Below are 57671 nucleotides of genomic sequence, written 5' to 3'. Positions count from 1 at the left end.
TCGAACTCGTCGGAACCCTTCCACTTCGGCGCGTACACCGTCAGCGTGTGCCGCCCCTCGGCCTCGAGGTGGTCGACCAACTGCTGCAGATAGGACTGGATGCCGCCGCGCCGTGGCGGAAAGTCGTTGGTGACCAACAGAACCCGTGTCACGTCATCGACTCGCCCACCGCCGCCACTCGGCCAGCACCGCACCGAGGTCCGTTCCGAGGGTATCGCGCACCGCCGTCGTGACGTCGGAGTGGCCGGTATCGCACGCCCGGTGGTACAGCGCGAGCAGCGCGCCCACGCCGAATCGGTCGGCGACGAACCTGCTGAACCACCACGCCCGGTCGTAGGCCAGCGAACGGGCCGGTCCGGACAGTTCGGCGTCACCGGGCAGCGTGAGAAGCGACGGGTCCGGCACCGGTGCCGCGGGTCGGGCCACGAAGTCGGCCACCCCCTCGGTGAGCCAGCGCGGAGCGTCCGACGCGGTTCGGGAGCGGGCGGCGTAGTGAAACAGTTCGTGGCGCAACACGATTCGCAACGCTGCGTCGCTCAGCTCGGCGGCGCCGGGCGCGAACATGATCCGCTCCGGCGTGGTGGTGGCCGCGGTGTGGGCATCACCGCCGCCGATCGCCGCGAACTGCGCGTCGGTGCCTGCAGCGGCGACGACGATCTCGCGCGGCCACTCCGGTCCCCAGAACCCGGTGACCGCCGCGGCGGCCCCTTCGGTCTCGGCCTCGATCCGGGACAGCAACCGCTCGGTTCGCGGCCCGCCGAGATTCATCAACCGGACCGTTCGGCCGTCGGCGAGCGTGTGGACACGCGATGCCGCGGTCGGCGTGGTCAGCGACGCCGGAGCAGCGGGCGTGGCCACCACCGGCCCGGACGGGACCTCGGAGCGGCCGACGATCAACAGCGCGAAGATGAGTTCTGCGATGAGTAGCGCCGCGAGCCGAGATCTGCTCCTCGCGTGCGCGACACCCCGGCGATCAGTAACGGCGGACGTTGTAGATCGGCGCATTGTCCACCGGAGCGACTCGCACCGGCGTGCCGTAGGTCGAGGCGTGCACCATCATTCCGTCACCGATGTAGATCGCCGAGTGCGACGCGTCGGAGTAGTAGTTGACGACGTCACCCGGCTGCATCTGGTCCTGCGACACGGGCTGACCGCCGCGGGCCAGCGCCTGGCTGGAGTGTGGCAGCGAGACGCCGGCCTGTTGGAACGCCCACATCACCAGCCCCGAGCAGTCGAACGCGTTCGGTCCGGATCCGCCCCAGGAGTACGGCGAGCCGATACGGCTCAGCGCGGCCTGGATCACGGTCGCGGAGTGTCCGCTCCCCGGGGCCGCGACGTCTCCGGGCGGGATGGCGCCGGGCGCGGGTGGCGCGGCCAGGACCGCGGGATCACCGCCGGGCGGTACCGGTGCGGGCGCAGGCACCGGAGGCATGGGCGGCGTGGCGGCGAGTGCCTCGCGCTGGTTCGGTGTCAGCGCCTCGTACTGCGACTTCACGACCGCGATCTGCACCTGCAGCGTGCTCTGCTTGGACTGCAGATCGGCCCGTACGGCGGCGGCCTGTTCGGCGGCGGTCTTCGCCTCGGCGGCCGACTTCGCGGAGGCCTCTTCGGCCAGTGCAGCCTGCCTGCCCATTTCGCGGTAGCTCTTCATCTGCGCCGACATCTGGGCGGCCATCACGCGTTGTACGGACAACTGATCGATGAGGCCCTGCGGCGAACCGGCGGTCAGGATCGCGTCCAGGCCATCCGTTCTGCCTCCCATATATTGGGCTGCGGCAACCTTGTCGACAGCGGTCTGGAAGTTAGCCAGCTGTTCGCGGGCCGCGTTCGCCGCTGCCGCATCGGCGGCGTGCTTGGTCTCCGCGTCTCGCTGGATGGCCAGCTTGTTGTCGAGATCGAGCTGCGCCGAGTGCATCGCCTCGGTGGTCTGCTCGGCCTGCCGCGACAGTTCGTTGAGCTTCGCCAGCGCGTCGTCGGCCGGATCGGCCTGCACACTGACGGCGAAGAGACTTGCGAAAAAAGTGATACCGACTATCGCGCTGACGAAGGGGCGAAGAAACCCAGGTGTGGTCAAGCGCGTGCGGTCGAGCCTCAAGATTTGCGTCCTTCAACTTCCGGAACGAAGCCGTGTCGAATAGCCCTTAGGTCTCAGACAGGTTACGAAACGGCATCGGCGTTGTCCAACAGAAGACGCAAATTTAACAGGCAGCTCATATTTCGTTCCGTCGCCCGTCGCGCCGCGTGTCATCAGGCGACACCTGAACTGCCCTCCCGTCGGATGGGTACCAGGCGCAGCCGCGGTGCCAGGCCCACATCGGCGAGCACCTCCAACGCCCGACGCTCGTCGTCCAGCAAGGTGTCGGGTACGCCCAGCAGAACACTCACGACGCAGTCCTGACAGCCCGGTCCGCGGACCGCGCAGTCGTCGCAGTCGATCTTCACCGTGCCCACGAATGGCTCCTCTCGGTCGGTGCGGTCCGCACGCTATCGGGAGGTACCGACAAGTTCTGGCGGGCCCGCGTGGCAACCCGAAGCTGTCGGTGGGGTTTTCTACGGTTGACCCGTGAGCCAGCTCAGCTTCGCCGATGTCGATCGGCAGGCTGACGTCTCACTGCGCGACACCACGTTCGTCGTCGTCGACCTCGAGACCACCGGAGGCCGCGCCAGCGGCGACAACCACGATGAGATCACCGAGATCGGGGCGGTCAAGGTGCGCGGCGGCGTCGTGCTCGGCGAACTGGCGACGCTGGTGGACCCGGGCCGCAGCATCCCGCCGCAGATCGTGGCGCTCACCGGGATCACCACCGCGATGGTGTGCAACGCGCCGCGGATCGGGTCGGTGTTGCCGGCATTCCTGGAGTTCTCGCGCGGGGCCGTGCTGGTCGCCCACAACGCCGGATTCGACATCGGGTTCCTGCGGGCCGCCGCCGAACGCGCTCAGATCGCCTGGCCGCGACCGCCGGTGTTGTGCACGGTCAAACTGGCCCGCCGGGTCCTCACGCGCGACGAGGCGCCCAGCGTGCGCCTCTCCGCACTGGCCCGCTTGTTCGGCGCGAGCACCACCCCGACGCACCGCGCACTCGACGATGCGCGCGCCACGGTCGACGTCCTGCACGGGCTGATCGAGCGCGTGGGTAACCAGGGCGTGCACACGTACACGGAGCTGCGTTCGTACCTGCCCGACGTCACCCCGGCGCAGCGCCGCAACCGCCACCTCGCGGCCGCTCTGCCCCACCGGCCCGGCGTCTACCTCTTTCGTGGCCCCGGCGCCGAGGTGCTCTACGTCGGCACGGCCGTCAACCTGCGGCGACGCGTCGGGCAGTACTTCAACGGCTCCGACTCGCGCACCCGCATCAAGGAGATGGCGTCGCTGGCCACCGCGGTCGACCACGTCGAATGCGCGCACGATCTCGAGGCAGGCGTGCGCGAGCTGCGACTGCTGGCCGCCCACGCCCCGCCTTACAACCGCCGGTCGAAGTTCCCGCACCGATGGTGGTGGATCACGTTGACGGACGAGGCCTTTCCCCGCTTCTCAATCGTGCGCACCCCCAAGCACGATGCGGTGATCGGCCCGTTCCGTGCGCGCGCCGACGCCGTCGACACCGCGGCCCTGCTGGCTCGGTTCACCGGGGTGCGGACGTGCACCAAGAAGCTGGGGCGCGCCGCGGTGCACGGCCCCGCATGCACCGACCGGGAGTTGTCGCCGTGTCCGGCGCCTCGAGACGTGGGCGCCGCTGAGTACGCGGAGACGGTCGCACAGGCGGCCGACTTGATGGCCGGTCGCGAGGACCGGGCGCTGGCCGCAGTGCTGGCCCACGTCGCCGACCTGGCCAACCGCGGCCGCTACGAGACCGCGGCGCGCCTACGCGATCACGCCGCCGCCGCGATCGACGGATTGTGGCGAGGCCAGCGACTGCGGGCGCTGGTCGCCGTCCCCGAGTTGGTGGCGGCACGCCCCGACGGGCGCGGCGGATGGCACCTCGCGGTGGTCCGCAACGGCCAACTGGCCGCGGCGGGAGACGCGCCGCGCGGGGTCCCGCCGATGCCGGTTGTCGACGCGATCTGCGCTGGCGCACAAGCCGTTCTGCCGTCGACGGCGCCGTTGGGCGGCGCGCTGGTCGAGGAGACGGCACTGATCGCGCGGTGGCTGCACCAGCCGGGGGTGCGCATCGTGCGCGCCGACGACGGCTACTGCTCGCCGGCGCATGCGGCGGGCCGGTGGGCGGCATGGGCCGCGTCGGCGCGCTCGGCGCGACTCGCCGCCGAACAGGTCGAAAGGACCACGCGTTCAGGCTTTTTGAGTGAACCGCACCCAACGCGCGAGGAGCTGTTCGGCCGCTCCGGAGTCGATGGCCTCGGCCGCCTTGGCCAGCCCGCTCTCCCAGGCCGGCAACCATTTGGCGTCGCTGGCTAGGCCCGCATGCGCCACCAGTGCGCCCGCGGCGTTGAGGATCACGGCGTCGCGCACCGCCCCCGGCGCACCGCCGAGCACTGCGCGCACCGAGGCCGCGTTGGCCGCGGCGTCGCCGCCGACCAGTTCGGAGATCTCGGCGCGTTTGAAGCCGAACGCGGCGGGGTCGAACTTCAGCCGCTCGACAGTGCCCGCCTGTACGCGCCAGATCGTGCTTGTCGTGGTGGTGGTGAGCTCGTCGAGGCCGTCATCGCCGTGGACCACCAGCACGCTGGACCCGCGGGTCGCGAACACGCCGGCCATCACCTCGGCCAGATCCCCCCATGCGCAGCCCACCAGCCCGGCTCGTGGCGAGGCCGGATTGGTCAGCGGACCGAGCAGGTTGAACACCGTCGGGACCCCGATCTCGCGGCGCACCACACCGGCGTGCCGGTACGACGGGTGGAAGTGCGGAGCGAACGCGAACCCGATACCGATGTCGGTGACGCTGCGCGCGACTTCGTCGGGACCCAGGTCGATGCGCACCCCGAGCGCCTCGAGCGTGTCCGCGCCGCCGGATAGCGACGACGCGGCGCGGTTCCCGTGCTTGATCACCGGCACCCCGGCGGCCGCGACGACGATGGCCGCCATCGTGGAGAGGTTCTGGGTGTTGGCACCGTCCCCACCGGTACCCACGACGTCGACGGTCGCGGTGCCGATCACGTCGGTGGGGACGCGGCGCGCGTGTTTGAGCATGGTGTCGGCCAGCTCGGTGACCTCCGCCGATGTCGGTCGTTTCATCCGCATGGACACCCCGAAGCTCGCGATCTGGGCAGGTGTGGCCGCGCCGGTCATGATCTGGTCCATCGCCCACGCCGCCTGTCCGTTCTCCAGTGACTGAGCCGTGGTGAGGCGGCCCAGGATTCGGGGCCAGGTGAGGGAGTCGGGTATTTCCGCAGAAGCCACCCCGCGATTATGACGAAACGCCGACCCGGGTGGTGGTCGACAACTACAAAGCGTCATACTTGCTCCTGTGACGAGCGCTGTAGGGACCTCGGGAACCGCAATCACGTCGCGAGTACATTCGCTGAACCGGCCGAACATGGTCAGTGTCGGCACCATCGTCTGGCTGTCCAGCGAGCTGATGTTCTTTGCTGGCCTGTTCGCGATGTACTTCACCGCGCGTTCGCAAGCGGCGGGCGAGTGGCCGCCGCCGCCGACGGAGCTGAACCTCGTACAGGCCGTACCGGTCACGCTGGTGCTGATCGCCTCGTCGTTCACCTGCCAGATGGGCGTCTTCGCCGCCGAGCGCGGCGACGTGTTCGGGCTGCGCCGCTGGTACACCATCACCTTCGCAATGGGGTTGTTCTTCGTCCTCGGCCAGGGCTACGAGTACGTCCAGCTGGTCCACCACGGCACCACCATCTCCAGCAGCGCCTACGGCTCGGTGTTCTACCTGGCCACCGGTTTCCACGGCCTGCACGTGATCGGCGGCCTCGTCGCCTTCCTCATCCTGCTGGCCCGAACCCGGATGAGTAAGTTCACTCCGGCGCAGGCCACCGCCGCGATCGTGGTGTCGTACTACTGGCACTTCGTCGACATCGTCTGGATCGCATTGTTTGCCGTCATTTACTTCGTCCGATGAGAAGGAGTTCGATGACCGACAAGTCGCGCCGTCGGCTACGCCGGCGCCTGTCAGGTGCTGTGCTGCTGCTGCTCGGACTGGGCGTCGCCGGTGGTCTCGCCGCGACCCTGACGCCCGCGCCGCAGGTCGCGGTCGCCGACGAATCGCAGTCAGCGCTGTTGCGCACGGGTAAGCAGCTGTTCGACACCTCCTGCGTGACCTGCCACGGCGTCAACCTCCAAGGTGTGCCGGACCGCGGCCCCAGCCTCATCGGCGTCGGCGAGGCGGCGGTCTACTTCCAGGTCTCCACCGGCCGCATGCCCGCCATGCGTGGCGAGGCCCAGGCCCCGGATAAGCCCCCGCTGTTCGACGAGGCGCAGACCGACGCGCTCGGCGCCTACGTACAGGCCAACGGCGGCGGCCCGGTCGTCCCCCGCGACGACAACGGACGCGTCGCACAGGAGTCGCTGCTGGGCGACGACGTCGCCCGCGGCGGCGACCTGTTCCGGCTGAACTGCGCCTCGTGTCACAACTTCACCGGCAAGGGCGGCGCCCTGTCGTCGGGTAAGTACGCACCCGACCTCGGCGACGCCACGCCCGCGCAGATCTACACCGCGATGCTCACCGGCCCGCAGAATATGCCGAAGTTCTCGGACCGGCAGCTGTCGCCGGATGAGAAACGCGACATCGTCGCCTATGTCCGCGAGTCTGCCGAGTCACCGAGCTACGGCGGCTACGGCCTCGGCGGGTTCGGCCCGGCGCCAGAGGGCATGGCGGCCTGGATCATCGGCATGGTGGCCGTCATCGCCGCGGCCCTGTGGATCGGAGCGCGAGCATGAGCGAGCCGGGCAACGGCACAGACAACACCCCGAAGGGCACCGACGCACCCGGTCAGGCCGGTGTGCCGGGTCAGCCCACCGACGCCGAACTGGCGGCGATGTCACGCGAGGAGCTGGTCGAACTCGGCGGCAAACTCGACGGCGTCGAGATCGTCTACAAGGAGGACCGCTGGCCGGTCCCCGACACCAAGGCCGAGAAGCGCGCCAGCCGCGTGGTCTCGTACTGGCTTCTGCTCGGCGGTTTTTCGGGCCTGGCCCTGCTGCTGGTATTCCTGTTCTGGCCGTGGGAGTACGTCCCCTACGGCGGCGAGGGCGAGTTCCTGTTCAGCCTGACCACGCCGTTGTACGGGTTGACGTTCGGGCTGTCGATCCTGGCGATCGGCATCGGTGCGGTGCTGTACCAGAAAAAGTTCATCCCCGAGGAGATCTCGATCCAGGAACGCCATGACGGCGCCTCCCCCGAGATTCACCGCAAGACGGTCGTGGCGAACCTGACCGACGCCCTCGAAGGCTCGACGATCAAGCGGCGCAAGCTGGTTGGCCTGTCGCTGGGCATCGGCCTCGGCGCGTTCGGCCTCGGCACGCTGGTGGCGTTCGCGGGCGGTCTCATCAAGAACCCGTGGAAACCCGTCGTCCAGACCGCCGACGGCAAGAAGGCGGTGCTGTGGACGTCCGGGTGGACGCCGCGGTACGAGGGCGAGACCATCTTCCTGGCCCGCTCCACCGGCAGCGGCACCTTCGTCAAGATGCGACCCGAGGACATCGACGCCGGCGGTATGGAGACGGTGTTCCCGTGGCGCGAATCCGACGGCGACGGAACCACTGTCGAGTCGCATCACCACCTCGCCGAGATCGCGATGGGTGTGCGCAATCCCGTCATGTTGATCAGGATCAAGGCGCAGGACCTGCCCAGGGTGGTCAAGCGCAAGGGTCAGGAGAGCTTCAACTTCGGCGACCTGTTCGCCTACACGAAGGTCTGCTCGCACCTGGGCTGCCCCTCGTCGCTGTACGAGCAGCAGTCGTATCGCATCCTCTGCCCGTGCCACCAGTCGCAGTTCGACGCGTTGCACTTCGCTAAACCCATATTCGGCCCGGCTGCGCGCGCGCTGGCGCAGCTGCCCATCACCATCGACCAGGACGGGTACCTCGTCGCCAACGGCGACTTCATCGAACCCGTCGGGCCGGCCTTCTGGGAACGGAAAACAGCATGAGTCCGAAATTGCCGAAACCGCCGAACCTCGCCGAAGTCGCAGCGGGCCAAGGGAATGCGATCGATTCCCGCTACCACCCGTCCGCGGCCGTGCGACGCCAGCTGAACAAGGTGTTCCCCACCCACTGGTCCTTCCTGCTGGGCGAGATCGCGCTGTACAGCTTCATCGTGCTGCTGATCACCGGCGTATACCTGACGCTGTTCTTCGACCCGTCGATGGCCGAGGTCACCTACAACGGCGTGTATCAGCCGCTGCGCGGGGTGCAGATGTCGAAGGCCTACGCGTCGACGCTCGACATCAGCTTCGAGGTCCGCGGCGGCCTGTTCGTCCGCCAGATACACCACTGGGCCGCACTGCTGTTCGCCGCGGCGATCATGGTCCACCTGGCCCGCATCTTCTTCACCGGCGCCTTCCGGCGCCCGCGTGAGGCGAACTGGGTGATCGGAGCCCTGCTGCTGATCCTGGCGATGTTCGAGGGCTACTTCGGCTACTCGCTGCCCGACGACCTGCTCTCCGGCATCGGACTGCGGGCCGCCCTCTCGTCGATCTCACTCGGCATGCCGGTGATCGGCACCTGGTTGCACTGGGCCCTGTTCGGCGGCGACTTCCCCTGCGGCGGCGTCGGTTACATGTGCAACGAAGACGGATACTGGATCCCCAGGATGTACGCACTGCACATCCTGCTGCTCCCGGGAATCATGTTGGCGCTCATCGGGCTTCACCTCGCGCTGGTGTGGTTCCAGAAGCACACCCAGTTCCCCGGCCCCGGCCGCACCGAGACCAACGTCGTCGGCGTGCGCGTCATGCCGGTGTTCGCGGTGAAGTCCGGCGCCTTCTTCGCCATGACCGTCGGCATCCTCGGTCTGATGGGCGGTCTTCTGACCATCAACCCGGTCTGGAATCTCGGGCCGTACAAGCCATCTCAGGTGTCGGCGGGTAGCCAGCCGGACTTCTACATGATGTGGACCGAGGGTGTGGCGCGTATCTTCCCGCCGTGGGAGCTCTACTTCGGCAATTACACGGTCCCGGCGTCCACGTGGGTGGCCCTGTTCATGGGACTGGTGTTCACGCTGCTGATCGCCTACCCGTACATCGAGAAGAAGCTCACCGGCGACACCGCTCACCACAACCTGCTGCAGCGTCCGCGTGACGCCCCGGTGCGAACCGCGTTGGGGTCAGCGGCGATCGCGCTGTACATGCTTTTCACGCTGTGCGCGATGAACGACATCATCGCGCTGAAGTTCCACATCTCGCTGAACGCGACGACGTGGATCGGCCGCATCGGCATGGTGGTGCTGCCCGCGATCGTCTACTACATCGCCTACCGGTGGGCGGTCGGCCTCCAGCGCAGCGACCGCGAGGTGCTCGAGCACGGCATCGAGACCGGCATCATCAAACGGCTGCCGCACGGTGCCTACATCGAGCTGCACCAGCCGCTCGGTCCGGTGGACGAGCACGGTCATCCGATTCCGTTGGCGTACCAGGGCGCTGCCATCCCGAAGCGGATGAACAAGTTGGGCTCCGCGGGCGCGCCGGGTAGCGGCAGCTTCCTCACGGCAGATCCGATCGAAGAGCACGAGGCGCTGACCGCGGCTCTGCACGCCGGCGAGCGCAAGGCGCTCACCGCGCTGGCTGAGCACCAGGAGCGCAACGGCTCGTCGAACGGACATGGCTCGCGCGACGGAGACTCGCCCAACGGCCACCACTGAGGCAGCCGGCACGAGCGAGAAGCGCTCGCTGTGAAGGACTTACGCGCCCTGCTGATCGAGCAGGGCGCGTAGTTCTTTGAGGTAGTACCACGGCACGACGGGCATGGCGAGCGTTACCAGAGCGGTCAACCCATAGAAGACCCAGGCCGCGACATTGCTGTCGACCGCCATCAGATAGGTGGCCACACCGATCGCCACCATGGCGATGCCGATCACGCAGGCGATCGCCACGGCGCAACGCAGGCCCAGCAGGTCAACGGCCGTGGAAGCGGGCGATGAGGTCGGCGCAGGCGCCTCGAGGGTGCGCTCCTGCCGCGGCGCCGCGTACGGCAGCTTCTCGGTGGGCGATGTCGGGTCCATCGGCCTCCCCCCGCCGGGCGCCGCCGAGGCGGCGGGCGCGGGTCCGGTGGCCTGGGGCTGCGGCGATTCGGCCAGCGCGTCCCGGCGGGCGCGCAGCAGCAGCGGAACCGCTCCGATGATCACCACCGCGGAGATCCCGATGACGGTGTAGAGCAGCCACGGCGTGCCGGCCTCCCCGGACGACTCGGAAGGCCCTCGCCCGAGGTCGACCAGCGCCACCGTCGCGGCGACCCCGGTGCCGAGCGCCACCAGCCAGATCGCCGCGCACGAGCCGAGCAGGATGCGATCGGTGCGGTCGAGTTCGCGGGGATCCAGTGCCGGGGTCAACCGCGAGCGCCCCGACGCGGCCGTTTCGTACGTCATCAGCAGCTGGTCTGTGCGGCGTTGTTGGTGTTCGACGACAGCACTGTGCCGTCGCTCGTGGTGATCGAGCAGTTCAACCGGCTGACCAGGAACAGGCTCGACGCCTGCACTGAGCCGACCTCGGACTGCGAGATCGGCGTCACGGTCAACGACCACGGGATGTAGACGTTTCGCTGGGTCCGGCTTCGGCCCGACGCGTCGATGTAGGTCACGGTGATGATGTCTCCCGGTGCTTTGGTTCCCGTCACCGAATAGGTGACCTGTCGCGGGCCCGAACGGGTCGTCGTGGGTGGTGGCGGCGCCGGCGGCGACGTGGTCTCCGGCGGCGGTGGTGGCGGTGGCGGTGCAACGGGTGCGGGCGGCGGCTCCTGGGTCACCGTGACCGTCTCGGGCGGTGGCGGTGGCGGCTCTTCGCTCGGTGGAGGCGGCGGAGGCGGTGGCGGCGGCGTTGTGGTCGTGATCTCGTCCTGCACCGGGGGTGCCACGGTCGTGGTCGAGGTCTCGGGCGTTGCGAGGTTGTCGGTGTCGGTGCGGGTCACCAACACCGAAACGGAGACCACCAGCGCGACGGCCGCGATGATCGCCGCCACGCCGACGACCCACGGCCACCGTGGCGGCGCGGGTTGGTCGACCGGTTCGGGCGGCTCGTAGTTGTCGTAGTCGTACAGCGACGAGTCGGCCGGTACATAGGGGCCCGCCGTGAACTGCTCGGACTCTGGCGCCGAATACGCCCGCGAGTAGAAGTCGGTGTCGCTGCTATCGGGCGCAGGCTGGTCACCACCGGTCTGGTTCGGTTCTTGACTCGGCTCCCGACTCGGAAAATCCGACCCTTCGTCATCCGGGGGATTCGGCCCGCTCATTTACGCCTATCCTTCTCGACTACTCAACCGGCGCGGCACGCCACAGACTCCCGGCTCAGCGGCGGCGACTGACCGTGCCTCGGCAACATTACCCAACGCCGTAACCGGGCGTGATCACCCGCCACGGTTCCCGCCGTAAGTGTTGGCCCGATTGTGACCTTGGCTGCGACCCTGGCCGTCCACACCGAACGGCAGGGCGGCCGATTCGACGGTCAGTGCTTCTCGGGGCCGGTGTAGTACTCGAAGGTCAGGCCGGCGACCGTTGCGATCACGAAGCAGGCGCCGGCCACGATGAGCCACGGCAGCCATAGCGCCACACCGACCGCAGCGATCGAGGCCGACAGCGCGATCATCACCGGCCACCAGCTGTGCGGGCTGAAGAAACCAAGCTCACCGGCGCCGTCGCTGATCTCGGCATCCTCGTAGTCCTCGGGCCGGGTGTCCAGGCGCCGTGCCACGAACCGGAAGAACGTGCCGGTGATCAGGGTCAGTCCGGCGGTCAACACCAGCGCGGTGGTACCGGCCCACTCGATGCCGCCGTACTGGAACATCGCCGTCAGCACCGCGTAGACGACGGCGGCGAGAACGAAGAACGCGGTCAAGAACTCGAAAAGCCGGGCTTCGATATGCATGTGGTGTCCCTACTTGCTGGCCTGCGTTAGCTGGGGCGCCAGTTCGCCGCGACGGGTGTCGAACGGCTTCGTGGTGACGGCGGTCGGCGGCTGGTTGATCGCCTGCAGCGCCTGAGCGTTCGTCCTGCCGTCGATGCGCTGCTGCAGATAGGCCTTGAAGTCGTTGGGCTCCACCACGCGCAGTTCGAAGTTCATCATCGCGTGGTAGGTGCCGCACATCTCGGTGCACCGCCCGACGAACGCCCCGGTCTGGGTGATCTCACTGATCTGGAAGGTGTTGTCGGAGTTGTTGGCCCGCGGGTTCGGCATCACGTCGCGCTTGAACAAGAACTCCGGCACCCAGAATCCGTGGATGACGTCGGCAGAGGCGATCTGGAACTCGATGCGCTTACCCGACGGCACCACCAGCACCGGGATCTCCGAGGACGAGCCGAGCGTCTCGACCTTGTCGAACGCCAGGTACGAGCGGTCCTGCGGGTGCTTGCCCGCGATCACGCCGAATGCCGGGTCGTGTGAACCGAATTCGCCGCCATGCTCCCCCTCCAGGCCCTCGGGGCCGGACGCCACGGCGGCCGCGCGCTCGGGGTCTGCGCCGTCGTAGGTGAAGGTGCCGTCGGAGAAGTTCACCGACTTATAGCCGAACTTCCAGTTCCACTGGAAGGCGGTGACGTCGACGACGACTTCGGGGTTCGACTCCTCGTGCAGCATCCTCTCCTGCACCACCACGGTGAAGTAGAACAGCACCGAGATGATCAGGAACGGTATGACGGTCAGCACCAGTTCCAGCGGCATGTTGTAACCGAACTGGCGGGGCAGCTCGGTGTCGGTCTTCTTGGCCCGGTGGAACGCCGAGGACCAGAAGATGAGGCCCCACACGATCGCGCCGACGACCAGCGAGGCGATCACCGAACCGATCCACAGTTCGCGGTTGACGTGCGCTTCGGGCGTGATGCCCTTCGGCCATCCCAGGCCAAGCACCTCCGACCAGCTGCAACCGCTGAGCAGCAACGCCGTAGCACCCAGGACGATTGACAGCGACGCGGTTCGCGCCACCGCCTTCAGCCCGCGAGGTGTCACGTTGGAGCCTCCTAGAAGTCAGTGACGCGCGACCGCGGTGCGGTCAATTTCTGGAGCGAATACTACGCAGCGTAGACCACGCCCGGGTGCAGGTCTCAACACACCTCACGATTAGGCATACTGGCGCCGTGTGCGGACTGCTGGCCCTGGTACGTGACCCGTCCGCTGACGTCTCCCCCGCGCTGATCGACGCGGTGTCCGGTGCGTCCCACCTGATGCGTCATCGCGGCCCCGACGAGCCCGGAACCTGGTCCGACGACCGGGTCGTGCTCGGGTTCAACCGGTTGTCGATCATCGACATCGCCCACAGCCACCAACCCCTGCGGTGGGGACCGCCCGACACGCCGGACCGCTATGTGCTCGTGTTCAACGGCGAGATCTACAACTACCTCGAGCTACGCGAGGAGCTGTCGGCGCGGCACGGCGTGACGTTCAACACCGACGGTGACGGCGAGACGATCATCGCGGCCTACCACCACTGGGGCACCGACACGCTGACCCGGCTGCGCGGCATGTTCGCCTTCGCATTGTGGGACACCGTCGGCGGTGAGCTGTTCTGCGCCCGCGACCCGTTCGGCATCAAGCCGCTCTATCTGGCCACCGGCCCCGGCGGCACGGCGGTGGGCAGCGAGAAGAAGTGCCTGCTCGAACTCGCCGACGAGCTGGGCCTCGACCTCGGCATCGATCAACGCGCCGTTCAGCACTACACGGTGCTGCAGTACGTGCCCGAACCCGAAACACTGCACGTCGGGATCCGGCGGCTGGAGTCGGGTAGCTACGGGCGCGTTCGGCCGGGCGGCGAACTCGAGGTGACCCGTTACTTCCATCCGCGGTTCTCCCCTGTGCCGTTCATACAGGGCCGCGAACAGGAGCGCTACGACGAGATCACCGCGGTGCTCGAGGATTCGGTCGCCAAGCACATGCGTGCCGACGTGACCGTGGGCGCGTTCCTGTCCGGCGGCATCGACTCGACAGCGATCGCCGCGCTCGCCATGCGGCACAACCCGCGGTTGATCACATTCACCACCGGCTTCGAGCGGGAGGGCTTCTCCGAGGTCGACGTCGCGGTCGCCTCGGCAGAGGCGATCGGCGCCAGGCATGTGGCCAAGGTCGTCAGCCAGTCCGAGTTCGTCGCCGCGCTGCCCGAAATCGTCTGGTATCTCGACGAACCCGTCGCCGACCCGGCGCTGGTTCCGTTGTTCTTCATCGCCCGCGAAGCGCGCAAACACGTCAAGGTCGTGCTCTCCGGCGAGGGCGCCGACGAGCTGTTCGGCGGCTACACCATTTACCGGGAGCCGTTGTCGCTGAAGCCGTTCGAATACCTGCCGCGGCCGCTGCGACGATCGCTGGGGCGGGCGTCGCGACCGCTGCCCGAGGGGATGCGGGGCAAGAGCCTGCTGCACCGCGGTTCGCTCACGCTCGAGGAGCGCTACTACGGCAATGCGCGCAGCTTCTCCGACGAGCAACTGCGCGCGGTGCTTCCCGGCTTCCGCCGGGAGTGGACGCACACCGACGTGACCGCACCGGTGTACGCCGCGTCGCAGGGCTGGGACCCGGTCGCGCGCATGCAGCACATCGACCTGTTCACCTGGTTGCGCGGCGACATCCTGGTCAAGGCGGACAAGATGACCATGGCGAACTCGCTCGAACTGCGGGTGCCCTTCCTCGACCCCGAGGTTTTCGCCGTCGCTTCCCGTCTGCCGTACGACCAGAAGATCACCAGGGCCACAACGAAGTTCGCGTTACGGCGGGCGTTGGAGCCGATCGTTCCTGAGCACGTGCTCAACCGGCCCAAGCTGGGCTTCCCCGTCCCGATCCGGCACTGGCTGCGGGCCGGCGAGCTGCAGGACTGGGCGTACTCCATGGTCGGCTCGTCACAGGCGGGCGAACTCGTCGACCTCGCAACCGTCCGCACCATGCTCGACGAACACCGCGACGGCACAAGCGATCACAGCCGCCGGCTGTGGACCGTGCTGATCTTCATGCTGTGGCACGCGATCTTCGTCGAGCACAGCATCACCCCGCAGATCGGCGAGCCGACCTACCCGGTGCAGCTCTAGCTACTTGAGCGCCTGCGAGATCTCGGCGGCCGCTTCGTCGCCGTAGGCGTCGCCGAGCCGCTGAATCGCCTCGTCGCGGTTCCAGCTCCACTCCTGCGGGCCGGGCGCCTCGAACACGAGCACGGCCACCAGCGAGGCGAGCTGCGCAGAACGCTCCAGGTTCAGCCCGGCACTGCGACCGGTCAGGAAGCCGGCACGGAACGCATCTCCGATACCGGTCGGATCGGCCTGATGCTTCTCGGGCACGACCCCGACGTGAATGAAGGTGCCGTCCGAACTGACCAGGTCCACGCCCTTGGGGCCGAGGGTGGTGACACGAATCCCGATCTGACTCATCACCTGCGCCTCGCTCCAGCCTGACTTCTGCAGCAGCAGGTCCCACTCGTAGTCGTTGGTGAACAGGTACGTGGCGCCGTCGATCAGCCTGCGGATCTCCTCACCGGAGAGCCGCGCCAGCTGCTGGGAGGGGTCGGCGGCGAAAGGCAGGCCGAGCTTGCGGCACTCCTCGGTGTGCAGAAACATCGCCTCGGGGTCGTTGGCGCCGATGATCACCAGCTCGGGCTGCCCGATCCGCTTCGTCAGCTCGGCCAGCGAGATGTTGCGCGCCTCCGACATCGCGCCCGGATAGAACGACGCGATCTGCGCCATGGCATCGTCGGTGGTGCAGACGAACCGCGCGGTGTAGGCGGTCTCGGAGACCAGTACGCACTCGGTGTCGACGCCGACGGCCTCCAGCCAGCTGCGATAGTCGTCGAAGTCGCGTCCGACGGCGCCCACGAGTGCGACGTCACCGCCGAGCACACCGATCGCGAAGGCCATGTTGCCCGCGACGCCGCCGCGGTGCACGACGAGGTCGTCGACCAGGAAGCTGAGCGAGACTTTCTGCAGGTGTTCGGGAAGCAGCTGTTCGGAGAACTTTCCGGGGAACCGCATCAGATGGTCGGTCGCAATCGATCCGGTCACCGCAATTGTCACGAACTACACCCTTCATTTATTAAGTCGCCTAGGTATTCTAGTGCGCTAACCTGCGTACAAAAGCCCGCCAGCAACTGTAGACAGGCGCATTCCGACCCACATCTCGGGGGAGCAAATCTATGACCGGTCCGTACCCGCCCGAATACGGCGCTGGACCGACCGGCCCGCAAATGTATCCGCAATCACTTCCGTATCCGGAAAACGTGCCGTCAGCGTATCCGGGCATGCTGCCGCCGCCGGTGCCGTACCGGAAGAAGAAGCGGTGGCCGATCGTCCTGGCGGCGGTGGTGGCGGTCGCGTTGGTCGCGGCGGTCGTCGCGGTCATCGCCATGGCGGGCGCCGACGAGGAGCCGGCCAGTTCGAACGCGCTGAGCGAATCCTCGGCAACGGCGGCCATCCAGGACTACCTGGACGCGCTGACCAATGGCGACGACGAGACCGTCGCCCGCCACACCCTGTGCGGGCTGTTCGATGCGGTGAAGGAGAAGCGCTCGGATCTGGCGCTGGCGCGCCTGTCCGGTGACGCGTTCCGCAAGCAGTACAGGCAGGCCGAGGTGATATCGATCGACAAGATCGTCCAGCCCTCGCCCCATCAGGCGCAGGTGCTGTTCACTATGCGGGTGACGCCGGCAGGCGGATCGCGCCGACAACAGAACGACACCCGCGAACAGCAGGCCGTCGCTCAGCTCTTGGCGCAGGACAACGAAATCCTGGTGTGTTCCTACCTGCCGCGCACGTCAGGTCAGTACTGACCGACCGGGTTTCAAATCAGTTGAAGGAGTCGCCGCAGGCGCACGAGCCGGTGGCGTTGGGGTTGTCGATGGTGAAACCCTGCTTCTCGATCGTGTCGACGAAGTCGATAATCGCGCCCTGCACATACGGTGCGCTCATCCGGTCCACCGTCAGGTTCACGCCGCCGAACTCCACGGACAGGTCACCGTCGAGCGACCGGTCGTCGAAGAACAGGTTGTAGCGCAGTCCGGCACACCCACCCGGCTGCACGGCGATGCGCAGCGCGAGGTCGTCGCGGCCCTCCTGGTCCAGCAACGCCTTGGCCTTCGCGGCAGCGGCGTCGGTCAGGGTCACGCCGTGGGCGGCGGTCGCCGTCCCTGGGGTTCCTGCCGACTCTTCCTGAACTGTCATTACGTCTCCTGTAGGCCTCATAGTCGTGGCGCGTACAAATCAACGGTACCTCCTCTCGACGCTATTCCCGAGTTCTGTCCCCAGGCTCCTCCCCAGGCAGTGCCGCCCCTCGCGACGGAAGTAACCTGGCAGGCGTGAAACTGCTGGGCCGCAAGAAAGACGACAAGCCGACCGCCGACGCGTCGAGCGCCGATGTGTCGGAGAACACCGGCACAGAAGCGCAGGAAGCCGCCCGGCCTGCAGGCACCACCCCACCGAAGGGCAGGCCGACCCCCAAACGCGATCAGGCGGCCCGCAAGCGCGGTCCGGTGGCACCCGCCCCAATGACGGCCGCCGAAGCGCGTCGCCGCCGCAAAGAGATGCGCAACACGATGAGCCGTGAAGAGCGCCGCGAGGAGAAGGCGGCGCGCCGCGAGCAGATGAACGAGCGCCGCGAACGAATGATGGCCGGCGAAGAGGCCTACCTGCTCCCCAGGGACAAGGGACCGGTGCGCCGCTATGTTCGCGACGTGGTGGACGCCCGGCGCAACGTGCTCGGGCTGTTCATGCCGTCGGCCCTTGGCCTGATCTTCGTGATGCTCGCGGTGCCCTCGGTCGAGGTGCAGCGCCTGCTCTCCCCCGCGATGCTCGTGCTGGTGCTGATCATGGTGATCGACGGCTTCATCCTCGGCCGTCGGGCCAACCGGCTGGTAGACGAGAAGTTCCCGGACAACACCGAAGGCGGCTGGAAGCTCGGTTTCTATGCGGCCAGCCGCGCCTCGCAGTTGCGTCGCATGCGCGCACCGCGCCCGCAGGTGAACCGCGGCGACAAGGTCACCTGAGCCCGGTGCGCACCCTGGTGCTCGGCGGCATCCGATCGGGTAAGTCGCAGTGGGCCGAAGCCGCACTCGCAGATGAGGCGAGCGACGCGCAATTGGTGTGCTACCTGGCCACCGGACCCTCGCCCGCCGACGATCCCGAGTGGGCGGCCCGGGTGGCGTCGCACCGATCGCGCCGCCAGGACCGGTGGGTCACCGTCGAAACCACAGACGTCGCAACGCAATTGCGCGCGCACCCCGCCGCGACGTTGGTCGACGACGTCGGTTCATGGCTGACCTCGGCGATGGACCGCTCGGGCGCATGGACCGGCGGCTCGGTCGCCGCGGATGTCGACGACCTGCTCGACGCGGTGGGCGGCTTCCCCGCTCCGCTGGCGGTGGTCAGCCCCGAGGTGGGGCTGACCGTCGTGCCGGCGACGGCGGCCGGTCGCCGTTTCGCCGACGAGCTGGGATCGCTCAACCAGCGGCTCGCCGCGGTCTGCGATCGGGTCGTGCTCGTCATCGCCGGGCAGCCAGTGGCCGTGAAGGACCCGGTGTGACGGGCTTCCCGGCCGTCCAGCCACCCGACGCCGAGGTCGCTGCCGCCGCCCGTGCGCGTCAGGGCCAATTGGCCAAACCTCCGGGCTCCCTGGGCAGGCTCGAAGACCTCGCGGTCTGGATCGCGTCATGTCAGGGGGTTTGCCCGCCGCGGCCGCTCGAGCGCCCGCGGGTGGTGGTGTTCGCCGGGGACCACGGCGTCGCCTCGGCGGGCGTTTCGGCCTACCCGGCGGACGTCACCGCGCAGATGGTCGCCACCTTCGACGCCGGCGGAGCGGCGATCAACGTGCTGGCCGAGGCCGCAGGGGCGACCGTACGGGTCGTCGACATCTCGGTCGACACCGACGAACCGCACTCGCCGTCGATCGGCGCGCACAAGGTACGGCGGGGCAGCGGCGACATCACGGTCGAGGACGCGTTGAGCGCCGACGAGGTCACCGCCGCGCTCGAGGCCGGCCGCCGCGTCGTCGACGACGAGGTCGACTCGGGTGCCGACCTGCTGATCGCAGGCGATATGGGCATCGGAAACACCACTCCGGCAACGACTTTGATCGCGGCGCTCTCCGACACCGAGCCGGTCGTGCTGGTCGGGCGAGGCACTGGTGTCGACGACGCGGGCTGGGCACGCAAGGCCGCCGCCGTCCGCGACGCGCTGTACCGGTGCCGCAACAGCCTCACCGATCCGGTTGCGTTGCTGCGTATCTGCGCCGGCGCGGACCTCGCGGCGATCGCCGGATTCTGTGCGCAAGCGGCCGTGCGACGGACGCCGGTGCTGCTCGACGGCCTGGTGGTCACGGCGGCCGCGCTGCTGGCCGAACGCCTGGCACCCGGCGCCCGCCAGTGGTGGCAGGCCGGGCATCTGTCCACCGAACCCGCCCACGAGGTGGCACTGAACCGGCTGGGGCTCGAGCCCATCGTCGACATGCGCATGCGCCTCGGCGAGGGCACCGGGGCCGCGGTGGCGCTGCCGGTCGTGCGGGCGGCGGTGGCAACGCTGACGTCGATGGCGACCTTCGACGAAGCCGGCGTCACGCGTGTAAACCAGGAGAACTAACCTGTGATCCGTTCGCTTGCAGGGGCTTTCGCGTTCGGCACCGTCTTACCGGTACGGAGTTCGGCCGCGATCGGTCGCGGTGCGTTGACGGCGTTGCCGGTGGCCGGCGCGGCGGTCGGCGGGCTGGCGGCGGCCACGGTGTGGGCGGCGTCGTGGGCGTTCGGGCCTGGAGCCCTGGCCGGGGTGCTGGCGGTGGCCGTCGTCGTGGCCGCGACGCGCGCCCTGCACCTCGACGGGCTCGCCGACACCGCCGACGGTCTGGGCTGTTACGGCCCGCCGCAGCGCGCACTCGAGGTGATGCGGGACGGCTCGGCGGGCCCGTTCGGTGTGGCCGCCGTGGTCTTGGTGATCCTGACCCAAGCCTTCACATTCGGCGGCCTGAGCGCCGTCGGGCTGGTGGTGGTGGTCATGACGGGACGGGTGTCGGCGGTGCTGGCGTGCCGGCGAGGCGTGCCCGCCGCGGCGGGAAGTGCGCTGGGCGCTCGTGTCGCGAGCACGCAATCGGCGTTGGTGGTCGTCGCGTGGACCATCGCCGTCGCCGGGTTGGCCGCGCTCGCGGGCCCTCGGCCCTGGCAGGGGCCACTGTCCGTCGGCGTCGGGCTCGCGTGCGGCGCAGTGCTCGTGGCGCATTGCGTGCGGCGCTTCGGCGGCATCACCGGCGACGTACTCGGCGCCGCGATCGAGGTGACGACCGTGATCACGGCGTTGGGGCTCGCGATCCGCTGAAGCCGCCCGAGTGGCCCGCCTCAGCCGAGTCGGGCCATCCAGCCGTGCGTATCGGCGAATGTGCCGCGTTGGATCCCGGTCAACGTGTCGCGCAGCGCCATCGTGATCTCCCCCGGCCCGCCGTCGGCGATGGTGAACTCACCTTCGGCGTGCTTGACGGTGCCGACGGGGGTGATCACCGCGGCGGTCCCGCACGCGAACACCTCGGTGATCTCGCCCGCAGCCGCCTTCTTCTGCCACTCGTCCACGTCGATCTTGCGTTCCTCGACCGCGAATCCAGCGTCGGATGTCAACTGCAGCAACGAATCCCGCGTCACACCGGGCAGGATCGAGCCGCTCAGCTCGGGGGTGACCAGCCGTGCCGACCCGCCGCTGCCGAAGACGAAGAACAGATTCATCCCGCCCATCTCCTCGACATAGCGGCGTTCGGCGGCGTCCAACCACACCACCTGGTCGCAGTCGTTGTCGGCGGCCTGGGCCTGGGCAAGAAGCGAAGCCGCGTAGTTGCCGCCGAACTTGGCGGCGCCGGTACCGCCCGGGCAGGCCCGCACGTATTCGGTGGACAGCCACACGGAGACCGGTTTGATACCGCCCGTGAAGTAGGCGCCCGCGGGCGAGGCGATGACCATGTAGCGGTATTCGGTCGCCGGCCGCACACCGAGTCCGGGCTCGGTGGCGAACACGAACGGCCGCAGATACAGCGACTCCTCACCACCGGCGGGTGGGACCCATTGCTCGTCGACCGCGATGAGCTGGCGCAGTGACTCGATGAAGACGTCGTCGGGCAACTCGGGAATGGCGAGCCGCCGCGCCGAGGTCCGGAGCCTCCGTGCGTTGGCCTCCGGCCGGAACGACACGACCGAGCCGTCCGCCCAGCGGTAGGCCTTGAGTCCCTCGAAGATCTCCTGCGCGTAGTGCAGCACAATCGCCGATGGGTCGAGTTCGATCGGGCCGTAGGGGATCACGCGCGCGTTGTGCCAACCTTCGCCCTCGGTCCCGTCCTTTTTCCAGTCGATCGAGACCATGTGATCGGTGTGGTAGCGGCCGAATCCGGGATCGGCCAGGATCGACGCCCGTACCTCGTCGCTCGCCCGGTTCGCGTTGCGCTCAACCGTGAACTCGAGGGGGCCGTCAGTCATGCGCCGATTGTATATCCGGGCGCTACCGGGTTTTTGCCGCGACGAACGGGGGCTTGACCACTTCGCACTCGACCGCGCGGCCGCGGACGTCGACCGCGACGCGGGCTCCGTCGGCGATATCGGCCGCGGTGTCGAGCAGCGCCAGTCCGATGCCGACTTTCAATGTGGGAGAGAAGGTTCCCGATGTCGTCACCCCGACGGGCCGGTCACCGTCCAGCACGGTGAGATCGGCCCGTAACACTCCCCGGCCGACGGCCTTCACACCGCGCAGCAGCCGGGGCGGGCCGGCCTCCTTCTCGGCAAGCAGCGCGTCGCGGCCCCAGAACGCGTCCTTGCGCCAGCCGATGGCCCACCCGCAACGGGCCTGCAGCGGCGAGAAGTCCGGCGACAGTTCGTGGCCATGCAGCGGATAACCCATCTCGGTGCGCAGGGTGTCGCGCGCGCCCAACCCCGCGAGCTCGCCCCCGGCGGCGGTGACGGCCTCGAGCAGCGCGTCGAAGACCACGCCCGCGCTGTCCCATGGCGGCAGCAGCTCGTAACCGTGTTCGCCGGTGTAGCCGGTGCGGCAGACCCGCAGGGGTACGCCGGCGAACTCGGCGTCGGCGTAGCCCATGTAGTCCATGTCGGTGGGCAGCCCCAGCCCGCCGACCGTCTCGGCCGATTTGGGTCCCTGAACGGCGAGCACCGCGTACGACCGGTGTTCGTCGGTGATGGTGAGGCCTGCAGGCGCCCGCTCCCGCAGCGCTTCGACGACCGCGGCGGTATTGGCGGCGTTGGGGACCAGGAAGACCTCGTCGTCGGAGACGTAATAGGCGATCAGGTCGTCGATCACCCCGCCGGAGTCGTTGCAGCACAACGTGTATTGCGCCTTACCGGGGCCGATCCGGCGCAGGTCGTTGGTGAACGCGGAATTGATGTATTCGGCGGCGCCCGGACCGCGCACCAGCGCCTTGCCCAGATGGCTGACGTCGAACAGCCCGACGGAGTTGCGGGTCGAGTTGTGCTCGCTGACCGTTCCCGCGTACGAAACGGGCATCAGCCAGCCGCCGAACTCGGCGAAGTTCGCCCCGAGTTCGCGGTGGCGGTCTTCCAGCGGGCCCTTGGACACGTCGTTCATCTCACCGTGCGTCACGCCGATCCACCCTAATGGGGCCGCGGAGTTGGCACACTTGTGCAGGTGGTCGACCTCGACGCGCTGCAAGCAGCCGGGATCGCCGACGCCCATGCGAGAGCCGGGCTGATCGCCTACCTCGACTCGCTGGGCTTCTCCGCCGAGGACATGGTCGAGGCCGAACGCCGCGGCCGGCTCTTCGGCCTGGCCGGCGACGTCCTGCAGTGGTCGGGGCCTCCCACCTACACCCTGCGGGCAGCCGCCGAGCAACTCGGCGTCGGCCTCGCCGACCTCGCCCACGCCTGGCAGGCGCTCGGTCTGCGCGTCACCGGCCCCGACGTGCCCGCGCTGAGCCGCGCCGACGTCGATGCGCTGGCGTCGTGGCAGACGATCAGCGCGGTGACGGGCCCGGACGCCGCGCTCAACTTCCTGCGGATCATCGGTGCGACGATGGCGCGCCTGGCCGAGGCCAGCGGGACGATGATCCGGCTCGCCCAGCCGGACCTGCTGATGACGCACACCCACGACGAGCTGACCACAGCGCGCGCCTACCGTTCGGTCGCCGCGCTGGTGCCCGGAATCTCGGCGCTGATGGATGCGGTGTGGCGCCACCACATCACCAGCGCCAGGGCGTACTTCGAGGACGTCATCCACGACGCGTCGGCGATGGTGACCTGCGGCGTCGGGTTCGCCGACCTGTCGGGGTTCACGGTGCTGACCCAGCGGCTGAGCCCGACGGAGCTGTCGGATCTGTTGGTCGAGTTCAGCGGCGCGGTGAGCGATGTAGTGCACGGCGACGGCGGGCGGGTGGTCAAGTTCATCGGCGACGAGGTGATGTGGGTGAACTCCAGCCCGGAGCAGCTCGTCAGGGTCGCGACCGACCTCATCGAGTATCCCCGAGCTCGCGAGAACGGCCTGGGGGTCCGCGCCGGCCTGGGGTACGGGCTGGTGCTCTCGATCGGAGGCGACTACTTCGGTACCCCCGTCAACCTGGCCGCGCGGCTGGTCAGCGCGGCGGCGCCCGGCCAGATACTGGCAGGGGGCGATGTGCGCGATGCGCTGCCCGACCGCCCCGCGGCCCAGCTGGAACCCTTGACGCTCAAGGGATTCGAGGGCCCGGTCACGGCCTACGACCTTCACGCGGCCTCCTGAAGCTAGGGTTGGGACTCGTGAGCCCTGCAAACCCCGGATATCAGACCCCGACCGTCACCGTCAGCACATCGCTGCCCAAACGCAAAGCCGATGGCTCGGTGCTGATCGTTCCCGTGGTGAACGGGGACGACGACTCAGCGGTGAAGGTGGTGCCCAGCCCGTCCCTCAACGCCGCGGCGGTCGCCGAGATCGAGTCGGCGCTGGCGGCGCTGGGCGCCAAGGGCGGCAGCGAGCAGGTCACGCGCGTCGTCGCACCGTCGCTGCCGGTGGGCAGCGTGCTGGCCGTCGGGCTCGGTAAGCGGCGCGACGGGTATCCGCCCGATGTCATCCGCCGCGCGGCCGGGGTGGCGGTCCGTTCGCTCAACGGCACCGAGTCGGTGCTGACCACGCTGTCGGGCGTGGACCTCGCGGCGGCGGTGGAGGGCCTGATTCTGGGCGCGTACCGGTTCAGCGACTTCCGCAGCGACAAGACCGCCCCCAAAGACGCCGGCCTGCGCGAGATCACCGCGCTGACCTCGGACAGCAAGTCGGCCACCAAGGAGGCCGCACAACGTGCAGCGGAGATCGCGACCGCGGTGGCCACCGCCCGCGATTTCGTCAACACTCCGCCCAGCCACCTGTTTCCCGACGAGTTCGCCCGGCGCGCAAAGGCGTTGGGCGAGGCGGCCGGGCTGTCGGTCGAGGTCCTCGACGAGAAGGCGCTGGAGAAGGCCGGGTACGGCGGCATCATCGGCGTCGGCAAGGGTTCGTCGCGGCCACCGAGGCTGGTGCGGCTGACCCACAAGGGCGCCCGCCGCAAGGGGAAGCGTGTCGCGTTGGTCGGCAAGGGCATCACGTTCGACACCGGCGGCATCTCGATCAAGCCCGCGGCGAACATGCACCACATGACCTCCGACATGGGCGGAGCGGCGGCCGTCATCGCCACGGTGGTGCTGGCGGCCAAGCAGAAGCTGCCGATCGACGTGATCGCCACGGTGCCGATGGCCGAGAACATGCCGTCGGCGACCGCGCAGCGTCCGGGTGACGTGTTGACGCAATACGGCGGCATCACGGTCGAGGTGCTCAACACCGACGCCGAAGGCAGGCTGATCCTGGCCGACGCGATCGTGCGCGCGGGTGAGGACAAGCCGGACTATCTGATCGAGACTTCGACGCTGACCGGCGCCCAGACCGTCGCCCTTGGCGCCCGGACACCGGGCGTCATGGGCAGCGACGAGTTCCGCGACCGGGTGGCCGGTATTTCGCAGTCGGTCGGCGAGAACGCCTGGGCGATGCCCCTGCCCGAGGAACTCAAGGACGATCTGAAGTCGACGGTCGCCGACCTCGCCAACGTCAGCGGTTCGCGCTATGCCGGCATGCTCGTGGCGGGTACGTACCTGCGTGAGTTCGTGCCGGACGGTGTGCAGTGGGCCCACATCGACATCGCGGGCCCGGCGTACAACACCGGAGGGCCGTGGGGCTACACGGGTAAGGGCGGCACGGGTGTGCCGACGCGGACGATGTTCGCGGTCCTGGAGGATATAGCCGCGAGTGGCTGATCAAGCAGAAGCCGCGAACGGCTGAGCCTCTCCGTGAGACCGACGAAATGGCGGCTTTTACTCGCAAAAATCAGCCAAAACGTCAGTCTCGGCGCTCGTCGGTCTCGGCGCCGCGCCGGTCTCGGCGCCGCTAGACGACCTTGCCGCGCGCGGCGCTGCGCATCACCTGCGGAAGCAGGTGTGCGACGCCGTACACGATGTGGGCCTCCGGGGCGACGGGGCGGATGGGCTTGTTCTTCTTGACCGCCGACACGATCGCGTTGGCGACTTTGTCCGGACCGTACCGGCGCCGGGAGAACGCCTTTTCGAGCTGCGCGCGACGGGCTTCAGCCTGGTCCCGCTTGGAGTCGGGTATGTCGAACCGGGTGGTGTGCACGATGTTGGTGTCGATGACGCCGGGGCATACCGTGGTCAGCCCGACACCCGCCTGGTCCAATTCGGCGCGCAGGCAGTCGCCGAACATGAACACCGCCGCCTTGCTCGTGGCGTAGGCGTTCATCGACTGCTGCGGGGAGTACGCGGCCATCGACGAGATGTTGACGACGTGTCCGCCGAGCCCGCGGTCAACCATCCTGCGCCCAAAGGCCCTGCAGCAGTTGACGACTCCGCCGAAGTTGATAGCCAGCACGCGGTCGTACTCCTCGCGCGGGGTGTCGAAGAACATGCCCGCGTGCCCAACGCCCGCGTTGTTGACCACGACGTCGGGCACCCCGTGTTCTGCGCACACCTTTTCGGCGAACCGCTCCACGGACTCTGCATCCGACACGTCCACGGTGTAGGCGTGCGCGATTCCGCCGTGCGCGGCGACGTGGGCCGCGGTCTCTTTCGCGGTGCCCTCGTCGATATCGCTGACCACGATCTCGGCGCCCTCGCGGGCGAATGCCAGCGCCGTCGCACGGCCGATGCCGCTACCCGCACCTGTGACGGAAACCAGTGTGTCGCTGAAGTATTCGCGTGGCCTGCCGACCTGCGCGCGCAGAAGTTCACGCGCGGGTGGCTTACCGCCGAGGAAGTCGACGAGCTGCTCGACCGACAGGGCGATGGCTTGCGGATGCGACATCGGCGACCAGTGCCCGGCGGCGATGTCGCGGCGCCACAGCCGCGCCACCCATTTTTTCGTGTCGTCGTAGACGTGCGGCCGCACGAACGGGTCTTTGGTGTTGACGATGAGCTGCACCGCGACGTCGACGTAGTGATCGCTGCGTCCGGGCTTCATCGACCGCAGATAGTTGGCGCCGTAGACCTTGACGCTCTTCGCGGCGTCAGCCTTGTAGGTCGCGGAATGGTGCAGCTGCTCACGCGGGATGCCGTCGCGCACCAACAGGATCTGGCGCACCAGGTTCGCGACGAAGCCCCGTACCGCCAGCGGTGCGAGCACCGGGATCGAGAAGAAGCCCATGTAGGCGAAGGACAGGAACTGACCCAGGGCGCGGACGAATCGGCGTGGACGCCACGGGCGCAACAGGCTGCTGGTGACGAAGGCGTTGAGGTGGTCGATGCTGGGACCGGAGACCGAGGTGAACGACGCGACCCGGTCGCCGGCACCGGGGCGGGCCAGGTACTCCCACATGGCCGCCGAGCCCCAGTCGTGGGCGAGTACGTGCACCGGCTCGCCTGGGCTCACCGCGGCGACGACCGCTTCGAAGTCATCCGCGTACGCAGACATGCGGTAGGCCGAAACCCGTTTTGGCCCACTCGAGTTCCCGACACCGCGATTGTCATACCGCACGATGCGGAACCGGTCGGACAGCAGTGGCACCACGCCGTCCCACAGCACGTGCGAGTCGGGCCACCCGTGCACGAGGACCAGGGTCGGCGCGTGCGGATCGCCTTCTTCGTAGACCGCGATTCGCACGTCGTCGGTGCTGTCGACGAACCGCGTAGCGACCTCCCCCATCGCACCTCCCGTGACTTGGCGGAACCGCCGGTACCGTATCAGTGCCGTCTGTTCTCCCCCTACCCTCCGGGTGGAGGCACCCCCACACGCAAGCGTTCGTCAGCGCTCGTCGAGTTCGCGTCGAGCAGCGCGCCGACGCTCGATGCGGCGCTTCTCGTCGTAGTCCCGCATCCGCTGCGGATAGCCGACTTTCTGCACGTCGTAGACCGGGATCTTCAATCGGTCGGACAGCCGCCGGGCGCCGGCGTCTCCCCCGGCGCGTCGCCGCGTCCATTCCCCGTCGGCGGCGACCAGCACCACGGTGACGTCGGTGACGGTGGTTTTCGGCTCGACGAACGCTTCGACGCCGGTGTGCGTGGCGACCCACTGCCGGAGATAGTTCAGATCCGCGGCGGGGTCGGCACCCGAACCCCTGCCTTTACGCTTCCCGCGCCGAAACCTGTCGAGGACTCCCACTCGCGTACGCGCTCCCTCCGATCATCTCTTCTCGATAGTGCCAGAACAGTGGGTCGGACGGTCTGCGGCGAACTGCGCGTCCGGACGTGACAGGATGGGTATGCAGACAATCACCCAGCACGAATGACGACCGTTCAAGGGAGCGAGGGAGTCAATCACATGGCCATCACCGTCGAGATGCCCGCACTCGGTGAGAGCGTTACCGAGGGGACTGTCACCCGATGGCTCAAGCAAGAAGGTGACACGGTCGAACAAGATGAGCCATTGCTCGAAGTTTCCACCGATAAGGTCGACACCGAGATTCCCGCGCCCGCTTCCGGTGTGCTGAAGAAGATCATCGCCCAGGAGGACGACACCGTCGAGGTGGGCGGCGAGTTGGCGGTCATCGGTGATGCCGACGACGGCGATTCCGGAGGCTCCGACGACTCCGACGAAGCGTCGGACGCCGAGGACGCCGAGGACGAAGGGCCCGACGACGAGGAACAACCCACCGAGGAGGAAAAGCCCGCCGAGGAACCGGCCGCGCAGCCCGAGCCCGCCGCCGAAGAGACCGAAGAAGAGCCCGAGCCCGACGACAAGGACGAGGAAAAGCCCGCCGCGAAGTCCTCGGGTGAGTCCTCGGGTAAGTCGACTCCGGTGCTGATGCCCGAACTCGGCGAGTCGGTGACCGAAGGCACCGTGACCCGCTGGCTGAAGAAGGTCGGCGACAGCGTGGAGGTCGACGAACCGCTGCTCGAGGTGTCGACGGACAAGGTCGACACCGAGATCCCCTCGCCCGTGGCGGGCACCTTGATCTCGATCACCGCCGAAGAGGACGACACCGTCGAGGTGGGTGGCGAGCTGGCCAAGATCGGTGATGCCGACGCAGAAGCCGAGCCGGAACCCGAACCCGAGCCGGAACCCGAACCAGAGCCGGAGCCCGAACCCAAGGAAGAGAAGAAGCCGGAGCCGAAGGAAGAGAAGGAGTCGGAACCGGCGGAGGACTCCAAGCCGAAACCGAAGCCGGAACCGAAGCCCGAGTCGAAACCAGAACCGAAATCCGAGCCCAAGTCCGAACCGCAGCCGACAAGCGACTCCGGGCCCTACGTCACCCCGTTGGTGCGAAAGCTGGCCGCGGAGAACAACGTTGACCTCGCCAGCGTGAAGGGCACCGGCGTCGGCGGCCGCATCCGTAAGCAGGACGTGCTCGCGGCTGCGGAGGCCGGCAAGGAACCGGCGGCGTCGACCGAACAAGCGGCCGAGGCCCCGGGCAGGTCACCCGCGGCGGCGAAGGCGCCCGCGGATGCCGACGCGTCGGCGGCGTCGCTCGCACACCTGCGCGGCACCACCCAGAAGGCCACCCGGATCCGGCAGCTGACTGCGAAGAAGACGCGCGAATCCCTGCAGGCGACAGCGCAATTGACGCAGACCCACGAGGTCGACATGACCAGGATCGTGTCGCTGCGGGCGCGGGCGAAGGCGGGGTTCGCCGAACGCGAGGGCGTCAACCTGACGTACCTGCCGTTCATCGCCGTCGCCGTGATCGACGCGCTCAAGGCGCATCCCAATGTCAACGCAAGCTACAACGAGGAAACCAAGGAGATCACCTACTACGACGCCGAGCATCTCGGTATCGCGGTCGACACGGAGCAGGGTCTGCTCTCGCCGGTGATCAAGAACGCCGGTCACCTGTCGCTGGCCGGGCTGGCCCGTGCGATCTCCGACATCGCCGCGCGCGCCAGGTCGAGTGACCTCAAGCCCGACGAACTGTCCGGCGGAACGTTCACCATCACCAACATCGGCAGCCAGGGCGCGCTGTTCGACACGCCGATCCTGGTGCCGCCGCAGGCGGCGATGCTGGGAACCGGCGCGATCGTCAAGCGGCCGCGGGTGATCGCCGACGAGTTCGGCAACGAGTCGATCGGTGTGCGTTCGGTGTGCTACCTGCCGCTGACATACGACCACCGGTTGATCGACGGTGCCGATGCCGGGCGCTTCCTGACCACCGTCAAGCGTCGCCTCGAAGAGGGCGCATTCGAGGCCGATCTGGGTCTATAGAACGCCTCTCGAGAATATCGTGTCCGAACCCGTCATCGCGATCGCGGGATCGTCCGGTCTGATCGGCACGGCTCTGGTCTACGCGCTGCGCGCCACCAACCACCGTGTGCTGCGAATCGTGCGGCGCGCACCGTCGAACGCCGACGAGGTGTTCTGGAACCCCGACACCGGCGAATTCGACCCGGCGATGCTGGCCGGAGTGGACGCCGTGGTCAACATGTGCGGGGTCAACGTCGGCGAGAAGCGGTGGTCGGGCGCCTTCAAGCAGAGCCTGCGTGACAGCCGCATCGGCCCGACCGAGGTGCTGGCCACCGCGGTCGCCGAAGCCGGGGTTCCGGCGCTGATCAACGCCAGCGCGGTCGGCTACTACGGCGACACCGGTTCCCAGATCACCGACGAGACCACCCCCGCAGGTGAGGGGTTTCTGGCCCACCTGTGCGTGGACTGGGAGGCCGCCACCTGGCCCGCCCGCCAGGACGGCGCTCGGGTGGTGCTCGTGCGGTCGGGGCTGGTGCTGGCGCAGGCCGGAGGCATGCTCGGCAGGCTCAAGCCGTTGTTCTCCCTGGGACTGGGCGCTCGACTGGGCAATGGCCGCCAGTACATGCCGTGGATCAGCCTCGAGGACGAGATCCGCGCGCTGCTGTTCGCGATATCGCGCGACGAGCTGTCGGGTCCGGTGAACCTCACCGGCCCGGCACCTGTGACCAACGCCGAGTTCACCACGGCGTTGGGCCGCGCGGTCAATCGCCCGACACCGCTGATGGTGCCCGGGTTCGCGTTGCGCGCCGCGATGGGCGAGTTCGCCGACGAAGGTCTGCTCGGCGGCCAACGCGCCATCCCCGCCGCGCTCGAGCGGGCCGGATTCGTTTTCCACCACAACACCATTGGCGAAGCATTGGCGTTCGCCACCGCTCGCCCGGAGTAGCGTCGAGGTCATGACGCATTCGATCCGGTCGGCGACGGTGCCGGTCGAGGTGCGCCGACTCGGCTCGGTCGACTACGAGAACGCCTGGCAGCTGCAGCGAGCGATCGCCGACCAGCGCGTGGCGGGCGGCCCGGACACCCTGCTCCTGCTCGAGCATCCGCCGGTGTACACCGCTGGGCGGCGCACGCTCGCCGAGGAGCGGCCGAACCCCGGGGCCGGCGGCACCCCCGTCATCGACACCGACCGCGGCGGAAAGATCACCTGGCACGGCCCCGGCCAACTCGTCGGCTATCCGATCATCGGCCTCGCCGAGCCGCTCGACGTCGTCAACTTCGTGCGACGGCTCGAGGAGTCGCTGATCAAGGTCTGCACCGACCTCGGTGTGCCTACCGGGCGGGTGGAGGGCCGCTCCGGAGTGTGGGTACCTGCCGACGAGAACGGCCCGGCCCGCAAGATCGGCGCCATCGGCATCCGGGTGTCACGGGCGACCACCCTGCACGGATTCGCGCTGAACTGCGACTGTGACCTGTCGGCGTTCAGGGCGATCGTGCCGTGCGGCATCTCCGACGCCGGGGTGACTTCGCTGTCAGCTGAACTGGGACGCCGCGTCGCTGTCTCCGAGGTCATCGACCGGGTGGCCGACGCCGTGTGCGATGCGCTCGACGGCCGGCTAGAGGTAGCGTTGACGTAGTGACTGTCGTTCCTGAAGGTCGGAAACTGCTGCGTCTCGAGGTCCGCAACGCCGAGACGCCGATCGAGCGCAAGCCGCCGTGGATCAAGACCCGCGCCAAGATGGGCCCGGAGTACCAGGAACTCAAGGCGCTGGTGAAGCGCGAAGGTCTGCACACAGTCTGCGAAGAGGCCGGCTGCCCCAACATCTTCGAATGCTGGGAGGACCGCGAGGCCACGTTCCTGATCGGCGGTGAGCAGTGCACCCGTCGCTGCGATTTCTGCCAGATCGACACCGGCAAGCCGACCGAACTCGACCGCGACGAGCCCCGCCGGGTCGCCGAGAGCGTGCAGGCTATGGGATTGCGCTACTCGACCGTGACCGGCGTGGCCCGCGACGACCTGCCCGACGGTGGCGCGTGGCTGTACGCCGAGACGGTCCGTGCGATCAAGGCGCTCAACCCCAACACCGGTGTCGAGTTGCTGATCCCCGACTTCAACGGTGAGCCAAACCTGCTGCAACAGGTGTTCGAGTCCCGTCCAGAAGTGTTGGCGCACAACGTCGAAACGGTTCCACGGATCTTCAAGCGCATCCGGCCCGCGTTTCGTTACGAGCGCAGCCTCGACGTGCTGACCGCGGCGCGCGACTTCGGGCTGGTGACGAAGTCGAATCTGATCCTCGGAATGGGCGAGACGCCCGAGGAGGTGCGGTCCGCGCTGACGGATCTGTACGGCGCGGGCTGCCACATCGTCACCATCACCCAGTACCTGCGCCCGTCGGTGCGCCACCACCCGGTGGAGCGTTGGGTGCACCCCGACGAGTTCGTCGAGCATGAGCAGTTCGCGCAGCGCCTCGGCTTCGCGGGTGTGCTGGCCGGACCGCTGGTGCGCTCGTCGTACCGTGCGGGTCGGTTGTACGCCCAGGCCAAATCGGCGTCCGTATCCTGAAGCAATGGCGAAAACCCGCGATCCGAAGGCACTGAAGGCTGCGAAGGCCGAAGCCAAGGCGGCCCGTAAGGCGGCGTCAAAGCAGCGCCGCAGCCAGCTGTGGCAGGCTTTCCAGATTCAGCGCAAAGAGGACAAGCGTCTGCTGCCGTACATGATCGGCGCATTCGTGCTGATCGTCGCCGCTTCGGTGGCGCTCGGCATCTTCGCGGGCGGCTTCACCACCTACATGATGATTCCTCTGGGCATCGTGCTCGGGGCGCTGGTCGCGTTCATCATCTTCGGCAGGCGCGCGCAGAAGTCGGTGTACAGCAAGGCCGAGGGGCAGACGGGCGCCGCGGCCTGGGCGCTGGACAACATGCGGGGTAAGTGGCGGGTGACGCCCGGTGTCGCGGCGACCGGCCACTTCGACGCGGTGCACCGGGTGATCGGCAGGCCGGGCGTCATCTTCGTCGGCGAGGGGTCGCCGTCGCGCGTGCGACCGCTGCTGGCGCAGGAGAAGAAACGCACCGCTCGGCTGGTCGGCGACACCCCGATCTATGACGTCATCATCGGCAACGGCGAGGGTGAAGTACCGCTGGCCAAACTGGAGCGCCACCTGAACAAGCTGCCAGCGAACATCACCGTCAAGCAGTTGGACGCGCTGGAGTCCCGGTTGGCCGCGTTGGGCACCAAGGTCGGGCCCGCCGCGATGCCCAAGGGCCCGCTGCCGGCGCAGGCCAAGATGCGGGGCGTGCAGCGCACGGTGAGGCGGCGGTAGGGCAGCTCCGGCCGGACACGCGGTATGTGCACCGCATGTGAATGGGCAGGCTATTTCGCGAATCGACGCACCGTCTTGCGCGCGGGCGCGGTGGTCCTCGCCGCGACCGCAGCCAGCGCCTGCTCTCTGAGTGACCCGTCCGGGGCCGGCTCCGAGACCACGGCTGCCGACGGCGTCGCCGACTACGTCTTCCGCAACGGCCCGATCTACACCGTCGCTGGCCCGGCGCGGTGGGCGCAGGCGGTGGCGGTGCGGGGCAATACGATCACCCACGTCGGCGACGAGGCGGGCGCGATGGCGCTCGTCGGTCCCGACACCCGGGTGGTCGATCTGCAGGGCCGGCTGCTGATGCCCGGCTTCGTCGAGGGTCACACCCACCCGTTCCTCGGCGCCTTCCTCACCTCGGGTGTCGACCTGCAGGTGCCCACGGGCGCGGACGCGCTGGCCTCGATCGAGCGGTACGCGAAAAAGAATCCGACCGGACCGGTGCGCGGATTCGGTTGGCGCGTCGACATCTTCGGTCCCGACGGACCTAATCGCGCCGACCTCGACCGCGTGCTGCCCGACCGGCCGGGCTTCTTTTTCGCCATCGACGGGCACAGCCTCTGGGCCAACAGCAAGGCGCTCGAGATCGCAGGCGTCGGCCGCGTCACCCCCGATCCGATCCCTGGGTTCAGCTATTACGCACGCGACGGCAACGGCGATCCGACCGGATATGTGCTCGAGGTCAACGCCGTTCTCGGTCTCGTCGACGCGATCGAGCCGATCGCACCGGAGACCATGGGGCGGTTGCTCGAAGAATGGCTGCCGAAGGCGTCCGCGGCCGGCATCACGTCGGTGTTCGACGCCGGCGTGCCACCCATCGGCTCCGATCAGGGCGCGCTGATCGGCCTCTACACCGACGTCGAGAACCGCGGACAGCTGCCGTTCCGCGTGGTCGCCTCCTACAGCGTGCGGTCGGCGCCGGTGGACGACGTCGTACAGGCGATGACCGACATCAGGGATCGGTTCTCGACCGACCTGGTACGCGCCGACATAGTCAAGATCGTCGGCGACGGAACCCAGGGCGGATACACCGCATGGCTCATCGAGCCCTACGCGGACAAACCCGACTCCACCGGTGGATCCCCGTTCACCGAAGAGCAGTGGCACCAGCTCATCGGTCAGATCGACGCCGCGGGTTTCGACGTGCATGTGCACGCCTGCGGGGAACGCACCGCCCGCGTCGTCCTCGATGCGATCGAGCGCGCCGCGGCCGCCAATCCCCCGCGCGACCGCAGGCACGCGATCGCGCACCTGGTCTACGTCGAGGACCCCGACAGTCGGCGCTTCGGCGAACTCGACGTCGTGGCCCAGTTCTCGGCCAACTGGATGTCCGCCGATCCGGACACGCTGCAGAACATGGCCGCCCGCTACGGGCCACCACGCCAGGACCTGATGTATCGCCCCCAAGACGTGTTGAAGTCGGGCGGGCGTATCTCGCTGGGCACCGACTGGCCGGCCGCGGGCTACTTCTCGACCTACAAACCGCTCGACGCGATCCAGATCGGCGTCACCCGTCAGCTGATCGGCCAGCCCGAGGCGCCGGTGCTGACGCCAGCGGACCAACGGCTGACGGTCGCTGAGGCGGTGCACGCCAATACGCTGGGCGCTGCCTATCAGATCCGGATGGACGACAAGGTGGGTTCCTTCGAGGTCGGCAAGCTCGCGGACATGGTCGTCGTGAGCGAGAACATCTTCGCGATCGACCCGCACGACATCGCCAGGGCGGACGTCACGATGACGATGATGAACGGTCAGATCCGCCACGAGGCGTGACGTCGGCCGCCGTCAGCGCCGGACCACCGCCGTGTTGCTGAAGCGGTCCTGGTAGCCGCGGAAGTCCCTGTCGGTGAACAGCGCGGGTATGACGAAGAACACCAGCAGCCCGCGCACCGCGGCACGGCCGACGCCGACGTGCTGGCGATGGTCGACCGAGGCGACCCGCAGCCCCAGCGCCCACTGCCCGGGGGTGAAGCCGTACAACCGCACCGAGACGATGCCGAGCACCAGCCACACCGCCGCGATGGACGTCGACCCCAGCGGTGAGTACAGGAAAGCGTCCTTGCTGATGAATCCGAGGTTCACGGCGAGCCCCACCAGCCCGTATGCGATGAACCAGTCGAGCATCAGCGCGCCGATTCGCCTGCCGAACCGGGCGATGGACCCCGGGCCGGTCTCCGGTAGACCGAGGCGCTTGCCGGGATAGTCGTTGGGTCCCGCGTCGCTGGTCGGATCCGGTCCCGACAGCCAGGACCCGAGTGTGCGGGCCATACACTGAAGGATATGGGACTGAAAAGAAGTCCATTGGCCGCCTGCGTCTGGCCCTGATGTGATTGCGTAACTTCAGCGCAACATTCGGTTGACGACCGTGCAACATCGTGTCCTTAGCGTCAACGCGCGAGTTACTGGATAAAGGAGACAACTCAGTGGCAGAAAAGACGGCCGACGACATTCTCAAGCTCATCAAGGACGGGGAAGTCGAGTACGTCGACATCCGATTCTGTGATCTGCCCGGCGTCGTCCAGCACTTCTCGATCCCGGCTTCGGCCTTCACCCAGGACGTCTTCGAGGACGGCCTGGCCTTCGACGGCTCGTCGGTCCGCGGCTTCCAGTCGATCCACGAGTCCGACATGATGCTGCTTCCGGATCCCGAGACCGCACGCATCGACCCGTTCCGCGCCGCCAAGACGCTGAACATGAACTTCTTCGTGCACGATCCGTTCACCCGCGAGGCCTACTCGCGCGATCCCCGCAACGTCGCACGCAAGGCGGAGAACTACCTGGCCAGCACTGGCATCGCCGACACCGCGTACTTCGGCGCCGAGGCCGAGTTCTACATCTTCGACTCTGTGACCTTCGACTCGCGGATCAACGGCACCTTCTACGAGGTGGACTCGGAGTCGGGCTGGTGGAACACCGGTGAGCCGCTGGAGGCCGACGGCAGTCCCAACCGCGGCTACAAGGTCCGGCCGAAGGGCGGCTACTTCCCCGTCGCGCCATACGACCACTACGTCGACCTGCGTGACCAGATGGCGACCAACCTGCAGAACGCGGGCTTCGTTCTCGAGCGTGGCCACCACGAGGTCGGCACCGCGGGCCAAGCCGAGATCAACTACAAGTTCAACACCATGCTGCATGCGGCCGACGATGTGCTGTTGTTCAAATACATCATCAAGAACACCGCGTGGCAGGCCGGCAAGACGGTCACGTTCATGCCCAAGCCGCTGTTCGGGGACAACGGATCCGGTATGCATGCGCACCAGTCGCTGTGGAAGGACGGCCAGCCGCTGTTCCACGACGAGTCCGGCTACGCGGGATTGTCCGACCTCGCCCGCCACTACATCGGCGGAATCCTGCACCACGCGCCGTCGCTGCTGGCGTTCACCAACCCGACGGTGAACTCTTACAAGCGTCTGGTGCCGGGTTACGAGGCGCCGATCAACCTGGTGTACAGCCAGCGCAACCGGTCGGCGTGTGTGCGTATCCCGATCACCGGCAACAATCCGAAGGCCAAGCGTCTCGAGTTCCGCTGCCCGGACAGCTCGGGCAATCCGTACCTGGCGTTCGCGGCGATGCTGATGGCAGGCATCGACGGGATCAAGAAGAAGATCGAGCCGCTGACGCCGGTCGACAAGGACCTCTACGAGCTGCCCCCGGAAGAGGCCGCCAACATCCCGCAGGCGCCCACCTCGCTGTCGGCGGTCATCGACAAGCTCGAAGAGGACCACGACTACCTCACCGAGGGCGGGGTGTTCACCGAGGATCTGATCGAGACCTGGATCTCCTACAAGCGGGAGAACGAGATCCTGCCGATCCAGATCCGGCCGCACCCGTACGAGGTTGCGCTGTACTTCGACGTGTAACCGAACCGGGTAAACATCAGTCGACACTTCGGGCCGGGCGAGTCAAATCGCCCGGCCCGAAGTGCGTCTGCGCGTAGGGTAAACGCGCATGACGTCCACTTTCGATGCCCGTCTTGCCAGATACTCCTCACCTGTTCTGAGCATCTTCCGGATCATCTTCGGTCTGCTCTTCACGCTGCACGGCTCGATGAAGCTCTTCGGCTGGCCCCTCGGTGCTGCCGTACCGGTCGGAACCTGGCCCGCGTGGTGGGCCGGACTGATCGAATTCGTGGCGGGCCTGCTGATCACCGTCGGTCTGTTCACACGGATCGCCGCGTTCATCGCCGCCGGCCATATGGCCGTCGCGTACTTCTGGATGCACTGGCCGCCGCTGGAAGGCCCGGCCGCCAGCTTCTGGCCGTTCGATGCGCAGATGGGCGGCAACGGCGGCGAGGCGGCGATCCTGTACTGCTTTGCGTTCCTGTTGCTGGCGACGACGGGGGCGGGTGCCTGGTCGGCCGACGCTCGGCGCCGCACCCGAGTCGGTGCCGCGGCGCCCGGACGCGTGGTCACCGGCACAGCCGCACCAGCCACCACTGCTGCGCCAGCCGCCACCGCTGGGCCGGTTCGGCGTCGCGGTCTGCTGAGCCGCTTTCGGCGGTGACGCGCAGATGCGCGGAGGACTTCTGGCGGCCGCGGTAGCGGTCGCGACGGTGACGAGCATGCTCGGCCCGGCGGCCTCGCCGGCCGGTGCCCAGAACGCGCGCCTGGTCGTCATCACCACCGGCGGCACGATCTCGACGAGCACCGACGCCAGCGGTGTGCGGCGGCCGACCCTCGGCGGTGAGGAGCTCGCGGCCGGGCTGGACGTCGAGATTGTCGATCTGATGCAGAAGGACAGCTCGCAGCTGACCCCCGCGGACTGGGACGCGATCGGCGGTGCCGCCAAGGACGCGGTGGCCAACGGCGCCGACGGCGTGGTCATCACGCACGGCACCGACACCATGGAGGACACCGCGATGTGGCTGGACGTCACGTACCGCGGTGGCCCGCCGATCGTGTTGACCGGTGCGCAGCGGTCCTCCGACGCCCCCGACGCCGACGGGCCCAAGAACCTGCGGGACGCACTGACCGTCGCGGCCAGCCCGGCCGCTCGCGAGCAAGGTGTGTTGATCGCGTTCGACGGCACCGTGTTTCAGGCACTGGGCACCCGCAAGGTGGACACCGCGATTCTGTCGGCGTTCGCGGGCGCACCGATCGGCACGGTGGGCGGCGACACGTTCACCCTGACCCAGCCGGCGCGACGCCCGTTCATCGCCGAGGTTTCCGCGGGCAACGCGCCGCGCGTCGACATCGTCGCGGCCTATCCGGGCGATGGGCCAGGACCGATCGACGCCGCCGTCGCATCGGGTGCCCGCGGAATCGTGGTGGAGGCGTTGGGTTCCGGGAACGCCAGCGAGGGCGTGGTGGACGCGGTCCGTCGGCATGCGCCTGCCGGCGTCGCGTTCGCGATCTCTACCCGCGTTCCGAACGGTCCCGTCGAAGCCGCGTACGGACCCGGCGACGACATGGTCAAGGCGGGAGCGGTAATGGTGCCGAACCTTCGGCCCAGTCAGGCCAGGGTGCTGGTGATGGCGGCGCTGGCCGCGGGCCAACCGGTGGGCGATGTGATCGCTCGCTGGGGCTAGCTGTCGAGCCGAAGATCCTTGCGGAACCGCTTCATCCCGTCGATCTTCTCGGCCAACGAAGCCTGCGGGCCAGCGTAGAACATCCACGGCATGGTGATGATGCCGGTGATGCCGCCGGCCTCCGCGCGGTCGAAGTGATCAGGGGTGAACGCGTCGGTCAGCGGGGTCAGCACCTCGAAACCGTCCATGGGCAAAGCGTTTTCGGCGCGTAGCTCGCGCAGCTTGGCGACGCGTTCCAGGGCACGGTCGGTGGTGATCAGGTCGCCGATCCAGCCGTCGTGGCGCGCCGCGCGGCGAAGCGCGATGTCGGAGAGCCCGCCGACGTACACCGGGATCGGCGGCGGTGTCGGCTCCATCTCCAGCTTCGGCGTCGTGTAGAACTCCCCGTCGAACTCCGTCCAGCCCGGTTTCCAGAGTTCCTTCATCAGGTCGAGCATCTCGTCGGTGCGCTTACCGCGCCGCGCGAACTGCTGACCCATCAGCGTGAACTCTTCCTCGCACCAGCCGACGCCGATGCCGAGTTCGAGTCGGCCGCCCGCCAGGACGGCCGCCGTGCCGATCGCCTTCGCGGCCGAGTACGGGTCGCGCATCGCGGGCAGATACACGGTGGTGACGAACCGCGACCGTGACGTGACGAGGGCCAGCCCGCCGATCAGCACCCACGGATCGGGCCAGTCGGTGAACGCCTCCCAGCGCCTGCTGCCGTCCTTGGTGTAGGGGTACGGCGTCTCCAACGTCTCGAGGTTGACGACGTGATCCGGGATGCCGAGGCCTTCGTAGCCGAGATCGTCTGCCGCCTTGGCGATCTCGACGACCTCCGCGGTGTCGAGGAAAGCCAGGCTGACATAGAACTTCATCCGGCGTCCCTCGCCCACGCCGGCTGGATGAACACACCTTCAGCCTCCACCGTGGGCCCCTGTGCGTCGAGCAGATATCCGCGGGCGAACGTCTTGACCCCCTCGGACCGTTCCACGAACGCCTCCGCACGCAGCGGTCCCAGCGGTGTGCCGCGCAGATAACGCAGCGAGATCGTGCCGGTGAACTTCGGCTGGGTCAGACCGTCGCTGGCGGCCTCGCCCAGCAGATGGTCGAGCACCAACGCGCAGATGCCGCCGTGCACCCACCCCGGCGGCCCCTCATAGGCCCCGCTCAGCGTGAACTCACTCCAGCAGCGACCGTCCGGTTCGTGGTGGATCACCATCGGCGGTGCGATTGCATTACGCAGTCCCACAGCGGGATTAGCCCACGCCAGCGGACGGCCGGTGGCCTCGTGCCGCAGGGTCGAGGACACCGGTCGCTGTGTGCTCTCGAGGATCTGTGTGGCGGCCTCGATCTTGGCCTGAGCATCCGCGACGGCCGATTCGTCGATCTCGGTGTGCAGGCTCGCATAGATCAGTCGGCGCACCGCCTCGGTCAGCGGACCGTACAGCGCGCGCTGGCGCTCGTACTCCTCGTCGGTGATCACATCGAACCCGAAATCCATGCTCATCGGTTGTGCCTATCCACTATGTCTCGCCACCGAAAACCTTGCGCACGACGGCTTTTGCCCGCCTTGTCACCCTCAGGTAGTTGTCGAGGAACTCGCCTCCGTCATCGCTGTCCCAACCGGCGGCCACCGCCACGGCGTTGAGCTGGCGCCCCGGCCCTGGCAGCTGATCGGTCGGCTTGCCGCGCACCAGCACCAACGCGTTACGTGCCGCCGTCGCGGTCAGCCAGGCCTGACGCAGCAGTTCGACATCGCCCTCGGCGATCAGCTCGGCGGCGCCGATCGCGTTCAGCGACTGCAGCGTCGACGTATTGTGCAGCGCGGACACCTTGTGCGCGTAGCGCAACTGCAGCAGCTGCACCGTCCACTCGATGTCGGTGAGGCCTCCGCGCCCGAGTTTGGTGTGCGTATTCGGATCGGCTCCCCGCGGCAGCCGTTCGGCGTCCACCCGAGCCTTGATCCGCCGGATCTCCTGCACCGCTTCGGCCGACACCCCGCCGGGTGGGTAGCGAATCTTGTCGATCATCAACAGGAACCGCTCCCCCAGGTCCAGATCGCCTGCCACGCGGTGGGCCCGAAGCAGCGCCTGCACCTCCCACGTCTGCGCGTAGCGCTCGTAGTACGCCTGATACGAGGACAGGGTGCGCACCAGCGGACCGTTGCGACCCTCCGGCCGCAGGTTCGCGTCGACCTCCAGCGGCGGATCCGAACTCGGTGTCCCTAGCAGAGACCTCACCTGCTCGGCGACCGTCACCGCCCACTTCACCGCGGCCGATTCCTCAACGCCCTCTTCGGGTTCGCACACGAACATCACGTCGGCGTCCGAGCCGTAGCCCAGCTCGCCCCCGCCCAGCCGGCCCATACCGATCACCGCGATGCGGGCCAGCGGACCCTTGTCGGTTGTCTGGGCGCGGATCACCGCGTCCAGCGCGGCCTGCAGCACTGCCACCCACACCGAGGTCAGCGCGCGACACACCTCGGTGACTTCGAGCATGCCGAGCAGGTCGGCCGAGGCGATGCGCGCGAGCTCACGCCTGCGCAATGTACGCGCCGCCGCGATCGCCCGCTGCGGGTCGGAATACCTTGCGGCCGAGGCGACCAGCGCGCGCGCCACCGCGTCGGGTTCGGCGTCGAGCAGCTTGGGCCCGTCGGGGCCGTCGGCGTAGGACTGGATGACTTCCGGGGCCCGCATGAGCAACTCCGGAACGTAGGCCGACGTGCCGAGGACCTGCATGAGGCGTTTGGCGACGGCGCCCTCGTCGCGCAGCGTCGCCAGGAACCCCCGCTGTTCGGACAGCGCATCGCTGATGCGGCGGTAGGACAGCAGCCCCGCATCGGGGTCGGGGGTGTCCGACAGCCAGTTGAGCAGCGTCGGCAACAAGACCTGCTGCACGCGCCCGCGGCGGGCACTGCTCCCCGTCAGGGCGGCCAGGTGTGTCAATGCGCTCTGCGGGCCTTCGTAGCCCAGTGCGGCCAGCTGCCGTTCGGCGGCCGCCTGCGTCATACCGTCGGAAATGCTCAGCGCCGGTTGCCCGACGGATTCCAGAAGCGGTTGGTAGAACAGCTTTTCGTGCAACCGCGACACCCGTAGGCTCTGGCGCTTGAGCTCTTCGCGCAGCATGCCAAGCGCGTCGCGTGTGCCGTCGGGCCGCACATGTGCGGCTCTGGCCAGCCAGCGCAGCGACTCGTCGTCGTCCTCGTCGGGAAGCAGGTGGGTGCGCACCATCCGCTGCAGCTGTAGCCGGTGCTCGAGCAGTCGCAGGAATTCATACGACGCGGTCAGGTTGGCGGCGTCGTCGCGCCCGACGTATCCGCGTTCACCGAGTGCGGCCAGCGCGGCCACCGTCGACGAGACGTGCAGGCGCTCGTCGTTGCGGCCGTGCACCAATTGCAGGAGCTGCACGGCGAATTCGACGTCGCGCAGCCCGCCGGTGCCCAGTTTGATCTCCCGCGACCGTTGCCCGGCGGGTACGAGTTCCTCGACCCGCCTCCTCATCGCCTGCACCTCGGGGACGAAGTCCTCGCGCTCGCTGGCCGTCCACACCATCGGCATCAGGGCGTCGACGTAGGCCTGACCGAGCTCGGGGTCGCCCGCGGCCGGCCGCGCCTTCAGCAACGCCTGGAACTCCCACGTCTTGGCCCAGCGCTCGTAGTAGGCGACGTGCGAGTCCAGCGTGCGCACCAGCTGGCCGTGTTTGCCTTCGGGCCGTAGCGCGGCATCGACTTCGAAGAACGCGTCGGCGGCGAACCGCATCAGCTCGCCCGCCACCCGGGTCGCCAACGCGTCGGCGGGCTCGGCGACGAAGATGACGTCGACGTCGCTGACGTAGTTCAGTTCGCGCGCACCGCATTTGCCCATCGCGATGATCGCGATCCGGGGCGGCGACTCACCCCCGGTCGTCTTGATCGCGAGGTGCAGCGCGGCGGCCAGTGCCGCGTCGGCGAGGTCCGACAGGTGCTCGCCGATGGTCGGGAAGGGCAGGACCGGTTCGTTCTCCACTGTCGGCGCCAGGTCCAGGCTGGCCAGCACCAGCACCCGGTCGCGGTAGAGCTTGCGCAGCGGCTGCAGCGCGGTCGACGTGTCGGATGCTTCGTCGGCCAGCGCGACGAACATCTCGCGCAGCGTGTCGCGGGTCGGCAGGGCGACGTCACCGGCGAGCAACCGCCAGTTCTCCGGAGTCGCGATGAGGTGGTCCCCGAGGGACAACGAGGAACCCAGCAGGCTGAACAGCCGGCCCCGCAGGCTTTTGTCGGTAAGCAGAGCCCGGTTGAGTTCGTCCCAGCCATCGCCCAACGCCTCGGCCAACCGGACCATCGTGCGCAGCGCGGTGTCGGCATCGGGGGCACGCGACAGCGACCACAGAAGCTCCACGTGCGCGTCGGTGTTCCAACCCAACAGATCGAGTTCTGCGGGCGCGGTGGGTTCGACGAGCCCCAACCGGCCTGCGCTCGGCAGCTTCGGACGCTGCGTCGCTGGTTTGGCCACGCCTAAAAGGTAGCGCAGCACCTATGTCGGCTAACCACCTACAGAGACAGATAGGCCTTCAGCTCGAACGGTGTGACGTGGCTGCGGTAGTTCTCCCACTCGGCGCGCTTGTTGCGCAGGAAGTAGTCGAAGACGTGCTCGCCCAATGCCTCCGCGACGAGTTCGGAGTTCTCCATCTGCTCGAGCGCGACGCCGAGGCTGCCGGGAAGCTCCTTAAAGCCCATCGCGCTGCGCTCTTCGGGGGTCAGCGTCCACACGTTGTCTTCGGCCTCGGCAGGCAGCACGTAGCTCTTCTCGATACCGCGCAGCCCCGCGGCCAAAAGCACCGCGAAGGTCAGGTAGGGGTTGCACGCCGAGTCGGGGCTGCGCACCTCCACGCGCCGCGACGACGCCTTGCGCGGGGTGTACATCGGCACCCGCACCAGCGCCGAGCGGTTCGCCGCACCCCAGGACGCCGCCGTCGGCGCCTCACCGCCGTGTACGAGGCGCTTGTAGGAGTTCACCCACTGGTTGGTGACGGCGCTGATCTCCTTGGCGTGTTCGAGGATCCCGGCGATGAACGACTTGGCGACGTCGGAGAGCTGCAGCGGGTCGTCGGGGCTGTGGAACGCGTTGGTGTCGCCCTCGAACAGGCTCATGTGCGTGTGCATGGCCGAACCGGGATGCTCGGCGAACGGCTTGGGCATGAACGACGCCCGCACCCCGTCCCCGAGCGCGACCTCCTTGACGACGTAGCGGAACGTCATCACATTGTCGGCCATCGACAGCGCATCGGCGTAGCGGAGATCGATCTCCTGCTGGCCGGGCGCGCCTTCGTGGTGGCTGAACTCGACCGAGATGCCCATCTGCTCGAGCGCGTCAATGGCGTGCCTGCGGAAGTTGGGCGCCGAATCGTGCACGGCCTGGTCGAAGTAGCCGCCGTTGTCGGCGGGCACGGGCGGGGTGCCGTCGTCCTCGCCGGGCTTGAGCAGGAAGAACTCGATCTCCGGATGGACGTAGCAGGAGAACCCGAGATCGCTGGCCTTGGCCAACTGCCTGCGCAGCACGTGACGCGAGTCCGCCCACGACGGGGAGCCGTCGGGCATGGTGATATCGCAGAACATCCGGGCCGAATGATGTCGGCCCGAACCGTCGGCCCACGGCAGCACCTGGAAGGTGGACGGGTCGGGGCGGGCCACCATATCGGCTTCCGAGACCCGGGCGAAGCCCTCGATCGACGAGCCGTCGAACCCGATCCCCTCTTCGAAGGCGCCTTCGAGTTCGGCCGGGGCGATCGCGACCGACTTGAGGTATCCGAGCACGTCGGTGAACCACAGCCGGACGAAGCGGATGTCGCGTTCCTCCAGCGTGCGCAGCACGAATTCCTTCTGCCGATCCATGATCGCAGCGTAGGCACCGGCTGTTAAATCGGTGTTACACGGCGGCTGCGTTCGTGGGGTTCATCAACAGATGAGCGCGTCGCCGGTGCCATGATCGTGCGCATGGTCCTGTTCGAGCAGCCATGGCCCGACGGCGAATTTCGGTTCTTTCAGCTCGGCCATGTCGTCGACGACGTCCTCGCCGCGGCTGCCGCGTGGGCCCGCACGTTCCGGGTCGGCCCCTTCCAGGTGCTGCCCGTCGTCGAACAGCACGTCGAATACGGTGGCGAAATCCGCACCGTCCGACTCCAGGTAGCGGTCGCGCAGGCTGGTCCGGTGCAGATCGAACTGATCCAGCAGCACTGCGACACTCCGAGCATCTACTCGGAGTGGAGCCGCGGGGGGACCAGTTCCATCCATCAGATCGCGACGCTGACGACCGATTATGACGCCAAGACGGCACACTTCGCGGCGCTCGGCTATCCGCCGGCAGCGCAGAGCATGGGTGGCGGATTCCGGGTGGCCTATATCGACACCGTCGCCGACTTCGGGTTCTACACCGAGGTCGTGGAGGCCCCACCCACCTTCCTCGACCACCTGCGCGCCATCTCCGACACCTGCGCGGGCTGGGATGGCAGCGACCCGGTGCGCATTGTGACCCGCGACGGCTACCGCGTGCCCGATCCCAGTGGCATCGGGTGAGCATCTGGCAGGATCCACCGCGTGACGGCTGCCGACGAGACCGCCTCCCTCACCGATCTGACGGGCCCGCTGGCCGGGAGCGCGCTTCAGACGTCGGTGCTCGCATCGCTCGACGCACTCGAACGCGCATTGGATCTCGAGCCGTTGGGCGACAACCGGTTCCGGGCGGGTAACGAGCGCGATCGCTTCGGCCGCATTTTCGGTGGCCAGCTGCTCGCGCAGGCCGTATCCGCGGCCTCGCGCACCGTCGACGAGCATTTACCGCACTCCCTGCACGCTTACTTCGTCCAGACCGGCGCCTCCGACACCCCGGTCGACATCGCGGTCGACGTCGTCCGGGACGGGCGGTCGATGGCGACGCGACAGATCTGCATCGCCCAGGGCGACCGGACCCTGCTCACCGCTCTGGTGTCATTCCACAGCAACGCAGCCGAACCCGAACTCGACCACACGCCCGACCAGACCCCCGCGCCCGAGGAGATGCCGCTACTGCAGCACTGGGTGCACCGGGCGCCGCCGCACCTGAGACCGAGGGTGCAGAACTGGATCGACGTCCCGCCCGCGCTGGAGATGCGCATCGCCGAACCGACGAACTTTCTGGGCGGCGGGCAAACGCCGCAACCCCGGTCGCACTGGATGCGATTGCCCCGGCCCATCGCCGACGAACCCGCGTTGCACACGGCGATGCTCGCGTATGCGAGCGATTACCTGCTGTTGGACATGGCATTACGCAATCACCCGCACCCCACCGATTACGCCTCGATCGCGGCGGTCAGCCTCGACCACTCCCTCTGGCTGCACCGGCCCGTCCGCTTCGACGAGTGGCATCTGTACACCCAGCAAGCGGTGGCGCTCAGCGGCCACCGCGCGTTGATTCGTGGGTCCATCCGGGACGCCGTGGGTCGCGCGGTGGCGAGCACGTCACAAGAGGTGCTGATCCGGCCGATTCCCGGGGGCTAGCACTTCAGGCCCTGCGGCGGAGGGATCGAATCGACGAGGAAGTCGACCACCGCTGCATCGACGCAGGCGTCGCCGCTGAACACCACGGTGTGCTGGGTGCCCTCGAAGGTGATCAGGCGCGCATCCATCTGGCGGGCCAGGTCGACGCCGGCCTGGTACGGCGTCGCCGGGTCGCGGGTGCTGGAGACGACGACGACCTTGCCGGGCCCCGGTGACGAAGCGGGGTGCGGCGTCGACGTCGGCGGCACCGGCCACATCGTGCAGACGTCGCGCGGTGCGGACCCGGTGAACCCGCCGTAAGACAGAAACGGCGCGACCTCGCGGACCCGGCGGTCCACTTCGGCCCAGGCTGCGGAATCAGACGGATACGGAGCATCGACACACCCGATCGCGGTGAACGCATCCTGCTGGTTGGTGTACCGCCCGGACCCGTCGCGGCCCTGGTAGTCGTCGGCGAGTAGCAACAGGTCTCCCGCGTCGGTTCCGCGCTGCAACCCGAGCAGACCGCTGGTCAGGAGCTTCCAATAGCGCTGCGAGTAAAGGGCGTTCACTGTTCCGGTGATCGCGTCCTGGTAGCTCAGCCCGCGCGGGTCGGAGGTGCGGCCGGGCTGCTGCACAAGCGGGTTGACCAACTGGTGGTAGCGCTCGACGAACCGCGCCGGGTCGGTCCCCAGCGGACACCCGGCCGACTTCGCGCAGTCCTTGGCATAGTCGTTGAACGCCGTTTGGAAACCGGCCATCTGACGGATCCGGCCCTCGATCGGATCGGCCAGTGGATCGACCGCACCGTCTAGCACCATGGCCCGGACCCGTTCGGGGTAGCGCTCGGCGTATGCCGCTCCGAGGCGCGTGCCGTAGGAGAACCCGAGATAGCTGATCTCGTTCTGCCCCAACGCTGCCCGGACGACGTCCATATCGCGGACCGCGGTGGCGGTGCCGACGTTCGCCAGGAAGTCGACACCCATGTTGTCGACGCACGACCGGACGAACTGCTCGTGGAGGCCCTCGATGTGCGCGACGCCTGCCGGGCTGTAGTCGGCAAGCGGTTCGCGGCGGAAGGCGTCGAACTCGGCGTCGGTGCGGCAGCGCAGCTCCGGGGTGGAGTGCCCGACGCCGCGGGGGTCGATGCCGATCAGATCGAACCGGCTGGCGATCTCCGAGCCGGCCAGCGCGGCGCCCATGCCCACGACGGTGTCGACGGCCGACGCCCCCGGCCCTCCGGGATTGACCACAAGCGCACCGATCCTGTCGCCGCTGGCCGGTATGCGGATGACGGCCAAACGCGCTTGTGCACCTTCGGGTTTGGCGTAGTCGACGGGCACCGACACCGTTCCGCAGCGCGCGGTCGGGATCGCGTTCGCCTTTGTCGCGTCGGGGACGAAGGACTCGCATCCGCTCCACACCGGCGGCTGCCCGTATGCCCTGGTGGCCTGGCCTTGAGGTGACGCCGAACCCACCGGGCAGGCGACGAGGGACACCAGCGCAAGCGCCGACACCATCCGCCCCACCCGCCACATGGGTGACATGGTTCCACGCCGACCGCGCGGCGTCGTCACCCGCGATACAACGGTGACCCGGCTGTGATCAGTCCGAGGAGCAGGTGGTGTCGGGCGGCGGCAGCGTCAGGTCGACGAGGTAGTTGGCCGCGATGTCGTCGACGCAGTTGTTGCCCTGGAACACCACGGTGTGCTGGGTGCCCTGGAACGTCACCAGAGTCCCACCCAGTTGCTTGGCCAGCTCCACACCTGCCTGGTACGGCGTCGCGGGATCGTTGGTCGTCGACACCACGAGCGTCGGGGGCAGCCCCTCCACCTGGAGCTCGTGCGGTTCGCTCGTCGGCGGCACCGGCCAGAACGCGCACGTGCCCAACGGTGCGTGCCCGGTGAACTCGCCGTAGCTCATGAACGGCGCCGCCTCGCGCACCCGCCGGTCCTCCTCGACGACCTTCGCGCGGTCGGTGACGGCGGGCTTGTCCACGCAGTTGACCGCGACCCGCACGTCGGTCGAGTTGTTGTAGTGGCCCTGCGCGTCGCGGCCCATGTAGAGATCGGCCAGCGCGAGCATGGTGTCACCGGCGCCCCGCTCCATCTCGCTGAGCGCCTGCGTCAGGTGCCGCCACAGGTCCGGCGAGTACAGCGGCAGGATGGTCCCGACGATGGCGTCGGAGTAGCTCAGCCCCCGCGGATCCCGCGTTCGCAGCGGCTTTTCCACCAACGGGTCGACCAGGCTGTGGTAGACGTCGTTGGCCTTCGCCGGGTCGGTGCCCAGCGGGCAGGCGGGGTTCTGCGCACAGTCGGCGGCGTAGTCGTTGAACGCGGTCTGGAAGGCCGCGGCTTGGCGGACGTTGGCCTCGGTGGGATCGGCGTTGGGATCGACCGCCCCGTCGAGGACCATCGCGCGCACCTTGTCCGGGTAGTTCTCGGCGTAGGTGGCGCCGATGCGGGTGCCGTAGGAGTAGCCGAGGTAGGTCAGTTTCTCGTCACCGAGCGCTTGGCGCATCGCCTCGAGATCCTTGGCCACGTTGACGGTCCCGACGTTGGCGAGGAACTCCTTGCCCATCTTGTCCTCGCAGCGCTGGACGAACTCCTTGGTCTCCTTCTCGATCTCGGCGACCCCCTCCGGGGAGTAGTCGACCTGGGGTTCGGCGCGCAGCCGGTCGTTGTCGGCGTCGGAGTTGCACCACAGCGCCGGGGTGGAGTTCGCGACGCCACGGGGATCGAAGCCGACGAGGTCGAAGCGCTGGCGCACCGACTCCGGCAGCGAGCCGACGATGCTCGCGGCGGCCTCCACACCGGACTCCCCCGGCCCCCCGGGGTTGATGATCAGCGAGCCGATCTTGTCGCCGGTGGCCTTGAACCGGACCATCGCGATGCGGGCGACGTCTCCGTCGGGCTCGTCGTAGTCGACTGGGACCGACAGCATGCCGCATTCGGCGTCGGCCGGAATCCGCGACTCGTCGGACTGTTCGGTCTGGCATTTGGCCCATTCGATCGGGGTGCCTGGTGGCGGCACCGCGACGACGGCGCGGCCGTCGACCACTTGGCTGCATCCGGTGGCCGCGAGCAGCACAGTGGTCGCGAAGACCCCGATCTTGGCGTTCATGGCTCAACATGCTGCCATGAACCCTCATCGCCGCTGGCTAGGGCGCTATCGCGTGGCGGCCAACAGCTCGTCGAGGGCGGCGGAGAAGTCGTCGGCCATCTCCCACAGGTCGGGCAGCAACTCCGGGCAGGACACGATGCCGACGTTCAGCGACCCGGTCAGCGACATCACGGTGATGTTGAGACCCGACCCGTGGAAGATCGGCCCGAGCGGATACATCGCCTTGGCCTCGCAGCCCAGGTAGTACAGCGGCACCTGCGGACCGGGAACGTTGGAGATGACGAGATTGTGCACCGGCCGCGCGCCGCTCAGCCGACTCGAGGCGTAGACGCGCATCGCGACACCGAACACCGCCGGGGCGGCGAACTGTGTCCAGTCCTGCAGCAGAGTCGCCCCGATCGCCGAACTATGTTGTTTGGCAACCGAATTCGCCTCGGCGATTGATTTCAGCCGGGCCGCCGGATCTTCGATGTGGGTCTCCAGCCGCGAGAACATCCCCGACACCTGGTTGCGCCCGGGCCGGTCGGACTTGTCGTGGACGGAGACCGGCACCATCGCGACGAGGGAGTTCTGCGGCAGTTGGCCGCGGTCGGCGAGGTACTTGCGCAGCACGCCGGAGACCAGCGCCATCACCACGTCGTTGACCTTGACCCCGAAGTGGTTCTTGACGGTCTTGATGTCCTCGAGATCCAGTTGCGCGAACGCGACGTTGCGGTGCCCGGTGACGTTCATGTTGAACACCGTCCTCGGGGCGGCGAACGGCGGCGCCATCGAGAGGCCGGAGCGGGCGCGACGGACCGTGTCGACCACCGAGGAGACGGTCATGGGCACCGCGCTGGCCAGCTTCAGCGGCCGGGTGGCGAACTTGACCGCACCGGAGACCGCGATCTCCAGTGAGCTCGCGTCGCCGGAACCGTCGACGGGGTCCGGTGGTGGCGCGTCGGGTTCGGTGCTGCACAGCTGCGACATCATGCTCGCGCCCGTGACGCCGTCGACGCCTGCGTGGTGCACCTTCGTCATCACCACTAGACGCCCGCCGTCCTGCGGGTTGGTTCCGTCGATGTTCTCGATCACCCACTTCTCCCACAGCGGGCGGCTGCGGTCGAGCGGCAGCGATGCGATATGTCCGCAGATCTCTGCGAGCTCGCGGGGGCCGCCAGGCGCGGGCAGGCCGATGCGATGCAGATGGCGGTCGACGTCGAAGTCCTTGTCCTCCACCCACACCGGATGGTCGAGGTTGAACCGGCTGTCGGCCAGCTTGTCGCGGAACTCCGGCATCGCCTTGATCCGCATGTTCAACTCGTCCCGGAACCGGTCGAACGTGTAGCCGCCGGGCATCGTCGAGGTGTCCAGTTCGAGGATCGAACACACATGCAGCGGCTGCTGCGCGGTCTCGAGGTACAAGAAGCTGGCGTCGAGTCCGCTGAGCCGTTGCATGTCGGAATGCTATGCCCGGTGACGGCGGGTGTGAGCAAATCCACTCAACAGGCCTTTCAACATCTCGCGCACAGAGTGGCAGACTGAGGGGCGTCAGCGAACCCGGGGACCGATTTCGGCCTCGAGGATTCGACCCGATCCACCCAATTGGGGGACAACGATGTCTGAGCAGACCGTATACGGGGCTGCCGAGGCCAAACCACGCATGAAGGTCCGCACCCTGCACCTCCAGAAGTGGAAGGCCGAAGGCCACAAATGGGCCATGCTCACGGCCTACGACTACTCCACCGCCCGCGTCTTCGACGACGCTGGCATCCCGGTGCTGTTGGTCGGCGATTCGGCCGCCAACGTCGTCTACGGCTACGACACCACCGTGCCCGTGTCGATCGACGAGCTGATTCCGCTGGTACGCGGCGTCGTGCGCGGTGCGCCGCACGCGCTGGTCGTGGCCGACCTACCGTTCGGCAGCTACGAGGGCGGGCCCCAACAGGCACTGGCCACCGCGACCCGCTTCCTGAAGGAGACCGGTGCGCATGCGGTCAAGCTCGAGGGCGGCGAGCGCGTGACCGAGCAGATCGCAACGCTGAGCGCGGCGGGCATCCCCGTGATGGCCCACATCGGCTTCACCCCGCAGAGCGTCAACGGTCTGGGCGGCTTCCGGGTCCAGGGCCGCGGCGACGCCGCCGAGCAGACCATCCACGACGCCATCGCCGTGCAGGAAGCAGGCGCGTTCTCCGTCGTCATGGAGATGGTGCCCGCCGAACTGGCCACTCAGATCACCGGCAAGCTGACGATCCCCACCATCGGCATCGGCGCCGGCGCGAACTGCGACGCGCAGGTGCTGGTGTGGCAGGACATGGCCGGTATGACCAACGGCAAGACCGCGAAGTTCGTGAAGCGCTTCGGCGATGTCGGCGGCGAATTACGCCGCGCCGCAGAGCAATACGCCGACGAGGTGGCCAGCGGGGTGTTCCCCGCCGACGAGCACTCCTTCTAGGCGAACTCGGCTTTTCGCTTGGCCAGGAAGGCGTCGACGCCTTCTCGGCCGTCGTTGGAGACAGCGCGGGCGGCGATCAGCCGTCCCTCGAGTTCCATCTGTTCCTCGAGCCCGTTGCCGAACGTTCCCAACAGCAGCTGCTTGACCCCACCGTTGGAACCGGCCGAGGTGGCCGCCATCTGATCGGCCAGCTTCGAGGCCCGGTCGGCCAGTTCGGCGTCGGGGACCACCTCGGTCACCAGGCCCCACTGCGAGGCCTCCTGGGCCGTGAGGGTGCGGTTGGTGAGCATGAGTTCCTTGGTCTTGGTGATCCCGATGAGCCGCGGAAGGTAGTAGGACGCGCTGCCGTCGGGGCTCAGGCCGACGCGGGTGTATGCCATCGTGAACGATGCCGACTCGGCGGCCAGCACAAGATCGCCGGTCACCGCGAGCGAGAACCCCGCGCCGGCCGCGGTGCCGTTGACGGCGGTGATCACGACCGCGTTCATCCGGGCGAACGTCGAAATCGCCCGGTGCAGATCGTCGGCGACGCCCTTGATATGCGCGCCGCGATCCGGCGCCGATGCGAAGTCCTTCAAATCTCCACCGGCGCAGAAGAACCGGCCCGACCCGGTGAGCACCACGACCTTGGTCGCATCGGTGTCGCACTGCTTGGCGGCCGCGGCCAGCTCACGAGTCATGGTGCCGTTCATGCCGTTTGCGGCATCCGGCCGATTCAGCGTGATGCGGGCGATGGCACCGGTCTGCTCGAAGGTCAGAGTTTCGTATTCGGTCACAGAGGGACACTATCTTCTTCGTCCTCGGCATCCGTCCCCCCGGTGTTCACCTGCATGTGGCAATCTGTCTCGCACCATGGGCAAATCCAGCGACAAGTCCACTCGGCATCTGGAGGTCGAGCGCAAGTTCGACGTCGGCGAATCGACCGTGTCACCGTCGTTCGAAGGGTTGTCGGCGGTGGCCCGTGTCGAAGGATCGCCTGCGCACCATATGGAGGCGGTGTACTTCGACACCCCCGATCACGACCTCGCGGCGCGGCGCATCACGCTGCGCAGGCGCACCGGCGGGCCTGACGAAGGATGGCATCTCAAACTCCCCGCGGGATCCGACGCCCGCACGGAGGTCAGGGAGCCCCTCGGCGATGAGAACGAGGTGCCCGAGGCGCTGCGCGACATCGTGATGGCCATCGTGCGCGACCATCCGCTGCGTCCCGTCGCGCGAATCTCGACCCGGCGCACCGTCAACATGCTCTACGGTCCCGACGGGAGGCCGGTCGCGGAGTTCTGCGACGACCAGGTGACGGCGTCGGCCGAACCGGGCGGCCCGGAGCAGGCGTGGCGCGAATGGGAACTCGAACTTACCGACGGCGCCAACCGGGAACTGCTCGACCGACTGTCGAACCGGCTGATCGACGCCGGCGCTGAAGCCGCGGCCAGCGGTTCGAAGTTGGCGCGGGTGTTGACGGAATCGTCAGCGCCGGAGACTGCCTCCGCATCGAGCGACGCCGTGCACCGTGCGGTGGCCGAACAGGTCGAGCAGCTGATCGAGTGGGACCGCGCAGTGCGCGCCGACGTGCCGGACTCGGTGCACCAGATGCGGGTGACGACGCGCAAGATCCGCAGTCTGCTGCAGACCTCCCGGGATGCGTTCGGCATCTCCGACGACGCCTGGATTCTCGACGAGCTCAAGCAACTGGCCGCAATTCTGGGAGTGGCGCGCGACGCAGAAGTGCTGGCCGAACGCTACGAGGAGGCCCTCGACGAGCTGCCGGCGGAGTTGGTCCGCGGGCCGGTGCGGGAGCGGCTGGTCGACGGGGCCAACCGACGCTATGCGGCCGGGCTGCGCCGGTCGCTGATCGCCATGCGTTCGCAGCGTTACTTCCGGCTGCTCGACGCGCTCGAAGGGCTGGTCGCCGCCGGGCCGGCGCTGTCGCAGGACGAGGACGAGCGTACCCAGGCGACGATCGACGCGGCCTACAAGCGGGTGCGCAAAGCGGCGAAGGCTGCTGCCGCCGCCGAAGCCGACGACGACAAAGACGAGGCGTTGCATCGAATTCGTAAGGGCGCCAAACGTCTTCGCTACACCGCCGCGGCGACCGGCGAGTCCAAGGTCTCGGATCGAGCCAAGAGCATTCAGTCGCTGCTCGGTGACCACCAGGACAGCGTCGTCAGCAGGACCCACCTCAGTCAACAGGCCGACGCCGCGCACGCCGCGGGCGAGGACACGTTCACGTACGGTCTGCTCTTCCGGATGGAGGAGGAGCTCGCGCACCGCTCGCGCAAGCAGTTGGACGGCGCGCTCAAGAAGCTTGCCAAGGCGGTGCGCAAGGCACGCTGACCCCCAAGCGGCTCGCCCGGCCAGGGGGCGGATGAGTTGGCCTGTAAGCCGGATTCTGTCCCGCACCACCGCGGCTGACCGCGGCGGCGAGGTGGCGACCATCCATCTGGACACACCGTCGCCGGGTGCCTCGAGCGGCCTACCCGCAGGCTCGGGCGAGCAACCCTCGGGCGCCTGCGCGGCCGCAACCAGGTTGCGGCCTTCTTGGCCTTGCTTCGGGTGGGGTTTGCCTAGCCACTCCGGTCACCCGGAATGCTGGTGCGCTCTTACCGCACCGTTTCACCCTTACCTCCCCGAGTCCGAAGACCCGGTGGTGGCGGTCTGTTTTCTGTGGCACTTTCCCGCGAGTCACCTCGGATTGCCGTTAGCAATCACCCTGCTCTGTGAAGTCCGGACTTTCCTCGAAATCCAGGTGAACCTGGATCCCGCGGCCGCCCAGCCAACTCATCCGCGGATTCAACGTACTGGGTGTCGCCGCTGTTCCGCGAGTTCGACATACTTGGCGCATGGCGCAGGTGCCTCCGGCGCGCTATCTGCTGCGCCAAGGATCTGGTGGACGCGCGGTACGCCGAGGCGATCACGGTCGACGACCTCGCCGCGGCCGCCGGGCTGTCGCGCGCGCACTTCAGCAGGATGTTCACCCGCACCTTCGGCGAGACGCCGCGGGCCTACCCGCAGACCCGCCGCCTGGAACGCGCGGCCGCGCTGCTGCGCTACACCGACCGCTCGGTCGCCGATATCTGCGTGATGGTGGGGCTGCAGAGCGTGGGGTCGTTCACCAGCAGCTTCGCCCGGGTGTACGGGCTGCCGCCAGCCGCGTACCGCGCGAGCCTTCCGCTGGCGGCCGTCCATGCCCGGGTTCCGAGTTGCATCCTCAAACGCGACACCCGGCCGCCCGCCGACAGCCGCGTGCCCAAGACAGCACACGGGGAGAAGACGAAGAACGCCGGACGGCCGTAGCGTCAAGCCATGATCAGAATCGCAAGCGCCCACCTGTGGGTGCATGACCAAGAAGCCGCACTGAGGTTCTGGACCGAGAAGGTCGGTATGGAAGTGCGGCAAGATGTTTCGCTGCCCGATGTCGACGGCATCTTTCGATGGCTGACTGTCGGACCGCCGGGCCAGGACGACGTGTCGATCGTGCTGATGGCCGTACCCGGTGAACCGGTCATGGACGAGCCGACCCGTAAGCAGGTACTGGACCTGACCGCTAAAGGTTTCGCGGGCACCGTGTTTCTCACGACGGAGAACTGCCAGGCCTCCTACGAGGAAATACGTTCGCGCGGAGTCGAGTTCACGGAGGAACCCCACGAAATGCCCTACGGCATCGACTGTGGATTCCGCGATCCGTCGGGCAACGACGTGCGCCTGACCCAACTTGCGGACATCTCGGCCATCACGGGGTAGCGCACGTGCGGACCAGCACCGCTGCGGTCGCCTCGGCTGCCTTCTTCGTGGTCGCGCCCGGCACAGTCGTCGGGGTCGGCCCGTGGTTGATCACGCGCTGGGAGCTTTCCGACGCTCCGGCGTGGCGCGTGGTGTTGGGCGGGATCGTGTTCGTCGCCGGCCTGATCCCACCCATCCACGCGTTCGCCGAATTCGTCAGGGCAGGCGGCACACCCATGCCCGTCGCGCCGACCCAGCGGCTGGTCGTGACCGGGTTCAACCGGTTCGTCCGGAACCCGATGTACGTCGGTCTGATCGTCGCGATCCTCGGCCAGGCAGTGCTTTTCGCCAACCTGTGGCTGGTGTTGTATGCCGCGATCGCATGGGCAGTCACCGCGTCGTTCGTGCGATGGTACGAAGAGCCCACCCTGGTGCGGACCCATAGGGCGCAGTACGAGACGTACGGTGCAAACGTGCGCGCGTGGATTCCTCGGATGACCCCGTGGACGCCACCGTCGTAATGTCCCCGTCGTAACGCCTTAGGCGGACGTCAACCGCGAGGCCAAGTCGAGCGTGGCGCCGGGCCCGCCGGCGGGGCGGGACTGAGGTTCGCGCCAGGGACCTGCGAATTCTGCCAAGCCGCGATGCACAGTCCGATCCGACCCGGTTTACACCAGCCGCCGGTGCCCGAGACCCCCAGTGAGGTCTGGGACTGATCCCAGCACACCCCGGTGCGCTGGTCCCACACCTCGCCGGCCGTACATTGCGCAAGCGCCGCAGGCGCGGTCAAGAGGGACGACGAGATCAGCACGGCGCTGCACACCGAAGCCAACAGGGCGGCTGGAGCCGATGTCCGGATTCTCATATCGATGCGTCTCCGTCGGTAAGCGGGGTCCACGGGTCTCGGATGCCGGTGATCACGACGGCGGCCTGATGGTCGTCTGTTCATCGATCACCTTGATGGCATCGAGCACCACGCTCTGCTCGCCCTCAGGACTGTCCGCATTCAACTGAAGGACGAACAAGCCGTCGGCAGCCGGCACGACGACCGTCTTCTGAGCGACGAATCGCGGCTTGCCGTTGTCCATGAAATTGCCGGCGAACGAAAGCGAGTCGAAGCCGTCGAAGGAACTCCTCGTCGGTTCTCCCAATGGTTTGAACTCGGCCATGTCCTCCAGTTGCTCCGGTGCGTACTCGAAGATTTTCGCAGCGTCGACGTTGCCGGTGAGTTTGGAGGCGATCGCATACATGTCGGGCGGATCGTTGGGGTCCTTGGGGGTGTCGTAGACGATGGCTCCGTAGGCCCACTCCGGCGTCGCCTCCCCCGCATCGCTCCATTGGGGTGGAATGGGGAAATCGAAATCGGGGGTTCCCGGCTCACCCGGTTTGATCGGCGTCTCCGCGATCCCGTTCTCGGTGATGTACTCGTTGATCGTGTCTTCGTCGTCGGCCTGGGGGCTGGGTGCGGCCGACGTACCGGTCGTGCTCGTCGCCGACGTCGTTGTCGTGGCTGCGGTCTCATCGCTGGAACCACAGCCCACAAGCCCAAAGCTCAGAGCAACGGCGCAGAGACCAGCCGTCGTTCCTACAGGGAGATTTTTCATCGACTCCTGTCTCCTACGGTCGCGTGTCCGAAACACGAGGCAAGATCTGGACACGAGCTTAGAGCCGCGGAGACCGAATATTGGCAGGTTCATCAATTTCATGATCAATCGGCCTGCCGGCAAGATGCGCGTGACGCCGAGTTCAGAACGGCGGTGGCTTGTAATTCGCGGCGAGCCACGCCTGATGTTGGCGTTGCTCTTCGGCGATCAGTTCGCTGCGTCGCCGTCGTTCGGTGTCGATGCGTTCACGGCGCACCTGTTCGCGGGTTTGCCTGCGGCGCGGCATCATCGCCATCCGCTCGGCGCTAACGCTCGGTGGCGGTTCCCCGACTTCGAGCACTCCGGTGGGTTGGCGCAGCACCGGGAACATGCTCGCCCCGTGGGGTTCGGATCGGTACTGGTGTCCGGTCGGGGCGGTGAGAACGACTGTACCGTCAGGCAATTGTTCTTCCCGCCAGCCACCGCTGCCGCTGTAGAACGTCTTGATCAGGTGATGAATGCGGCAGTAGTGCTTGGTGTTCGACGGATGCGTCGGGCCGTAGGGCCACGGCACCGTATGGTCCACATCGCAGCCCCACACCGGTTTGTCACATCCAGGCCAGCGACACGTCATGTCGCGCCACTGCAAGAACTCAGTCAACCTGGCGCCGGGACGATACCCGGCGCGCGCAGCGTCATCGGCCGAGGGCACGATCACCGGCTTGAGTTCAGCGTTGCGCGCCAGCTCACGCACCGACTCG

At 67.9% G+C, this 57671-nt stretch carries 52 protein-coding genes, 1 other RNA gene and 3 pseudogenes (1 of these 56 only partly in view); 29 read left to right on the top strand and 27 right to left on the bottom strand.

The genetic code is table 11. The annotated features are described in order from the left end of the window. From AAHH99_RS22970 to AAHH99_RS22955, 4 genes are all read right to left on the bottom strand, one after another. On the bottom strand, positions 1–152 hold the beginning of the coding sequence (locus tag AAHH99_RS22970) for a glycosyltransferase family 4 protein (RefSeq protein ID WP_418770788.1). Its footprint begins 985 nt before the window's first position; 152 of the gene's 1137 nt are visible here — the first part of the coding sequence; the start codon lies at positions 150–152; its stop codon lies off the left edge, out of view. A gap of 1 nt (position 153) precedes the next feature. Beyond that, the gene (locus tag AAHH99_RS22965; protein WP_418770787.1) at positions 154–1005 is read right to left on the bottom strand and encodes a peptidase; all 852 of its coding nucleotides are present in this window, start codon (positions 1003–1005) and stop codon (positions 154–156) included. Then, positions 974–2095, bottom strand: a complete 1122-nt coding sequence (gene ripC / locus AAHH99_RS22960; protein ID WP_418770786.1) for a peptidoglycan hydrolase RipC — start codon at positions 2093–2095, stop codon at positions 974–976. The genes AAHH99_RS22965 and ripC overlap by 32 nt, the downstream gene beginning before the upstream one ends. Before the next feature lie 152 nt (positions 2096–2247). Then, positions 2248–2451: a hypothetical protein gene (locus AAHH99_RS22955; protein ID WP_064349930.1), complete on the bottom strand. Its 204-nt coding sequence runs from the start codon at positions 2449–2451 to the stop codon at positions 2248–2250. Positions 2452–2563: 112 nt separating this feature from the next. Here AAHH99_RS22955 and AAHH99_RS22950 point away from each other — a divergent pair. Continuing rightward, positions 2564–4351, top strand: a pseudogene (locus tag AAHH99_RS22950) (DEDD exonuclease domain-containing protein); the annotation flags it as partial. Here the strand turns inward: AAHH99_RS22950 and trpD are convergent. Next, entirely contained in the window at positions 4289–5356 is a 1068-nt protein-coding gene (gene trpD, locus AAHH99_RS22945; RefSeq protein WP_418770785.1) for an anthranilate phosphoribosyltransferase, read from the bottom strand. The pseudogene AAHH99_RS22950 and the gene trpD sit on opposite strands and share 63 nt — an antisense overlap. A gap of 67 nt (positions 5357–5423) precedes the next feature. On the opposite strand from trpD, the gene AAHH99_RS22940 reads away from it, so the two are divergent. Genes AAHH99_RS22940 through AAHH99_RS22925 form a run of 4 tightly spaced genes read left to right on the top strand, consistent with a single transcriptional unit; the run spans position 5424 to position 9773 of the window. After that, a complete protein-coding gene (locus tag AAHH99_RS22940; protein WP_418770784.1) occupies positions 5424–6035 on the top strand; it encodes a cytochrome c oxidase subunit 3 in 612 nt (203 codons plus the stop codon). Positions 6036–6046: 11 nt separating this feature from the next. Then, positions 6047–6853, top strand: coding sequence for a c-type cytochrome (locus AAHH99_RS22935; protein ID WP_418770783.1), 807 nt, complete (start codon positions 6047–6049; stop codon positions 6851–6853). Next, entirely contained in the window at positions 6850–8064 is a 1215-nt protein-coding gene (locus tag AAHH99_RS22930; RefSeq protein WP_418770782.1) for a ubiquinol-cytochrome c reductase iron-sulfur subunit, read from the top strand. Before AAHH99_RS22935 ends, AAHH99_RS22930 begins: the two co-directional genes overlap by 4 nt. Then, positions 8061–9773, top strand: coding sequence for a cytochrome b (locus AAHH99_RS22925; protein ID WP_418770781.1), 1713 nt, complete (start codon positions 8061–8063; stop codon positions 9771–9773). The genes AAHH99_RS22930 and AAHH99_RS22925 overlap by 4 nt, the downstream gene beginning before the upstream one ends. Positions 9774–9812: 39 nt before the next feature. Here the strand turns inward: AAHH99_RS22925 and AAHH99_RS22920 are convergent, their stop codons facing one another. The 4 genes from AAHH99_RS22920 to AAHH99_RS22905 all read right to left on the bottom strand — a co-directional run bounded on the left by AAHH99_RS22920 (position 9813) and on the right by AAHH99_RS22905 (position 13065). Then, positions 9813–10496 (bottom strand): DUF2561 family protein, encoded by a 684-nt coding sequence (locus AAHH99_RS22920; protein ID WP_418770780.1) that lies wholly within the window; start codon positions 10494–10496, stop codon positions 9813–9815. Continuing rightward, on the bottom strand, positions 10496–11356 hold the full coding sequence (locus AAHH99_RS22915; protein ID WP_418770779.1) for an MmpS family transport accessory protein: 861 nt from the start codon (positions 11354–11356) through the stop codon (positions 10496–10498). The genes AAHH99_RS22920 and AAHH99_RS22915 overlap by 1 nt, the downstream gene beginning before the upstream one ends. Positions 11357–11568: 212 nt before the next feature. Further along, positions 11569–11988 (bottom strand): cytochrome c oxidase subunit 4, encoded by a 420-nt coding sequence (locus tag AAHH99_RS22910; RefSeq protein ID WP_094293470.1) that lies wholly within the window; start codon positions 11986–11988, stop codon positions 11569–11571. Positions 11989–11997: 9 nt separating this feature from the next. Then, positions 11998–13065: a cytochrome c oxidase subunit II gene (locus AAHH99_RS22905; protein WP_418770778.1), complete on the bottom strand. Its 1068-nt coding sequence runs from the start codon at positions 13063–13065 to the stop codon at positions 11998–12000. Between the two features lie 128 nt (positions 13066–13193). Between AAHH99_RS22905 and asnB the strand changes: the two genes are divergently transcribed. Further along, positions 13194–15125, top strand: a complete 1932-nt coding sequence (gene asnB / locus AAHH99_RS22900; protein WP_418770777.1) for an asparagine synthase (glutamine-hydrolyzing) — start codon at positions 13194–13196, stop codon at positions 15123–15125. On the opposite strand, the gene AAHH99_RS22895 is transcribed toward asnB, so the two are convergent. Further along, positions 15126–16100, bottom strand: coding sequence for a carbohydrate kinase family protein (locus AAHH99_RS22895; RefSeq protein WP_418770776.1), 975 nt, complete (start codon positions 16098–16100; stop codon positions 15126–15128). It abuts the gene before it with no gap. A 119-nt stretch (positions 16101–16219) separates the two neighbouring features. On the opposite strand from AAHH99_RS22895, the gene AAHH99_RS22890 reads away from it, so the two are divergent. Then, complete coding sequence (locus AAHH99_RS22890) at positions 16220–16852, top strand: hypothetical protein (RefSeq protein ID WP_418770775.1); 633 nt, start codon at positions 16220–16222, stop codon at positions 16850–16852. Positions 16853–16868: 16 nt separating this feature from the next. On the opposite strand, the gene AAHH99_RS22885 is transcribed toward AAHH99_RS22890, so the two are convergent. Then, complete coding sequence (locus tag AAHH99_RS22885; protein ID WP_064394026.1) at positions 16869–17243, bottom strand: HesB/IscA family protein; 375 nt, start codon at positions 17241–17243, stop codon at positions 16869–16871. A gap of 194 nt (positions 17244–17437) precedes the next feature. Here AAHH99_RS22885 and AAHH99_RS22880 point away from each other — a divergent pair, with 194 nt between their 5' ends. Genes AAHH99_RS22880 through AAHH99_RS22865 form a run of 4 tightly spaced genes read left to right on the top strand, consistent with a single transcriptional unit; the run spans position 17438 to position 20378 of the window. Beyond that, complete coding sequence (locus AAHH99_RS22880) at positions 17438–18064, top strand: DUF3043 domain-containing protein (RefSeq protein WP_418771101.1); 627 nt, start codon at positions 17438–17440, stop codon at positions 18062–18064. Positions 18065–18069: 5 nt separating this feature from the next. Continuing rightward, positions 18070–18600 (top strand): bifunctional adenosylcobinamide kinase/adenosylcobinamide-phosphate guanylyltransferase, encoded by a 531-nt coding sequence (locus AAHH99_RS22875; protein ID WP_418770774.1) that lies wholly within the window; start codon positions 18070–18072, stop codon positions 18598–18600. Continuing rightward, entirely contained in the window at positions 18597–19652 is a 1056-nt protein-coding gene (gene cobT, locus AAHH99_RS22870) for a nicotinate-nucleotide--dimethylbenzimidazole phosphoribosyltransferase (RefSeq protein ID WP_418770773.1), read from the top strand. Before AAHH99_RS22875 ends, cobT begins: the two co-directional genes overlap by 4 nt. A gap of 3 nt (positions 19653–19655) precedes the next feature. Then, positions 19656–20378, top strand: coding sequence for an adenosylcobinamide-GDP ribazoletransferase (locus tag AAHH99_RS22865; RefSeq protein ID WP_418770772.1), 723 nt, complete (start codon positions 19656–19658; stop codon positions 20376–20378). Between the two features lie 20 nt (positions 20379–20398). On the opposite strand, the gene AAHH99_RS22860 is transcribed toward AAHH99_RS22865, so the two are convergent. Both AAHH99_RS22860 and gcvT read right to left on the bottom strand, forming a co-directional pair. Next, a complete protein-coding gene (locus tag AAHH99_RS22860; RefSeq protein ID WP_418770771.1) occupies positions 20399–21517 on the bottom strand; it encodes a branched-chain amino acid aminotransferase in 1119 nt (372 codons plus the stop codon). 22 nt (positions 21518–21539) lie between these two features. Next, the gene (gene gcvT / locus AAHH99_RS22855; protein WP_418771100.1) at positions 21540–22634 is read right to left on the bottom strand and encodes a glycine cleavage system aminomethyltransferase GcvT; all 1095 of its coding nucleotides are present in this window, start codon (positions 22632–22634) and stop codon (positions 21540–21542) included. Between the two features lie 60 nt (positions 22635–22694). On the opposite strand from gcvT, the gene AAHH99_RS22850 reads away from it, so the two are divergent. Continuing rightward, complete coding sequence (locus AAHH99_RS22850) at positions 22695–23780, top strand: adenylate/guanylate cyclase domain-containing protein (protein ID WP_418770770.1); 1086 nt, start codon at positions 22695–22697, stop codon at positions 23778–23780. 17 nt (positions 23781–23797) lie between these two features. Beyond that, positions 23798–25318 (top strand): leucyl aminopeptidase, encoded by a 1521-nt coding sequence (locus tag AAHH99_RS22845; RefSeq protein WP_418770769.1) that lies wholly within the window; start codon positions 23798–23800, stop codon positions 25316–25318. Between the two features lie 130 nt (positions 25319–25448). On the opposite strand, the gene AAHH99_RS22840 is transcribed toward AAHH99_RS22845, so the two are convergent. Together AAHH99_RS22840 and AAHH99_RS22835 are read right to left on the bottom strand one after the other, a co-directional pair. Further along, entirely contained in the window at positions 25449–27215 is a 1767-nt protein-coding gene (locus tag AAHH99_RS22840; RefSeq protein WP_418770768.1) for an SDR family oxidoreductase, read from the bottom strand. Positions 27216–27314: 99 nt separating this feature from the next. Next, positions 27315–27671 (bottom strand): hypothetical protein, encoded by a 357-nt coding sequence (locus tag AAHH99_RS22835; RefSeq protein ID WP_064394033.1) that lies wholly within the window; start codon positions 27669–27671, stop codon positions 27315–27317. A gap of 159 nt (positions 27672–27830) precedes the next feature. On the opposite strand from AAHH99_RS22835, the gene sucB reads away from it, so the two are divergent. Genes sucB through AAHH99_RS22805 form a run of 6 tightly spaced genes read left to right on the top strand, consistent with a single transcriptional unit; the run spans position 27831 to position 34825 of the window. Beyond that, on the top strand, positions 27831–29708 hold the full coding sequence (gene sucB / locus AAHH99_RS22830) for a 2-oxoglutarate dehydrogenase, E2 component, dihydrolipoamide succinyltransferase (RefSeq protein WP_418770767.1): 1878 nt from the start codon (positions 27831–27833) through the stop codon (positions 29706–29708). A gap of 19 nt (positions 29709–29727) precedes the next feature. Further along, a complete protein-coding gene (locus AAHH99_RS22825) occupies positions 29728–30633 on the top strand; it encodes a TIGR01777 family oxidoreductase (protein WP_418770766.1) in 906 nt (301 codons plus the stop codon). A 10-nt stretch (positions 30634–30643) separates the two neighbouring features. Further along, a complete protein-coding gene (lipB, locus tag AAHH99_RS22820) occupies positions 30644–31324 on the top strand; it encodes a lipoyl(octanoyl) transferase LipB (RefSeq protein WP_418770765.1) in 681 nt (226 codons plus the stop codon). Beyond that, positions 31324–32250: a lipoyl synthase gene (gene lipA, locus AAHH99_RS22815; protein WP_418770764.1), complete on the top strand. Its 927-nt coding sequence runs from the start codon at positions 31324–31326 to the stop codon at positions 32248–32250. Before lipB ends, lipA begins: the two co-directional genes overlap by 1 nt. A gap of 4 nt (positions 32251–32254) precedes the next feature. Beyond that, a complete protein-coding gene (locus tag AAHH99_RS22810; protein WP_064394038.1) occupies positions 32255–33007 on the top strand; it encodes a DUF4191 domain-containing protein in 753 nt (250 codons plus the stop codon). A 24-nt stretch (positions 33008–33031) separates the two neighbouring features. Next, positions 33032–34825 (top strand): amidohydrolase, encoded by a 1794-nt coding sequence (locus AAHH99_RS22805; protein ID WP_418770763.1) that lies wholly within the window; start codon positions 33032–33034, stop codon positions 34823–34825. A gap of 12 nt (positions 34826–34837) precedes the next feature. Here the strand turns inward: AAHH99_RS22805 and AAHH99_RS22800 are convergent, their stop codons facing one another. Then, positions 34838–35320, bottom strand: coding sequence for an RDD family protein (locus AAHH99_RS22800; RefSeq protein ID WP_418770762.1), 483 nt, complete (start codon positions 35318–35320; stop codon positions 34838–34840). Between the two features lie 155 nt (positions 35321–35475). On the opposite strand from AAHH99_RS22800, the gene glnA (AAHH99_RS22795) reads away from it, so the two are divergent. The 3 genes from glnA (AAHH99_RS22795) to AAHH99_RS22785 all read left to right on the top strand — a co-directional run bounded on the left by glnA (AAHH99_RS22795) (position 35476) and on the right by AAHH99_RS22785 (position 38579). Next, positions 35476–36912: a type I glutamate--ammonia ligase gene (gene glnA / locus AAHH99_RS22795; protein ID WP_418770761.1), complete on the top strand. Its 1437-nt coding sequence runs from the start codon at positions 35476–35478 to the stop codon at positions 36910–36912. 88 nt (positions 36913–37000) lie between these two features. Continuing rightward, complete coding sequence (locus tag AAHH99_RS22790; RefSeq protein WP_418770760.1) at positions 37001–37555, top strand: DoxX family protein; 555 nt, start codon at positions 37001–37003, stop codon at positions 37553–37555. A gap of 58 nt (positions 37556–37613) precedes the next feature. Then, a complete protein-coding gene (locus AAHH99_RS22785; protein WP_418771099.1) occupies positions 37614–38579 on the top strand; it encodes an asparaginase in 966 nt (321 codons plus the stop codon). On the opposite strand, the gene AAHH99_RS22780 is transcribed toward AAHH99_RS22785, so the two are convergent. The 4 genes from AAHH99_RS22780 to glnA (AAHH99_RS22765) are packed head-to-tail and all read right to left on the bottom strand — an operon-like array spanning position 38576 to position 44430. Further along, positions 38576–39436 carry a TIGR03619 family F420-dependent LLM class oxidoreductase gene (locus AAHH99_RS22780; RefSeq protein ID WP_418770759.1) on the bottom strand — a complete coding sequence of 287 codons (861 nt, stop codon included), beginning with the start codon at positions 39434–39436 and terminating at the stop codon, positions 38576–38578. The two genes, AAHH99_RS22785 and AAHH99_RS22780, sit on opposite strands and share 4 nt — an antisense overlap. Next, a complete protein-coding gene (locus tag AAHH99_RS22775; RefSeq protein WP_418770758.1) occupies positions 39433–40068 on the bottom strand; it encodes a PaaI family thioesterase in 636 nt (211 codons plus the stop codon). Before AAHH99_RS22775 ends, AAHH99_RS22780 begins: the two co-directional genes overlap by 4 nt. Positions 40069–40084: 16 nt before the next feature. Further along, positions 40085–43051 (bottom strand): bifunctional [glutamine synthetase] adenylyltransferase/[glutamine synthetase]-adenylyl-L-tyrosine phosphorylase, encoded by a 2967-nt coding sequence (locus AAHH99_RS22770; protein WP_418770757.1) that lies wholly within the window; start codon positions 43049–43051, stop codon positions 40085–40087. A 38-nt stretch (positions 43052–43089) separates the two neighbouring features. Beyond that, positions 43090–44430, bottom strand: a complete 1341-nt coding sequence (gene glnA / locus AAHH99_RS22765; protein ID WP_418770756.1) for a type I glutamate--ammonia ligase — start codon at positions 44428–44430, stop codon at positions 43090–43092. 102 nt (positions 44431–44532) lie between these two features. Between glnA (AAHH99_RS22765) and AAHH99_RS22760 the strand changes: the two genes are divergently transcribed. Beyond that, positions 44533–45111, top strand: coding sequence for a VOC family protein (locus AAHH99_RS22760; protein WP_418770755.1), 579 nt, complete (start codon positions 44533–44535; stop codon positions 45109–45111). A 21-nt stretch (positions 45112–45132) separates the two neighbouring features. Then, positions 45133–46071, top strand: a complete 939-nt coding sequence (locus tag AAHH99_RS22755; protein WP_418770754.1) for an acyl-CoA thioesterase — start codon at positions 45133–45135, stop codon at positions 46069–46071. On the opposite strand, the gene AAHH99_RS22750 is transcribed toward AAHH99_RS22755, so the two are convergent. Genes AAHH99_RS22750 through AAHH99_RS22740 form a run of 3 tightly spaced genes read right to left on the bottom strand, consistent with a single transcriptional unit; the run spans position 46068 to position 50610 of the window. Next, positions 46068–47597: an alpha/beta hydrolase gene (locus AAHH99_RS22750; RefSeq protein ID WP_418770753.1), complete on the bottom strand. Its 1530-nt coding sequence runs from the start codon at positions 47595–47597 to the stop codon at positions 46068–46070. The two genes, AAHH99_RS22755 and AAHH99_RS22750, sit on opposite strands and share 4 nt — an antisense overlap. A 58-nt stretch (positions 47598–47655) precedes the next feature. After that, positions 47656–49173 (bottom strand): alpha/beta hydrolase, encoded by a 1518-nt coding sequence (locus AAHH99_RS22745; protein WP_418770752.1) that lies wholly within the window; start codon positions 49171–49173, stop codon positions 47656–47658. A 45-nt stretch (positions 49174–49218) separates the two neighbouring features. Further along, entirely contained in the window at positions 49219–50610 is a 1392-nt protein-coding gene (locus AAHH99_RS22740) for a WS/DGAT/MGAT family O-acyltransferase (protein WP_418770751.1), read from the bottom strand. A 160-nt stretch (positions 50611–50770) separates the two neighbouring features. Between AAHH99_RS22740 and panB the strand changes: the two genes are divergently transcribed. Continuing rightward, on the top strand, positions 50771–51607 hold the full coding sequence (panB, locus tag AAHH99_RS22735) for a 3-methyl-2-oxobutanoate hydroxymethyltransferase (protein ID WP_418770750.1): 837 nt from the start codon (positions 50771–50773) through the stop codon (positions 51605–51607). Here the strand turns inward: panB and AAHH99_RS22730 are convergent. Next, on the bottom strand, positions 51604–52383 hold the full coding sequence (locus AAHH99_RS22730) for an enoyl-CoA hydratase/isomerase family protein (RefSeq protein WP_418770749.1): 780 nt from the start codon (positions 52381–52383) through the stop codon (positions 51604–51606). The two genes, panB and AAHH99_RS22730, sit on opposite strands and share 4 nt — an antisense overlap. A gap of 76 nt (positions 52384–52459) precedes the next feature. Between AAHH99_RS22730 and AAHH99_RS22725 the strand changes: the two genes are divergently transcribed. After that, on the top strand, positions 52460–53941 hold the full coding sequence (locus AAHH99_RS22725) for a CHAD domain-containing protein (protein WP_418770748.1): 1482 nt from the start codon (positions 52460–52462) through the stop codon (positions 53939–53941). A 28-nt stretch (positions 53942–53969) separates the two neighbouring features. Here the strand turns inward: AAHH99_RS22725 and rnpB are convergent. Continuing rightward, positions 53970–54388, bottom strand: an RNA gene (gene rnpB / locus AAHH99_RS22720) — RNase P RNA component class A. Positions 54389–54447: 59 nt separating this feature from the next. Between rnpB and AAHH99_RS22715 the strand changes: the two are divergent. From AAHH99_RS22715 to AAHH99_RS22705, 3 genes and pseudogenes are all read left to right on the top strand, one after another. Further along, positions 54448–54901, top strand: a pseudogene (locus tag AAHH99_RS22715) (helix-turn-helix transcriptional regulator). Positions 54902–54910: 9 nt separating this feature from the next. Beyond that, the gene (locus AAHH99_RS22710; RefSeq protein WP_418770747.1) at positions 54911–55348 is read left to right on the top strand and encodes a VOC family protein; all 438 of its coding nucleotides are present in this window, start codon (positions 54911–54913) and stop codon (positions 55346–55348) included. 5 nt (positions 55349–55353) lie between these two features. Next, positions 55354–55848, top strand: coding sequence for a methyltransferase family protein (locus AAHH99_RS22705; RefSeq protein ID WP_418770746.1), 495 nt, complete (start codon positions 55354–55356; stop codon positions 55846–55848). Positions 55849–56244: 396 nt separating this feature from the next. On the opposite strand, the gene AAHH99_RS22700 is transcribed toward AAHH99_RS22705, so the two are convergent. Further along, positions 56245–56868: an LpqN/LpqT family lipoprotein gene (locus AAHH99_RS22700; RefSeq protein ID WP_418770745.1), complete on the bottom strand. Its 624-nt coding sequence runs from the start codon at positions 56866–56868 to the stop codon at positions 56245–56247. A gap of 205 nt (positions 56869–57073) precedes the next feature. Beyond that, positions 57074–57604, bottom strand: a pseudogene (locus AAHH99_RS22695) (HNH endonuclease); the annotation flags it as partial. Between the last annotated feature and the right edge of the window lie 67 nt (positions 57605–57671).

Source organism: Mycobacterium neumannii (assembly GCF_048452905.1).
In the GTDB taxonomy this organism is placed as follows: domain Bacteria; phylum Actinomycetota; class Actinomycetes; order Mycobacteriales; family Mycobacteriaceae; genus Mycobacterium; species Mycobacterium neumannii_B.
The sequence above is the reverse complement of the archived record's forward strand: the minus strand, read 5'-3'. Positions and strand labels throughout refer to the sequence as shown.

Excerpts from the sequence above, each read along its gene's own strand:
- AAHH99_RS22930 (WP_418770782.1), top strand. The coding sequence starts at position 6,850 with ATGAGCGAGCCGGGCAACGGCACAGACAACACCCCGAAGGGCACCGAC.
- AAHH99_RS22910 (WP_094293470.1), bottom strand. The coding sequence starts at position 11,988 with ATGCATATCGAAGCCCGGCTTTTCGAGTTCTTGACCGCGTTCTTCGTT.
- gcvT (WP_418771100.1), bottom strand. The coding sequence starts at position 22,634 with ATGAACGACGTGTCCAAGGGCCCGCTGGAAGACCGCCACCGCGAACTC.
- AAHH99_RS22740 (WP_418770751.1), bottom strand. The coding sequence starts at position 50,610 with ATGCAACGGCTCAGCGGACTCGACGCCAGCTTCTTGTACCTCGAGACC.
- AAHH99_RS22840 (WP_418770768.1), bottom strand. The coding sequence starts at position 27,215 with ATGGGGGAGGTCGCTACGCGGTTCGTCGACAGCACCGACGACGTGCGA.
- AAHH99_RS22725 (WP_418770748.1), top strand. The coding sequence starts at position 52,460 with ATGGGCAAATCCAGCGACAAGTCCACTCGGCATCTGGAGGTCGAGCGC.
- AAHH99_RS22780 (WP_418770759.1), bottom strand. The coding sequence starts at position 39,436 with ATGAAGTTCTATGTCAGCCTGGCTTTCCTCGACACCGCGGAGGTCGTC.
- AAHH99_RS22920 (WP_418770780.1), bottom strand. The coding sequence starts at position 10,496 with ATGACGTACGAAACGGCCGCGTCGGGGCGCTCGCGGTTGACCCCGGCA.
- AAHH99_RS22710 (WP_418770747.1), top strand. The coding sequence starts at position 54,911 with ATGATCAGAATCGCAAGCGCCCACCTGTGGGTGCATGACCAAGAAGCC.
- AAHH99_RS22860 (WP_418770771.1), bottom strand. The coding sequence starts at position 21,517 with ATGACTGACGGCCCCCTCGAGTTCACGGTTGAGCGCAACGCGAACCGG.
- AAHH99_RS22800 (WP_418770762.1), bottom strand. The coding sequence starts at position 35,320 with ATGGCCCGCACACTCGGGTCCTGGCTGTCGGGACCGGATCCGACCAGC.
- AAHH99_RS22965 (WP_418770787.1), bottom strand. The coding sequence starts at position 1,005 with ATGCGCCGATCTACAACGTCCGCCGTTACTGATCGCCGGGGTGTCGCG.
- AAHH99_RS22775 (WP_418770758.1), bottom strand. The coding sequence starts at position 40,068 with ATGAGCATGGATTTCGGGTTCGATGTGATCACCGACGAGGAGTACGAG.
- AAHH99_RS22745 (WP_418770752.1), bottom strand. The coding sequence starts at position 49,173 with ATGAACGCCAAGATCGGGGTCTTCGCGACCACTGTGCTGCTCGCGGCC.
- AAHH99_RS22810 (WP_064394038.1), top strand. The coding sequence starts at position 32,255 with ATGGCGAAAACCCGCGATCCGAAGGCACTGAAGGCTGCGAAGGCCGAA.
- AAHH99_RS22925 (WP_418770781.1), top strand. The coding sequence starts at position 8,061 with ATGAGTCCGAAATTGCCGAAACCGCCGAACCTCGCCGAAGTCGCAGCG.
- AAHH99_RS22790 (WP_418770760.1), top strand. The coding sequence starts at position 37,001 with ATGACGTCCACTTTCGATGCCCGTCTTGCCAGATACTCCTCACCTGTT.
- AAHH99_RS22760 (WP_418770755.1), top strand. The coding sequence starts at position 44,533 with ATGGTCCTGTTCGAGCAGCCATGGCCCGACGGCGAATTTCGGTTCTTT.
- AAHH99_RS22915 (WP_418770779.1), bottom strand. The coding sequence starts at position 11,356 with ATGAGCGGGCCGAATCCCCCGGATGACGAAGGGTCGGATTTTCCGAGT.
- AAHH99_RS22885 (WP_064394026.1), bottom strand. The coding sequence starts at position 17,243 with ATGACAGTTCAGGAAGAGTCGGCAGGAACCCCAGGGACGGCGACCGCC.
- AAHH99_RS22890 (WP_418770775.1), top strand. The coding sequence starts at position 16,220 with ATGACCGGTCCGTACCCGCCCGAATACGGCGCTGGACCGACCGGCCCG.
- AAHH99_RS22750 (WP_418770753.1), bottom strand. The coding sequence starts at position 47,597 with ATGTCACCCATGTGGCGGGTGGGGCGGATGGTGTCGGCGCTTGCGCTG.
- sucB (WP_418770767.1), top strand. The coding sequence starts at position 27,831 with ATGGCCATCACCGTCGAGATGCCCGCACTCGGTGAGAGCGTTACCGAG.
- AAHH99_RS22805 (WP_418770763.1), top strand. The coding sequence starts at position 33,032 with ATGTGCACCGCATGTGAATGGGCAGGCTATTTCGCGAATCGACGCACC.
- lipB (WP_418770765.1), top strand. The coding sequence starts at position 30,644 with ATGACGCATTCGATCCGGTCGGCGACGGTGCCGGTCGAGGTGCGCCGA.
- AAHH99_RS22935 (WP_418770783.1), top strand. The coding sequence starts at position 6,047 with ATGACCGACAAGTCGCGCCGTCGGCTACGCCGGCGCCTGTCAGGTGCT.
- AAHH99_RS22785 (WP_418771099.1), top strand. The coding sequence starts at position 37,614 with ATGCTCGGCCCGGCGGCCTCGCCGGCCGGTGCCCAGAACGCGCGCCTG.
- glnA (WP_418770756.1), bottom strand. The coding sequence starts at position 44,430 with ATGGATCGGCAGAAGGAATTCGTGCTGCGCACGCTGGAGGAACGCGAC.
- panB (WP_418770750.1), top strand. The coding sequence starts at position 50,771 with ATGTCTGAGCAGACCGTATACGGGGCTGCCGAGGCCAAACCACGCATG.